The sequence below is a fragment of the Stenotrophomonas africana genome (assembly GCF_013004645.1).
Classification (GTDB): Bacteria; Pseudomonadota; Gammaproteobacteria; order Xanthomonadales; family Xanthomonadaceae; genus Stenotrophomonas; species Stenotrophomonas africana.
Window position 1 is genome coordinate 57672 of record NZ_JABEME010000009.1, and the last position, 55235, is coordinate 112906.

Annotated in this window: 55 protein-coding genes (2 of these 55 cut by a window edge); 35 read left to right on the plus strand and 20 right to left on the minus strand. The window is 66.6% G+C overall.

Annotated features, from left to right (window positions below; genetic code table 11):
• Nucleotides 1-2167, plus strand: partial view of a type 2 lanthipeptide synthetase LanM family protein gene (locus HLA98_RS15710; protein ID WP_057500714.1) — the 3' portion only. The gene continues 731 nt to the left of window position 1, outside the view; the window shows 2167 of its 2898 coding nt (coding positions 732-2898); its start codon lies beyond the left edge, outside the window; its stop codon occupies nt 2165-2167.
• 21 nt (nt 2168-2188) lie between these two features.
• On the opposite strand, the gene HLA98_RS15715 is transcribed toward HLA98_RS15710, so the two are convergent.
• A complete protein-coding gene (locus HLA98_RS15715; protein ID WP_054171466.1) occupies nt 2189-2752 on the minus strand; it encodes a response regulator transcription factor in 564 nt (187 codons plus the stop codon).
• Nucleotides 2749-3975 carry an ATP-binding protein gene (locus HLA98_RS15720; protein WP_049445282.1) on the minus strand — a complete coding sequence of 409 codons (1227 nt, stop codon included), beginning with the start codon at nt 3973-3975 and terminating at the stop codon, nt 2749-2751. Before HLA98_RS15720 ends, HLA98_RS15715 begins: the two co-directional genes overlap by 4 nt.
• A gap of 114 nt (nt 3976-4089) precedes the next feature.
• On the opposite strand from HLA98_RS15720, the gene ispG reads away from it, so the two are divergent.
• The 3 genes from ispG to HLA98_RS15735 all read left to right on the plus strand — a co-directional run bounded on the left by ispG (nt 4090) and on the right by HLA98_RS15735 (nt 6934).
• Nucleotides 4090-5355 (plus strand): flavodoxin-dependent (E)-4-hydroxy-3-methylbut-2-enyl-diphosphate synthase, encoded by a 1266-nt coding sequence (gene ispG / locus HLA98_RS15725; RefSeq protein WP_057500715.1) that lies wholly within the window; start codon nt 4090-4092, stop codon nt 5353-5355.
• On the plus strand, nt 5336-6085 hold the full coding sequence (locus HLA98_RS15730; RefSeq protein WP_057500716.1) for a phosphatase PAP2 family protein: 750 nt from the start codon (nt 5336-5338) through the stop codon (nt 6083-6085). Before ispG ends, HLA98_RS15730 begins: the two co-directional genes overlap by 20 nt.
• Nucleotides 6086-6286: 201 nt before the next feature.
• Nucleotides 6287-6934, plus strand: coding sequence for a response regulator (locus tag HLA98_RS15735; RefSeq protein ID WP_004153112.1), 648 nt, complete (start codon nt 6287-6289; stop codon nt 6932-6934).
• A gap of 413 nt (nt 6935-7347) precedes the next feature.
• On the opposite strand, the gene eda is transcribed toward HLA98_RS15735, so the two are convergent.
• The 5 genes from eda to zwf all read right to left on the minus strand — a co-directional run bounded on the left by eda (nt 7348) and on the right by zwf (nt 13336).
• Nucleotides 7348-8007 carry a bifunctional 4-hydroxy-2-oxoglutarate aldolase/2-dehydro-3-deoxy-phosphogluconate aldolase gene (gene eda, locus HLA98_RS15740; protein ID WP_049447612.1) on the minus strand — a complete coding sequence of 220 codons (660 nt, stop codon included), beginning with the start codon at nt 8005-8007 and terminating at the stop codon, nt 7348-7350.
• A gap of 194 nt (nt 8008-8201) precedes the next feature.
• Nucleotides 8202-10118, minus strand: coding sequence for a phosphogluconate dehydratase (edd, locus tag HLA98_RS15745; protein WP_049447611.1), 1917 nt, complete (start codon nt 10116-10118; stop codon nt 8202-8204).
• A gap of 58 nt (nt 10119-10176) precedes the next feature.
• Nucleotides 10177-10899 (minus strand): 6-phosphogluconolactonase, encoded by a 723-nt coding sequence (gene pgl / locus HLA98_RS15750; RefSeq protein WP_057500717.1) that lies wholly within the window; start codon nt 10897-10899, stop codon nt 10177-10179.
• A complete protein-coding gene (gene glk / locus HLA98_RS15755; RefSeq protein WP_049447609.1) occupies nt 10896-11903 on the minus strand; it encodes a glucokinase in 1008 nt (335 codons plus the stop codon). Before glk ends, pgl begins: the two co-directional genes overlap by 4 nt.
• Nucleotides 11900-13336 (minus strand): glucose-6-phosphate dehydrogenase, encoded by a 1437-nt coding sequence (gene zwf / locus HLA98_RS15760; protein ID WP_057500718.1) that lies wholly within the window; start codon nt 13334-13336, stop codon nt 11900-11902. The genes glk and zwf overlap by 4 nt, the downstream gene beginning before the upstream one ends.
• 352 nt (nt 13337-13688) lie before the next feature.
• Here zwf and HLA98_RS15765 point away from each other — a divergent pair, with 352 nt between their 5' ends.
• On the plus strand, nt 13689-14771 hold the full coding sequence (locus HLA98_RS15765; protein ID WP_057500719.1) for an ABC transporter ATP-binding protein: 1083 nt from the start codon (nt 13689-13691) through the stop codon (nt 14769-14771).
• A 135-nt stretch (nt 14772-14906) separates the two neighbouring features.
• Here HLA98_RS15765 and ygfZ read toward each other — a convergent pair whose 3' ends face one another.
• Entirely contained in the window at nt 14907-15782 is an 876-nt protein-coding gene (gene ygfZ / locus HLA98_RS15770; RefSeq protein WP_057500720.1) for a CAF17-like 4Fe-4S cluster assembly/insertion protein YgfZ, read from the minus strand.
• 39 nt (nt 15783-15821) lie between these two features.
• Between ygfZ and HLA98_RS15775 the strand changes: the two genes are divergently transcribed.
• From HLA98_RS15775 to HLA98_RS15820, 10 genes are all read left to right on the plus strand, one after another.
• On the plus strand, nt 15822-15992 hold the full coding sequence (locus HLA98_RS15775; RefSeq protein ID WP_005409075.1) for a DUF1674 domain-containing protein: 171 nt from the start codon (nt 15822-15824) through the stop codon (nt 15990-15992).
• Between the two features lie 56 nt (nt 15993-16048).
• Nucleotides 16049-16441: a succinate dehydrogenase, cytochrome b556 subunit gene (gene sdhC / locus HLA98_RS15780; RefSeq protein WP_024958620.1), complete on the plus strand. Its 393-nt coding sequence runs from the start codon at nt 16049-16051 to the stop codon at nt 16439-16441.
• Nucleotides 16438-16824, plus strand: a complete 387-nt coding sequence (gene sdhD / locus HLA98_RS15785; protein WP_024958619.1) for a succinate dehydrogenase, hydrophobic membrane anchor protein — start codon at nt 16438-16440, stop codon at nt 16822-16824. The genes sdhC and sdhD overlap by 4 nt, the downstream gene beginning before the upstream one ends.
• A gap of 31 nt (nt 16825-16855) precedes the next feature.
• A complete protein-coding gene (gene sdhA / locus HLA98_RS15790; RefSeq protein WP_057500721.1) occupies nt 16856-18646 on the plus strand; it encodes a succinate dehydrogenase flavoprotein subunit in 1791 nt (596 codons plus the stop codon).
• Between the two features lie 66 nt (nt 18647-18712).
• A complete protein-coding gene (locus tag HLA98_RS15795) occupies nt 18713-19498 on the plus strand; it encodes a succinate dehydrogenase iron-sulfur subunit (RefSeq protein WP_005409079.1) in 786 nt (261 codons plus the stop codon).
• 98 nt (nt 19499-19596) lie between these two features.
• A complete protein-coding gene (locus HLA98_RS15800; protein ID WP_004153155.1) occupies nt 19597-19845 on the plus strand; it encodes an FAD assembly factor SdhE in 249 nt (82 codons plus the stop codon).
• The gene (locus HLA98_RS15805) at nt 19796-20245 is read left to right on the plus strand and encodes a hypothetical protein (protein ID WP_057500722.1); all 450 of its coding nucleotides are present in this window, start codon (nt 19796-19798) and stop codon (nt 20243-20245) included. Before HLA98_RS15800 ends, HLA98_RS15805 begins: the two co-directional genes overlap by 50 nt.
• A 23-nt stretch (nt 20246-20268) precedes the next feature.
• Entirely contained in the window at nt 20269-21510 is a 1242-nt protein-coding gene (locus HLA98_RS15810) for a lipoprotein-releasing ABC transporter permease subunit (RefSeq protein WP_049447601.1), read from the plus strand.
• The gene (gene lolD, locus HLA98_RS15815; protein WP_005409083.1) at nt 21503-22216 is read left to right on the plus strand and encodes a lipoprotein-releasing ABC transporter ATP-binding protein LolD; all 714 of its coding nucleotides are present in this window, start codon (nt 21503-21505) and stop codon (nt 22214-22216) included. The genes HLA98_RS15810 and lolD overlap by 8 nt, the downstream gene beginning before the upstream one ends.
• 221 nt (nt 22217-22437) lie before the next feature.
• Nucleotides 22438-22896, plus strand: coding sequence for a DUF6491 family protein (locus tag HLA98_RS15820; RefSeq protein ID WP_057500723.1), 459 nt, complete (start codon nt 22438-22440; stop codon nt 22894-22896).
• A 95-nt stretch (nt 22897-22991) separates the two neighbouring features.
• Here HLA98_RS15820 and HLA98_RS15825 read toward each other — a convergent pair whose 3' ends face one another.
• From HLA98_RS15825 to ftsY, 3 genes are all read right to left on the minus strand, one after another.
• Nucleotides 22992-23261: an oxidative damage protection protein gene (locus tag HLA98_RS15825; protein WP_014036808.1), complete on the minus strand. Its 270-nt coding sequence runs from the start codon at nt 23259-23261 to the stop codon at nt 22992-22994.
• Between the two features lie 5 nt (nt 23262-23266).
• Complete coding sequence (mutY, locus tag HLA98_RS15830; RefSeq protein WP_057500724.1) at nt 23267-24391, minus strand: A/G-specific adenine glycosylase; 1125 nt, start codon at nt 24389-24391, stop codon at nt 23267-23269.
• 82 nt (nt 24392-24473) lie between these two features.
• On the minus strand, nt 24474-25790 hold the full coding sequence (gene ftsY / locus HLA98_RS15835) for a signal recognition particle-docking protein FtsY (RefSeq protein ID WP_057500725.1): 1317 nt from the start codon (nt 25788-25790) through the stop codon (nt 24474-24476).
• Between the two features lie 129 nt (nt 25791-25919).
• On the opposite strand from ftsY, the gene HLA98_RS15840 reads away from it, so the two are divergent.
• Nucleotides 25920-26219, plus strand: a complete 300-nt coding sequence (locus HLA98_RS15840) for a hypothetical protein (RefSeq protein WP_057500726.1) — start codon at nt 25920-25922, stop codon at nt 26217-26219.
• A 168-nt stretch (nt 26220-26387) separates the two neighbouring features.
• On the opposite strand, the gene htpG is transcribed toward HLA98_RS15840, so the two are convergent.
• Nucleotides 26388-28280, minus strand: a complete 1893-nt coding sequence (gene htpG, locus HLA98_RS15845) for a molecular chaperone HtpG (RefSeq protein WP_057500727.1) — start codon at nt 28278-28280, stop codon at nt 26388-26390.
• Nucleotides 28281-28932: 652 nt separating this feature from the next.
• Here htpG and rsmD point away from each other — a divergent pair.
• The 6 genes from rsmD (at nt 28933) to HLA98_RS15875 (ending at nt 33748) form a co-directional block, all read left to right on the plus strand.
• Nucleotides 28933-29511 (plus strand): 16S rRNA (guanine(966)-N(2))-methyltransferase RsmD, encoded by a 579-nt coding sequence (gene rsmD, locus HLA98_RS15850; RefSeq protein ID WP_057499345.1) that lies wholly within the window; start codon nt 28933-28935, stop codon nt 29509-29511.
• 26 nt (nt 29512-29537) lie between these two features.
• Nucleotides 29538-30047: a pantetheine-phosphate adenylyltransferase gene (gene coaD, locus HLA98_RS15855; RefSeq protein ID WP_005409091.1), complete on the plus strand. Its 510-nt coding sequence runs from the start codon at nt 29538-29540 to the stop codon at nt 30045-30047.
• Between the two features lie 60 nt (nt 30048-30107).
• Nucleotides 30108-30599, plus strand: a complete 492-nt coding sequence (locus HLA98_RS15860; protein ID WP_004153167.1) for a hypothetical protein — start codon at nt 30108-30110, stop codon at nt 30597-30599.
• A 132-nt stretch (nt 30600-30731) separates the two neighbouring features.
• Entirely contained in the window at nt 30732-31013 is a 282-nt protein-coding gene (locus tag HLA98_RS15865) for a YfhL family 4Fe-4S dicluster ferredoxin (protein WP_057499346.1), read from the plus strand.
• The gene (gene ggt / locus HLA98_RS15870) at nt 31010-32740 is read left to right on the plus strand and encodes a gamma-glutamyltransferase (protein ID WP_057499347.1); all 1731 of its coding nucleotides are present in this window, start codon (nt 31010-31012) and stop codon (nt 32738-32740) included. Before HLA98_RS15865 ends, ggt begins: the two co-directional genes overlap by 4 nt.
• A gap of 120 nt (nt 32741-32860) precedes the next feature.
• Entirely contained in the window at nt 32861-33748 is an 888-nt protein-coding gene (locus HLA98_RS15875) for an MBL fold metallo-hydrolase (protein ID WP_049446254.1), read from the plus strand.
• 120 nt (nt 33749-33868) lie between these two features.
• On the opposite strand, the gene HLA98_RS15880 is transcribed toward HLA98_RS15875, so the two are convergent.
• Together HLA98_RS15880 and upp are read right to left on the minus strand one after the other, a co-directional pair.
• A complete protein-coding gene (locus tag HLA98_RS15880; protein ID WP_012479780.1) occupies nt 33869-34162 on the minus strand; it encodes a PsiF family protein in 294 nt (97 codons plus the stop codon).
• A gap of 171 nt (nt 34163-34333) precedes the next feature.
• Entirely contained in the window at nt 34334-34966 is a 633-nt protein-coding gene (gene upp / locus HLA98_RS15885; protein ID WP_057499348.1) for a uracil phosphoribosyltransferase, read from the minus strand.
• Between the two features lie 216 nt (nt 34967-35182).
• Between upp and HLA98_RS15890 the strand changes: the two genes are divergently transcribed.
• From HLA98_RS15890 to HLA98_RS15905, 4 genes are read left to right on the plus strand one after another with little or no spacing between them, the layout of a single operon-like run.
• Nucleotides 35183-37696 (plus strand): TonB-dependent receptor, encoded by a 2514-nt coding sequence (locus HLA98_RS15890; protein ID WP_212757605.1) that lies wholly within the window; start codon nt 35183-35185, stop codon nt 37694-37696.
• Nucleotides 37696-38811, plus strand: coding sequence for an NHL repeat-containing protein (locus HLA98_RS15895; RefSeq protein ID WP_057499350.1), 1116 nt, complete (start codon nt 37696-37698; stop codon nt 38809-38811). The genes HLA98_RS15890 and HLA98_RS15895 overlap by 1 nt, the downstream gene beginning before the upstream one ends.
• Nucleotides 38812-38825: 14 nt before the next feature.
• Complete coding sequence (locus tag HLA98_RS15900) at nt 38826-40175, plus strand: purple acid phosphatase family protein (RefSeq protein WP_232015573.1); 1350 nt, start codon at nt 38826-38828, stop codon at nt 40173-40175.
• A gap of 10 nt (nt 40176-40185) precedes the next feature.
• A complete protein-coding gene (locus tag HLA98_RS15905; RefSeq protein WP_049446268.1) occupies nt 40186-40800 on the plus strand; it encodes an inorganic diphosphatase in 615 nt (204 codons plus the stop codon).
• Nucleotides 40801-40819: 19 nt separating this feature from the next.
• Here the strand turns inward: HLA98_RS15905 and HLA98_RS15910 are convergent, their stop codons facing one another.
• Nucleotides 40820-41404, minus strand: a complete 585-nt coding sequence (locus HLA98_RS15910; RefSeq protein ID WP_057499352.1) for a hypothetical protein — start codon at nt 41402-41404, stop codon at nt 40820-40822.
• A gap of 109 nt (nt 41405-41513) precedes the next feature.
• Between HLA98_RS15910 and HLA98_RS15915 the strand changes: the two genes are divergently transcribed.
• Together HLA98_RS15915 and HLA98_RS15920 are read left to right on the plus strand one after the other, a co-directional pair.
• Complete coding sequence (locus HLA98_RS15915; protein WP_057499364.1) at nt 41514-42929, plus strand: cryptochrome/photolyase family protein; 1416 nt, start codon at nt 41514-41516, stop codon at nt 42927-42929.
• 140 nt (nt 42930-43069) lie between these two features.
• Nucleotides 43070-43765 (plus strand): YiaD family glycine zipper/OmpA-like lipoprotein, encoded by a 696-nt coding sequence (locus tag HLA98_RS15920; protein ID WP_057499353.1) that lies wholly within the window; start codon nt 43070-43072, stop codon nt 43763-43765.
• 390 nt (nt 43766-44155) lie between these two features.
• On the opposite strand, the gene HLA98_RS15925 is transcribed toward HLA98_RS15920, so the two are convergent.
• Nucleotides 44156-45187 carry a LysR family transcriptional regulator gene (locus tag HLA98_RS15925; RefSeq protein ID WP_005409107.1) on the minus strand — a complete coding sequence of 344 codons (1032 nt, stop codon included), beginning with the start codon at nt 45185-45187 and terminating at the stop codon, nt 44156-44158.
• Between the two features lie 147 nt (nt 45188-45334).
• On the opposite strand from HLA98_RS15925, the gene HLA98_RS15930 reads away from it, so the two are divergent.
• From HLA98_RS15930 to HLA98_RS15960, 7 genes are all read left to right on the plus strand, one after another.
• Entirely contained in the window at nt 45335-45562 is a 228-nt protein-coding gene (locus tag HLA98_RS15930; protein WP_049414419.1) for a hypothetical protein, read from the plus strand.
• Entirely contained in the window at nt 45559-46329 is a 771-nt protein-coding gene (locus HLA98_RS15935) for an SDR family NAD(P)-dependent oxidoreductase (RefSeq protein WP_057499354.1), read from the plus strand. The genes HLA98_RS15930 and HLA98_RS15935 overlap by 4 nt, the downstream gene beginning before the upstream one ends.
• Nucleotides 46330-46420: 91 nt before the next feature.
• Nucleotides 46421-47647, plus strand: a complete 1227-nt coding sequence (locus HLA98_RS15940; RefSeq protein WP_057499355.1) for an efflux RND transporter periplasmic adaptor subunit — start codon at nt 46421-46423, stop codon at nt 47645-47647.
• A 127-nt stretch (nt 47648-47774) separates the two neighbouring features.
• Entirely contained in the window at nt 47775-50945 is a 3171-nt protein-coding gene (locus HLA98_RS15945) for an efflux RND transporter permease subunit (RefSeq protein WP_049446274.1), read from the plus strand.
• Nucleotides 50946-51009: 64 nt separating this feature from the next.
• Entirely contained in the window at nt 51010-51747 is a 738-nt protein-coding gene (locus HLA98_RS15950) for an SDR family oxidoreductase (RefSeq protein WP_049446276.1), read from the plus strand.
• Nucleotides 51741-53162: an efflux transporter outer membrane subunit gene (locus HLA98_RS15955; RefSeq protein WP_057499356.1), complete on the plus strand. Its 1422-nt coding sequence runs from the start codon at nt 51741-51743 to the stop codon at nt 53160-53162. Before HLA98_RS15950 ends, HLA98_RS15955 begins: the two co-directional genes overlap by 7 nt.
• A gap of 167 nt (nt 53163-53329) precedes the next feature.
• Nucleotides 53330-53593 (plus strand): hypothetical protein, encoded by a 264-nt coding sequence (locus HLA98_RS15960; RefSeq protein WP_049446280.1) that lies wholly within the window; start codon nt 53330-53332, stop codon nt 53591-53593.
• 16 nt (nt 53594-53609) lie between these two features.
• Here the strand turns inward: HLA98_RS15960 and HLA98_RS15965 are convergent, their stop codons facing one another.
• From HLA98_RS15965 to HLA98_RS15980, 4 genes are all read right to left on the minus strand, one after another.
• On the minus strand, nt 53610-54464 hold the full coding sequence (locus HLA98_RS15965; RefSeq protein WP_057499357.1) for an endonuclease/exonuclease/phosphatase family protein: 855 nt from the start codon (nt 54462-54464) through the stop codon (nt 53610-53612).
• A gap of 138 nt (nt 54465-54602) precedes the next feature.
• Complete coding sequence (locus tag HLA98_RS15970; protein WP_057499358.1) at nt 54603-54845, minus strand: hypothetical protein; 243 nt, start codon at nt 54843-54845, stop codon at nt 54603-54605.
• A 41-nt stretch (nt 54846-54886) separates the two neighbouring features.
• Nucleotides 54887-55123, minus strand: a complete 237-nt coding sequence (locus HLA98_RS15975) for a hypothetical protein (RefSeq protein ID WP_080392814.1) — start codon at nt 55121-55123, stop codon at nt 54887-54889.
• Nucleotides 55124-55210: 87 nt separating this feature from the next.
• Nucleotides 55211-55235: the end of a PA1136 family autoinducer-binding transcriptional regulator gene (locus HLA98_RS15980; protein ID WP_057499359.1), read on the minus strand. 680 nt of this gene lie beyond the right edge of the window; 25 of the gene's 705 nt are visible here — the last part of the coding sequence; the start codon falls outside the window, past its right edge; it ends in the stop codon at nt 55211-55213.

Genomic DNA, 55235 nt, shown 5'->3' on the forward strand with positions numbered 1-55235 from the left:
GATCCTGCGCCTGGTCGGTGGTACCGACATCCATCTGGAGAACCTCATCGCTGTCGGGCCGGTGCCGGTGGTGATCGATGCAGAAAGTGTGTTCTCGCAGGTGATCGACGTCGAGCCGTCGGGCCTGGGCGACGCCTACGATACGGCCATCAAACTGATGCGCAATTCCGTGCTGCGCACCGGCATCGTGCCGTTCCGCACCACCGGCCTCGGTATGGAGGGTGTGGACCTGTCGGCTGCCGGCGCATTGCCAGGCGAGCAGCCGCGGGTACAGGTGCCGGTGATTGTCGAGGATGGGACGGGGCCGGCCCGGCTTGGCATGGTCGAGGCCGAAGTCGCCATCGCACAGAACCACCCCAGTCCACAGCCGGATGTTTCGTTGTACTGGGACCACATCAGCGAAGGCTTCATCGACGCCAGCGGGCGCCTGCGCGCACTCGATGCCAAGGGCGAACTGATGCCACTCCTGGCGGCTTTCGAAGGCTGCCAGGTGCGGGATGTGCGGCGGCCGACAATGGCCTACGCCGAGCTCGGGCGGATGCTCTGGCATCCAGCCTCGCTGCACAAGGAAGCCCAGGCGGTTGAGCGCGCGATCGATCTGCTGGTGCGCAATGCAGCGGTGTCACCGGCTGCGCCATCGGATCTGGAAACCGTACGTGGAGAAGTGGACGACCTGCGCCACGGTGACATTCCGATCTTCACTTCGCGGCTGGACGCGACCCGCATCCGCTCCATCGCCGACAACTGGCGTGCGATGCGCATCGACCTGGAAGACGTGACCATCCGCAGCACGCTGGTGGCCACCGACCTGAACCAGCATGCGCTGGCCCGCGCCGAGGCTCGCTCCGGCTACAGCTATGCCGCGCAGCAGCCGCGCGCGGACGATCTGGACCTGCGCCGACGAACGCTTGCGGCACGCGCGGTGGAGAATCTTCTGCGTCTGGCCGTGCATGGTGAAGATGGTTCGATGACGTGGATCACGCCCGAGGTGACCCGCACAGGATGGACCGTCCAGCCGGTGCAGCCCGACCTGTATTTCGGGCTGGGGGGCATTGCGTTCGCACTGGCGGCCTACCGCCGGGAAGTGGAGCAGGGACGTGCCGACCCGGTGGCCGGGCTGGATCCGGCCATCGAAGGCGCCATTGCGGTGTTCCAGACCATGTGCGAGCGCCATCCCGCCGGGATCGATGGTGGATTCGTCGGCACAGGCTCGCAGATCTGGACCCTGCTGGCGTTGCACGATCTTCTGCAGCGCCCCGCACTGCTTGCGCTGGCCGAGCGCTGTGCGGAGGGCGTGGAACGTCGTGGCTTCCAGGGGCCGGTGAAATTTGAACTGATTGATGGCGTGTCCGGCATGATCCTGCCGTTGTTGGCGCTGGCCGAGGCCACCGGCAGAACGCGCTGGCTGGAGTTGGCGGCTGCGGCCGGGCGCCGCATGCAGGAAGCGGCGATCGTCGATGCCGACGGCGCACGCTGGCCGACGCCACAGTTCCGCGAGCCGATCGGTGGCTTTGGCCATGGCGCGATGGGCATGGGCTGGGCGCTGGCACGGCTGGCGCGGTCGGACGCCGGCAGCGTGCCTGAGCGCGCCGCCTGGCGGCAGTTGGCCGAAGGAGCGTTTGCGTTCCAGGCGGCGTTGTTCGAACCGCATACCGGGCACTGGCGCGACATCCACCTGCAGGATGGGCAGAAGAACTTCCCGACCTGGTGCCATGGCAGTGTTGGCATCGGTCTGGCGGCGGCGGATCTGTATGCCCGCACTGGCGATCCCACGCAGTTGCGTGACATGCGGCGGGCTGTGGCCGACGCGCGCGGCAAATGGGGGTTCAGCCACACCCTGTGCCATGGCGACCTGTCCACGCGGGAGCTGCTGGTGCTGGCGGCTGCGCTGGATCCGGAGGGATGCCCCTATCCGCAGGACGAGGCCGCCATCGAGATCGTTTCTTCGATCGAGGAGCACCAGGGCATGGTCGGCGGACTGACCCGCGCGGCCTTTACCCCGGGCTTGATGATCGGCCTGGCAGGTGCGATCTATGGCTTCCTGCGCATGCATCCGGCCTGCGTGCTGCCGTCGCCGCTGCTGCAGGAGACGGCAGCGGCGCGGGTCGATGCCCCGGCATCGCGTTCCAGTGCCGCGCAGGACCGAGCGGCGCTGGCCGAGGTCTGAGCCGGACCGGTCCGGTTGCGATCAGCGGCTGGGATCGCGTTCCGGGCTTGGCCGCTTGGCCAGCTTGCGCTGCAGCGAACGCCGGTGCATGCCGAGCAGGCGCGCGGCCGCGGACACGTTACCGCCGGTCTCGTGCATCGCCTGCTGGATGTGTTCCCACTGCAGGCGGCTGATCGGGGTCATCGCGTCGGGCACTTCCATTTCGCCATCGTCGGCCGGGCCGTCGTCTTCCTCACCGAGGGCGCGCAGGATCATCGGCACCGTGGCCGGCTTCGGCAGGTAGTCGTCGGCGCCGAGCTTGATCGCCTCCACCGCGGTGGCGATGCTGGCGTAGCCGGTCACCAGCAGGATGCGCATGTCCGCGCGCAACGCGCGCAGCGGCTGGATCAGGGCGAGGCCGGAATCGCTGCCCAGCTTCAGGTCGATCAGCGCGAACGCCGGCGGATGCTGGCGGGCCAGCGCCAGTGCACTGGCGGCATCCTGCGCGGTCTGCGTTTCAAGCCCCTTGCGGGCCAGGCTGCGCTGCAGGGTGCGCAGGTACAGTTCGTCGTCGTCGACCAGCAGGCCGAGGGTTGAGGTGCTCATGGGGTTTCCTCGCGTGGGGCCAGCGGCAGGCGGAAGCCGACGCGGCTGCCGGCGCCCTGGGCCGGGCGCATCCACATCTCGCCGTCGAGGCGTTCGATGGTGGCATGGGACAGGGCCAGGCCGACGCCCATGCCCTCGCTTTTGCTGCTGCCGAACAGCTTGCCCGGCAGCACGGCAGCACGGGCGTCGAAGCCATGGCCATAGTCGCGTACTTCGCCGATCAGGTCGTCGCCTTCAATGCGCAGGTCCAGGTCCACGCGTGGCCGTCCGGCCTTCTCGCCGGCGTCGGCGGCATTGTTGAGAAGGACCATCAGCAGATGGCCCACGCCCGGGTCGAGTGGCAGCCGCAGCGGCGCATCGTCGTTGCGGTGCAGGTCGATGGTCGGCCGCACCAGGCGCCACTGTTCCAGTACCTGCTGTGCACTGGAGTGGCTGCGCCCCGGTGCATCGGCCGAGGCCGGTGCGGCCAGCGCCAGCACGCGCTCACGGCACTGCACCAGCAGCTCGCGGAGGGTTTCCATGTCTTCGCGTACTTCGGGCTCTTCGCTGCGCTCGGCGACGTCATCGGCGAGCAGGGTCATGGTCGCCAGCGGCGTGTTCAGCTCATGCGCTACCGAGGCGGCATGGGTGGCCAGGGCGACGATGCCCTCGTTGCGGGCGAAGCGTTCGCGCAGGGCCGACAGTTCCAGCTCGCGCTGGCGCAGCGCCAGCGCCAGGCGGGTAGAGAACGTCAGCACGACCGCCGCGGAAATCAGGAAATTGGCGACCACGCCCCAGCGGTTGAGGTCCTGCGCGCGGAAATAGCCATCCGGCAGCGGCTGCCCGAAGATGCCGCTGGCGGCATAGCCGAGCAGGCAGGCCAGCGCGACCGCCAGCGCCCAGCGCAGGGGCAGGGCGAACGCGGCCAATGCGATCAGGATCAGGAACAGCGAACTGAACGGGTTGGCCATGCCACCGCTCCAGCCCACCATCCAGGTCAGGATGATCACGTCCACCAGGATATGGCCGAATGCGGTCAGCGGCGCGGTGTCGGCCGCCTCCGGGCGCAGCTGGGTGTAGATGTTGAACAGGGTCAGCACGGCTACGCCGGCCCACAGCGGCAGCTGCGGCAATGGCAGGCCCAGCACCCAGGTGGCTACCAGGATGGTGGCGGCCTGGCCACCTACGGCAAGCCAGCGCAGGCTGCACAGGGTACGGAGAAACGGGGCGTCGGGACCGGTCATTCATGCTCATCGTATGCGTTCACGCGTGACCGTGCCTGCGACAATCGGCCGCAGCCGTGCCTCCGGCTGAATGCGAGTCACCCCGAATGCGGGGGCGGGCGGTAGAATGCGCCCATGCACGACGCCGTCTCCCGCCCGACTCCCCCCTCCGATGCCACCTCCTGGCCCCGCCGCCAGACCCATGCCGTGCAGATCGGCGGGGTCACCGTAGGTGGAGGCAAGCCGGTCGTGGTGCAGTCGATGACCAACACGGACACGTCCGACGTCGCCTCCAGCGTGAAGCAGGTGGCCGAGCTCTGGCGTGCGGGTTCGGAAATGGTGCGTTTGACCGTCAACACCGTTGAAGCCGCTGCGGCGATCCCGCGCATCGTCGACAAGCTGGCGATGATGGGCATCGACGTGCCACTGATCGGTGACTTCCATTACAACGGCCACCAGCTGCTCACCGCCGAACCGGCGTGTGCCGAAGCGCTGGCCAAGTACCGCATCAACCCGGGCAACGTCGGCTTCGGCAAGAAGAAGGACCTGCAGTTCGCCCAGTTGATCGAGTTCGCGATCCGCTACAACAAGCCGGTGCGCATCGGCGCCAACTGGGGCTCGCTGGACCAGGCCCTGGCGGCGAAGCTGATGGACGAGAACAACCTGCGCGAGCAGCCCTGGGACGCCGGCCGCGTGCTGCGCGAGGCGCTGATCCGCTCGGCGCTGGACTCGGCCGAGCAGGCGGTGGAGCTCGGCCTGCCGCGCGATCGCATCGTGCTGTCGGCCAAGGTCAGTGGCGTGCAGGAGCTGATCGCGGTTTACCGCGACCTGGCCCAGCGCTCGGACTTCGCCCTGCACCTGGGCCTGACCGAAGCCGGTATCGGCAGCAAGGGCATCGTCGCCTCGTCCGCGGCGCTGAGCGTGCTGCTGCAGGAAGGCATCGGTGACACCATCCGGATCTCGCTGACCCCGGAACCGGGTCAGTCGCGTACGCAGGAAGTGATCGTTGCCCAGGAACTGCTGCAGACCACCGGGCAGCGTGCCTTCACGCCGCTGGTCACGGCCTGCCCGGGCTGCGGCCGCACCACCTCCGAGTTCTTCCAGGAGCTGGCCAAGGTGGTGCAGAACCACGTGCGCGAGAAGATGCCGCTGTGGAAGATCCATCACCCGGGTGCGGAGAACATGACCCTGGCGGTGATGGGCTGCATCGTCAACGGACCGGGTGAGTCGCGCCATGCCAACATCGGCATCTCGCTGCCGGGCACGGGTGAAACGCCTGCGGCACCGGTGTTCGTCGATGGAGAGAAGAAGGTGACCCTGCGTGGCGACAACATCGCCCAGGAGTTCGTCGCCCTGATCGACGACTACGTCGAACACAAATATGTCCGAAGCGCCGGATAAGCCCGCGATCCTCGCTGCACCGGAGTCCGCCTCCGGCTTCCGCCACTGGATGGCGCGCAATGCCTGGCGCCTGGTCCTGCTGTTCGGTGGCGTGCTGCTGCCGCTGGCCGGCTTCGTCGCCCTGGCCGATGAGGTGCACGAGTTTGAATCGTTCCATTTCGACGCGCCGCTGCTGTGGCAGATGCATGGCCTGCATTCGCCGCTGCTGGACCGCTTCTTCGTGCTCATTTCCAGGCTGGGCTACGAATGGTTCCTGATCCCGGCCGATGTGCTGATCATCGCAGTATTGCTGGGCTACCGGCGTTGGCGTGAAGCCACGTTCGTGGCGGTCAGCTTCGTCGGCTCGGCACTGCTGAACATGGGCAGCAAGCACTTCTTCCAGCGCCAGCGCCCCAGCCTGTGGGAATCGATCGCCCCGGAATCGACGTTCAGCTTCCCCAGTGGCCACGCGATGGGCTCGATGACCCTGGCGGTGACCCTGGTGCTGCTGGCCTGGAACACCCGCTGGCGCTGGCCGGTGCTGTTGCTGGCGCCGGCATTCAGCCTGCTGGTCAGCGTGTCCCGGGTCTATCTGGGGGTGCATTACCCCTCCGATATCCTGGCCGGATGGTGTGCCGCGCTGGTTTGGGTGGTAGGGTGCTATCTGGTCATGTTCAGTCGCCGGCACCCATGGCGACGTCATGGCTCGCCGCCAGCGAAGGCCAGCGAAGCATCATCACAGGGGGATTGACGTGGATGGCCTTTGAGGGACGTCTACGTGATAGATCAGTTGTTTCGTTGCAGCAGGTTCTGCAAGACAGGGGGCAAGCACAACGCGCGGTACTGTGATGCGCAAGGCAGATTGCCGGGGTCGCATTCCGAACGCGCTTGCAGGGGTATCGGCACCCCACCTAGCTTGACCTGCAATGGCCGCATTCGAAGAGGTACGTGGATGACGATTCGAGTCTACCTGGTGGATGACCACGCGCTGGTCCGCACCGGGATGAAGATGATTCTGTCGGGGGAAACCGACATCGAGGTGGTGGGCGAAGCCGAGACCGGCGAAGACGCGCTGCGTGAAGTCCGTCAGCTGCTGCCGGATGTGGTGCTGTGTGACCTGCACCTGCCGGGTGTGAGCGGCATGGAAGTGACCGAGCGTATCGTGCGCAGCCACCGTAATACCCGCGTGGTGATCGTGTCGGTGCTGGAAGATGGCCCGCTGCCGAAGCGGCTGCTTGAAGCCGGTGCTGCCGGCTACATCGGCAAGGGCTGCGATGCGCAGGAGCTGTTGCGCGCGGTGCGTGACGTGGCCGGTGGCCGTCGCTACCTGGGCACCAGCATCGCGCAGAACCTGGCGCTGTCGACGGTGGAAGGCAACGGTTCGCCGTTCGACAGCCTGTCGCCGCGCGAGCTGGAGGTGGCACTGCTGCTGACCCAGGGCCTGCGTCAGGAGGACATCGCGCGTCGTCTGAGCCTGAGTGCGAAGACGGTGAACACGCACAAGGCGCGGTTGTTCGAGAAGATGGGGATTCACGACAACATCGCGTTGGCGCGGATGGCCAGCCAGTACGGGCTGGTGGATCCGGCGCGGCCGCTGTGAGGTTTTCGGCCAACGGCTGAGCCCCTCGCGGTGGTAGTGCGGTTGGATTGTGGTGGTTGGCCGGGCGGATGGGCTGTGCAGGGGGCGCTGCAAGTACGTCCCTGTAAGCTCGGTCGCCGCTTGCTCGTGTGCGCTGTCCTGCGCACACGGCAAGGCCAGGGTTGGGCGTCCTACCCAACCCGCCCGAGGCGTGCCTCGGGCCCATGCGGCTCACGCCCCTGCACAACCCATCCGCCCGGCCACGGACAGGTTCCGTGCGCCGCCACCGCGGAATGAAGATTGAAAAGCAGGAGCGGGTCGCGCGCTTTGCACGCTCTGGATGCTGGTTCTGTAGAGCCGAGCCGATGCTCGGCTGCTTTCCGTTCCGCTGGCGCGGAGCCGAGCATGGGCTCGGCTCTACAGCTGCGTCGGGCTCAGTGGCCGCGCACGCGCTGGATGATCTTGGCGGCGTCGGCGGCGCTGGCGCGCACCTTGTCCCATTCACCGTTGGCGATCCAGTTGCCCGGCACCATCCACGAGCCGCCGATGCAGACCACGTTCTTCTGCTCGAGGTATTCGGCGGCGGTGTTTTCGGTGATGCCGCCGGTCGGACACAGCTTCAGGTCCGCCACCGGCCCCGCCAGTCCCTTGATCATTGCCAGGCCACCCACAGCCGTGGCCGGGAACAGCTTGCACACGCGGAAGCCGCGGGCGTAGAGCGACAGCAGCTCGGTCGGCGTTGCCGCACCCGGCACCACCGGCAGCGGCGCAGCGGCCAGTGCATCGGCCAGCGCCGGCGGCGTACCCGGGGTCACCAGGAAGTCCGCGCCCGCGTCGATCGACTGCTGCATCTGCTCCACGGTCAGCACCGTGCCGGCACCCACCACCACGTCCGGCAGCTCACGCTTGAGCATCGCCAGCGCTTCCATCGCCACCGGCGTGCGCAGCGTCAGCTCGATCGCCGGCAAGCCACCTTCCAGCAGCGCCGCACTGACCGCACGCGCCTGGTCCAGCGTATGAATCGTCACCACCGGCAGGATGCCCGCCGCATGCAACAGCTCCGCCGCCTTCACCTGATGTTGTTCGATACCCATAGCTCTGCTTCTGCCTTTGCTTCTGCTTTTGAATTTGATTTTCAGTGATCACTTCGCGGCGTCGATGCGCCGTAGAGTGTCAGGAGGGCGCGGGTAGCCCCAGCCGCGACCGAGCCCCCATGGAAGGGTTTACGGCGTGTCCCGGCCAGGGCGCTCTACTGCCCAGGTCGGGAAGCCTGCCGCGGCTTTTCGCTTCAGGCGTCTTTTGCCTCATGCGGCGCCGCCGCTGCCGCCGCATCGTGCCCCAGCTCGTATTCCGCGTCGTACTCCCACGGCCCGCCATCGGCCGCCGCCGGCCCGCACGAAATCGAAATCGCCCCCTGGTCGGCCGGACCCACCACGCGGCGGTTGATCGCGAACAGATTGCGGCCCAGGTCATGCGCGGCAGGCGCAGTGTTCGGCGCCAGCGGGCGTGCCGCCCATTCGGCCGCGTCCACCAGCACTTCCAGCGTGCCGGCCTCGCCATCCAGGCGGATCATGTCGCCCTCGCGCACCTTGGCCAGCGGGCCGCCGCGGGCAGCCTCCGGCGTCACGTGGATCGCTGCCGGGATCTTGCCCGAAGCGCCGGAGAGGCGGCCGTCTGTGACCAGCGCCACGCGCCGGCCCTGGTTCTGCAGCAGGCCCAGCAGGGGCGCCAGCGAATGCAGTTCCGGCATGCCGTTGGCACGCGGGCCCTGGTAACGCACCACCGCCACGAAATGCTCGGGCAGCAGGCCACCGGCATGCAGCTTGTTCAACACCTGCGGTGCATCGACCACCACCGCCGGTGCTTCGATCGTGCGGTACTGCGGCTTCACCGCCGACAGCTTGATCAGCGACTTGCCCAGGTTGCCGCGCAGCAGCCGCAGTCCGCCCTGGTGCTCGAACGGATTGTCGACGCCACGCACCACTTCGTCATCGGCGCTGCGTTCCAGGCCCGGCAGATAGACGAGCTGGCCATCGCGCAGCTGCGGTTCGCGTGCGTAGTCGGCCATGCCGCCACGCGCGACGCTGACCAGGTCGCCATGCATCAGGCCCGCCTTGATCAGCTCGCCGAACACGAAGGCCGGGCCGCCTGCGGCCGCAAAACGGTTCACGTCGGCGTCGCCGTTCGGATAGACGCGGGCCAGCAGCGGGATCAGCTGCGACAGTTCGTCGAAGTCGTCCCAGGTCAGCACGATGCCGGCAGCACGCGCCACCGCGATCCAGTGGATGGTGTGGTTGGTCGACCCGCCGGTGGCCATCAGCGCGATGACGGCGTTGATGATCGCGCGCTCGTCGATGATCCGGCCCAGCGGGCGGAAGTCATCGCCCAATGCGGTGATGTCCAGCGCACGTTCGGTCGCTTCGCGGGTCAGTGCATCGCGCAGCGGCGTGCCCGGATTGACGAACGACGCGCCCGGCAGCTGCACGCCCATCGCTTCCAGCAGCACCTGGTTGGAGTTGGCCGTGCCGTAGAAGGTGCAGGTGCCGGCGCCATGGTAGGAGGCGGACTCGGCTTCCAGCAGTTCTTCGCGGGTGGCTTCACCGGCGGCATAGCGCTCGCGCACTTCGGCCTTCTGCTTGTTCGGGATGCCCGGTGTCATCGGGCCGGCCGGCACGAACACCGCCGGCAGATGGCCGAAGGCCAGCGCACCGATCAGCAGGCCCGGTACGATCTTGTCGCAGACACCGAGGTAGACGGTGGTGTCGAACATGTCGTGGCTGAGGCCGATCGCCGTGGCCTGGGCAATGACATCGCGCGAGAACAGGGACAGTTCCATGCCGCCGCGGCCCTGGGTGACGCCGTCGCACATCGCCGGCACGCCGCCGGCCACCTGTGCGGTGGCGCCAAGCTCGCGCGCGATCTCGCGGATCTGTTCCGGATAGGTCTCGAACGGCTGGTGCGCCGACAGCATGTCGTTGTAGGCGGTGATGATGCCGAGGTTTGGCGTCACCCCGCCACGCAGGCGGCTCTTGTCGGTGCCGCCGCAGGCGGCGAACCCGTGGGCGAGGTTGCCGCAGCTCAGGCGGCTGCGGAACGGGCCCTCACGCAGGGAGGCGTCGATCGCGGCCAGATAGGCGGCACGCGAGGCGGCGCTGCGGCGGATGACACGCTCAGTGATGGCTTGCAGTTGCGGATGGAGGCTCATTGGCTACCGGCGTTCGTGGTGGCGAGAGGCAAGCGGCGGCGCGGCGCCGCCGCCGACATCAATCAGCCCAGTGGACGCGCAGGCGCGCGCCTTCCAGGTTGATCGCGTTGAGGATCGGATACTGCTGGGCATCGTTGCTGTCCAGCGCTTGGCGCAGCACCTGCAGCTTCTGCTTGCCACGCAGCAGCAGCAGGCGCTGGCGGCACTGGCGCAGGCCGTGCGGGGTCAGCGTGATGCGCAGCGGCCACTGGTTCGCGCCCGGGCAGCCGGTGGCATCCAGTGCCGCGTAGGGCAGGGTGCTTTCCAGTGCGCGGGCCAGGTCCTTCGAGCCCGGGAACAGCGAGGCGGTGTGGCCGTCGTTGCCCATGCCCAGTGCCACCAGGCTCGGCGGCTGGCTGTGCTGGGCCTGCAGGTTGGCGGTGTAGACGCATTCCGGCAGCGGCTTGCCGATGCGCACCAGCGGGTCGAAATGCGCACCTTCGGCGCGCTTGAGCAGGTTTTCGCGCACCAGCCAGGCATTGCTGTCGCGATCCTGCGGCGACAGCCAGCGCTCGTCGGCCAGGCTCACTTCCACCCGGTCCCAGTGCACGTCCAACTCGGCCAGTGCCTGGTAGACCGGCGCCGGCGTGGTGCCGCCGGACAACAGGATGCGGGCGCGGCCCACTTCGTTGATGTCGTGGTTGAGGGTCTGCGCCATCTCGGCGGCCACTGCCTCGATCCAGCCATCGGCATCGCCGTGGTTGATGAACTCGATGCGGTCGTCGTGGAAGGTGGGGCTCATGCGGCAACTCCAGGTGCGTCACGTTCGGCGTCGGCGGCATAGGCGGCGGCGCCCAGCAGTCCGGCGTGGGGATGCATCACGGCCAAGGAGGGCACGCGCGCCATGATCGAAGAGAACCGCCCCTTGTGTTCGAAGCGCTGGCGGAAACCGGAGTGCTGCAGTGAATCGAGCATCTTCGGGGTCAGGCCGCCGGTCAGGAATACGCCGTCCCAGGCGCCCTGGGTCAGCACCAGGTCACCGGCAATGGCGCCGAACACCGCGCAGAACACGTCCACGGTGCGCATTGCCTGCGGATCACCGTGCAGGGCGCGGGCGGTCACGTCCACCGGCTGCAGCTGGCCCGGGTCGATACCGGCCATCTCACACACCGCGCGATGGATGTTGACCAGGCCAGGGCCGCAGATCAGCCGCTCGTTGGAGACGCGACCGAACTGTTCGGACAGGATTTCCAGGATGCGGATCTCCTCCGGGGTTCCCGGCGGGAAGCTGACATGGCCGCCTTCGGTTTCCAGCGGGTAGCAGCGCCCGTGGCGCAGGATCAGGCCGCCGACACCCAGGCCGGTACCCGGGCCGATCACCGCGTAGTTGCGCGGCTGGCCGGGCTTGCCGGGGACCCAGGCGGCACCGCCGACCTGGACCACGTCATCGGGCTGCAGCAGTGAAATCGCCATCGCCTGTGCGGCGAAGTCGTTGATCAGGTGCAGTTCGTCGAAACCGAGCATGGCGGCGGTGCGGCTGCGCGAGATCACCCACGGATGGTTGGTGATGCGCGCTTCGTCTCCATCGACCCGACCGGCAACCGCGAACACGCCGCGGCTTGCAGTGGCGCCGATCTGTTCCAGATGGTGGCGCGCGGCATCACCCAGCGACGGGAACTCCGCCACCGCGTACTCGCGGATGCTGTCTTTCTGCAGCGGTGCGTCCAGCGAGGTGTCGGCCAGGGCGAAGCGGGCGTTGGTGCCACCGATGTCGGCGACCAGCACCGGCTGCGAACTGGCACTCATGCCGAGGCTCCAGTGTCCGGTGCGTCCACATCCTGCGGAAGGAACTCGCCCGCATTGCTCGGGCCCCATTGGCCGGCCGGGTAGGGTTCCAGCGGCAGCTTGGCGTCCTTCCAGGCATCGGCGACGCTGTCGATCCAGGCCCAGGCGGCGCGCACTTCGTCATCGCGCACGAACAGCGTGTGGTTGCCGTTGAACGCGTCCAGGAACAGGCGTTCGTACGCGATGCGGCGGTGCAGGCCGGTCGGCACCGACAGTTCCAGTTCCAGCGGATGCAGTTCCAGCGCGCCCCATTCCGGGCCGGCCAGGCTGCTCATCAGGCCCAGTTCGATGTTTTCCTGCGGCTGCAGCTGGAACACCAGGCGGTTCGGCGCGGCCTGCGCGCGCTGCGGGCGCTCGAACAGCCAGTGGGTGACCGGCTTCAGCGTGACCACCACCCGGGTAGTGCGCTCGGGCAGGCGCTTGCCGGTGACGAGGTGGAACGGCACACCGCTCCAGCGCCAGTTGTCGATATGCGCGGTGACACCGGCGAAGGTTTCCACGTCGCTGCCTTCCGGCGGCTGGTAGGCCTGGGCCGGTTGCCCGTTGATGGTGCCGGCGGTGTAGCGGCCACGGATGCTGTCACGCGCAGCGTGCTTGGCATCGAGCGGGCGCAGGGCGCGCAGCACCTTGACCTTCTCGTCGCGGATGCGGTCGGCTTCCAGCGAGGCCGGCGGTTCCATCGCCACCATGCACAGCAGCTGCAGGATGTGGCTCTGCACCATGTCGCGCAGCGCGCCGGAGCGTGCGTAGTAGGCGTCGCGGCCGTCCACGCCTTCGCTCTCGGCCACCAGGATGTGCACCGATTCGATGTAGTTGCGGTTCCACACCGCTTCCAGCAGCGTGTTGCCGAAGCGCAGCGCGATCAGGTTCTGCACCGCTGCCTTGCCCAGGTAGTGGTCGAGGCGGAACACGCGGTCTTCGTCGATCCACTGGCCGATGGTGCTGATGATTTCCTCGGCGCTCTCGCTGTCGCTGCCGATCGGCTTCTCCAGCATCAGCCGTGCCGGTGCGGCAAGTGCACCGCCCTTGGCCAGGCCTTCGCAGGTGGAGATGTACAGGCCCGGCGGGATGGCCAGGTAGCTGACGCACTTGCGGTCCACCAGGTCGGAGACCGCGGCGGCAACCGAGTCGACATCGCGCAGGTCCACCGAACGGTAGTCGATGCGGCGCAGCAGGGCGCCGATGTCATCCTGCGTGGCCATCGGCATGGCCTGCTGCAGGCGCGGCCGCAGGATGTCATGGAAGGCTTCGGTGTCATGCCCGGACAGGGCCAGCGCACGGATGCGGAAGTCCTCCGGCAGCAGGCCGTCGCCAAGCAGGCGAAGCAGCGAAGGGAACAGGTAGCGCTGGGCCAGATCACCTGTGGCACCGAACAGGAAGAGGGTGTCGTGCATCGCTCGAGTTTCAGATCCGGGTGACATCGTTGTCAATCGCTTCATGGCTGGGTTCGGGGGACATCCGCGCAACTGCCTGTCCGAGGTTCGTCGGGGGCGTTCTCCGGGATACCGGAAGACCGTTCCATTCGAAACCACTACCTCGGCGGAACCTTCGTTCAACCGCCGACGCAGATCGGTGCGCACCGATCATCGGATAGTGCCACGTGAAAACGTTTACATGGCAGAATGGGCAACTGTATTCGATTGCAGTGCTCGCCGTCATGCGGCAAGCGCGCAATCATCACTGCCATCGGGAGGGCCGAGGCAGTCCCAAAAGACAGCCCGGCTTCGGGCGGACCGGATAGGTGATATGGCAAAAGTGCAGTTGCAGGGTGTGCGCAAGGTCTATGACAACGGCCAGGTCGCGGTGAAGGACGCCAGCTTCGAGGTCGCCGATGGCGAGCTGATGGTGCTGGTCGGTCCGTCCGGCTGTGGCAAGTCGACCCTGCTGCGGATGGTGGCTGGCCTGGAGGAGATCAGCGGCGGCACGCTGACCATCGGTGATCGCGTGGTCAACGACGTGGCGCCGAAGGATCGCGACATCGCCATGGTGTTCCAGAGCTACGCGCTGTACCCGCACATGACCGTGGCCGAGAACCTGGCCTTCGGCCTGAAGCTGCGCGGGCATGACAAGGCGACCATCGACAAGCGCATCGCCGAGGCCGCGCAGACGCTGGGCCTGACCGAGATGATGGACAAGCTGCCCAAGGCGATGTCCGGCGGCCAGCGCCAGCGTGTTGCGCTGGGCCGGGCGCTGGTGCGCGAGCCGGCGGTGTTCCTGCTCGACGAACCGCTGTCCAATCTGGATGCCAAGCTGCGCCACAGCGTGCGCACCGAGATCGCGCAGCTGCACCGCAAGCTGGGCACCACCATGATCTACGTGACGCACGACCAGGTCGAAGCGATGACCCTGGGCCAGCGCATCGTGGTGCTGAAGGACGGCATCATCCAGCAGATCGATACGCCGATGGCCCTGTACGACCGCCCGGCCAACCTGTTCGTGGCGGGTTTCCTCGGCAGTCCGGCGATGAACGTGCTGCGTGGCACGCTGCAGGGCGATGCCGGTGGCGTGACCGTGGTCGACGGCGAGTGGCGTGCACCGCTGGGCCAGGCCACGATCGATCCGGCATGGCTGCAGAAGCCGATCGCGGTGGGCGTGCGTCCGGAGCACCTGCAGCCGGCGGCTGCCGACGATGCGCATGCATTCACCGCGCGCATCGAGGGCATCGAGCCGGTCGGCAACGAGATATTCGTCAATCTGAGCAGTGGCCAGCACGCGCTGACCATGCGCGTGGCGCCGCAGGCGCTGCCGGCGGTGGGTGAGCAGATACGCGTGGCGATCCACCCGCAGGGCCTGCATTTCTTCAGCCCGGAAACCGGCGAGCGCCTGTAGCGGGTAGTGCCGGCCGCTGGCCGGCAACCTCAACTGTGCGTGGTTGCCGGCCAGCGGCCGGTACTACCATTCCTCCGCCGAAGGCGTGCGGACCAACGGTCCGCACCCACCAGTGCAGATCCCCACCAACCTGCTTCAGCGTGCCAGACCATCCAGCAACGGCACGCGCTGCGCAATGGCATCACCCACCTGCAGGTCAGCATCACCGGCCTCCAGCGGCAGCACCGCCAGTGCCAGGTCGCCGGCCACGCTGGCAATCGTGCCCAGCGCCGCGCCATCCTGCTGCACGCCATCGCCGGCCTGCGCCGGTGCCGCGGTATGCAGCAGCTGCACCGCGCGCTTGGCTTTGCCGAGGAAGTGGGTGCGGGCGACGATTTCCTGGCCCGGGTAGCAGCCCTTCTTCACGCTGTAGCCATTCAGACGGTCCAGGCCCAGCTGCTGCGGAGTCCACACTTCGCGCTGGCTTTCTTCCAGGCGCGGCAGGCCGTAGCGCAGGTCGGCCTGGCGCCAGGCCAGAGCGAAAGCGGCTTCATCGGCCTCACTGCCGGCAGCGAAGGCATCGGCACTGGCAATACGCAAGGTGCGCGGCAGGGCATCACTGCCCACGTCCAGCTCCCAGCCATCACCTGCAGTGTGCGCAATCGCGGCGGCGCTGGCGGCCTCGGGCGCAGTGAAGGCGCCGGCCACCGCCAGATCGCTGCGCAGCAGCACTTTGACCTTGCGGCGGAACACGAAGCGCTGCAGTTGCGACGCAATCGCATCGGCATCACCGTCGGCCAGCACCAGCATCACATGGTCCTCGGCCAGCCGAAGCAGCTGGAACACCGCCAGGGTGCGGCCCTTGGCGCTCAACCAGGCGCTCCACTGCCAGTGCTGCAGGGGCAGGGCAGTGACGTCGCTGCTGAACTGGGCGTGGGCGAAAACGGCCGCATCCACGCCCTGCAGGCTCAGCAACTGGTGGCCGGGCAGGCGCGGATATCCGACGAAAGCAGGGGGCAGGTTGTCAGGCACGTGAACGAGGTCTAAAATTTGTGCGTTGCGAGACCGAACATGATAGGCCAAACAACCCCCACTCCCGACGACGAATCTGAAGCCCCGCTGGTCCCCGCGGCACCCGTGCCCGTGGAACAGGAAAAAGCAGAGGAATTCGGCGGCCGCGGCGGACTTGATCCGGTGCGGTATGGCGATTGGGAGAAAAACGGACGCTGCATCGATTTCTGATCAGCATTGAGCCAACGCGGCCGCGTGCCGCCCAGCCGAGACAACGAGCCCAGCGAATGGCGACCAGACAACGCCCACTTTCCCCGCACCTTCAGGTGTATCGCTGGCAGATTCAGATGGCCACCTCGATCCTGCATCGAGCCACTGGCGTCTTTCTGTCTGTTGGTGCCCTCATCATCGCCGCCGGGCTGCTGGCCCTGATGATGGGGCCCGAGTCCTGGAACTGCTTCACCGGCCATGCCGGGGCCTGGTATGGCCGCGTGTTCCTGTTCGCGTGGACATGGTCGTTCGCCTATCACCTGTGCAATGGCATCCGCCATGTGGTGCAGGACTTCGCCATCGGCTTCAGCATCCCCGCCTTCATCCGCAGCAGCTGGCTGTCGGTCATCGGCAGCCTGGTGATCACCCTGCTGGTGTGGGCCTATGTGATGTTCGGAGGTGCCGCGTGAGCAAGTTCCGTACCCCGTTGAAGAGCGTGCGCGGCCTGGGCTCGGCCAAGACCGGCACCGAGCACTTCGTGCACCAGCGCCTGACTGCCGCCGCCCTGGTGGCGCTGGGCATCTGGTTCCTGGTCTTCGTGCTGAGCCTGCTGGGCTCGGACTACGCGACCGCCGCCGCCGCCGTGGCCAAGCCGTGGAACGCAGTGCCGCTGATCGGCCTGCTGATCGCCATGTTCTGGCACGCGCAGCTCGGCATGCAGGTCGTGCTGGAAGACTACATCCACGAATCGCTGCTGGCCCTGGTGCTGCAGACCGCGGTGAAGTTCGTCGCCGTGCTCGGCATGATCGTCAGTGTGTTTGCGGTGGGCCGCATCGCCCTCGGCGTTGCCTGAGCCCAGGCACCAACACAGGAATCCAGATTAGATGTCCGCTTACAAGATCACCGAACACAAGTACGACATGGTCGTGGTCGGCGCCGGCGGCGCCGGCCTGCGCGCCACGTTCGGCCTGGCCGCCAAGGGCCTGCAGACCGTGTGCCTGACCAAGGTCTTCCCGACCCGTTCGCACACCGTTGCCGCCCAGGGCGGTATTTCCGCCGCGCTCGGCAACATGGGCGAGGACGACTGGCGCTACCACTTCTTCGACACCATCAAGGGGTCGGACTGGCTGGGCGACCAGGATGCCATCGAATACATGTGCCGTGAGGCCATCCCGGCCATCATCGAGCTCGAACACTACGGCGTGCCGTTCTCGCGCACCGCCGAAGGCAAGATCTACCAGCGTCCGTTCGGTGGCATGACCACCAAGTACGGCGAAGGCCCGGCGGCGCAGCGTACCTGCGCGGCGGCCGACCGTACCGGCCACGCGATGCTGCACACCCTGTACCAGCAGTCGCTGAAGCACGATGCGCGCTTCATGATCGAGTACTTCGCACTCGACCTGATCTTCGACGACGAAGGCGCCTGCCGCGGTGTGCTGGCCCTGGACATGTCCGACGGCACCCTGCACCTGTTCCGCGCCCAGGGCGTGGTGCTGGCCACCGGTGGCTACGGCCGCGCCTACTTCAGCGCCACCTCGGCGCACACCTGCACCGGCGACGGTGGCGGCCTGGCCATGCGAGCCGGCATCGCCATGCAGGACATGGAGTTCGTGCAGTTCCACCCGACCGGCATCTACGGCGCCGGCTGCCTGATCACCGAGGGTGTCCGCGGTGAAGGTGGCATCCTGCGCAACAGCAGCGGTGAGCGCTTCATGGAGCGCTACGCGCCGCACTACAAGGACCTGGCCTCGCGCGACGTGGTCAGCCGTTCGATGACCATCGAGATCCGCGAAGGCCGCGGCGTCGGCGAGCACAAGGACCACATCCTGCTCGACCTGACCCACCTCGGCCCGGGCGTGATCGACGACAAGTTGCCGGGCATTGCCGAGAGCGCCCGCATCTTCGCCGGCGTCGACGTGCACAAGCAGCCGATCCCGGTCATCCCGACCGTGCACTACAACATGGGCGGCATCCCGACCAACTACCACGGCGAAGTCGTCCGCAAGGACGGCGACAACCCCGACGCGGTGATCCCCGGCCTGTACGCGATCGGCGAAGCCGCCTGCGTGTCGGTGCACGGTGCCAACCGCCTGGGTTCGAACTCGCTGCTGGATCTGGTGGTGTTCGGTCGTGCGGTGGCCAACCGCTGCGCCGAGACCATCAAGCCGGGCGCATCGCACAAGCCGCTGGCGTCTGATGCCTGCGACAAGGCACTGGGCCTGCTGGACAAGCTGCGCCACGCCAACGGCGATACCCCGACCTCGGTCATCCGCGATCGCATGCAGCGCACCATGCAGGCCGACGCGGCAGTCTTCCGCACCAGCCAGACGCTGAAGGAAGGCTGCGAGAAGATGGACAAGATCTTCGACTCGTTCCAGGACGTGAAGGTCTCCGACCGTTCGCTGGTGTGGAACTCGGACCTGATCGAGACCTACGAGCTGAACAACCTGCTGCTCAACGCGGTGGCGACGATCAACTCGGCCGAACAGCGCAAGGAAAGCCGCGGCGCGCATGCGCACGAGGACTTCCCGGACCGCGACGACGTCAACTGGCAGAAGCACACCCTGGTCAGCGTCGACGAGAAGGGCAAGTGCAGCTTCGACTACCGTCCGGTGCACATGTACACGTTGACCGACGACGTGTCCGTAGTGCCGCCGAAGCCGCGCGTGTACTGATCCGACCCCGCCTACCATGCAATCCGCGCCCAAGGGCGCGGGCCGCCTGAGCCAACGAGAGCAGCCATGGCCGAGTTTTCACTCCCCAAGAATTCCAAGATCACGAAGGGCAAGCACTTCCCCGTCAAGAACGGCGGCAAGAACGTGCGCACCTTCAAGATCTACCGCTGGAGTCCGGACGACGACAGCAACCCGCGCACCGACACCTATGAAGTTGATCTGGACGCCTGTGGCCCGATGGTCCTGGACGCCCTGATCAAGATCAAGAACGAGATCGACCCGACCCTGACCTTCCGCCGCTCCTGCCGCGAAGGTATCTGTGGTTCGTGCGCGATGAACATCGACGGCACCAACACCCTGGCCTGCACCCGAGCCATCTCGGACTGCGGCAAGAAGGAAGTGCCGATCTATCCGCTGCCGCACATGAACGTCGTCAAGGATCTGGTTCCGGACCTGACCCACTTCTACGCGCAGTACGCGTCGATCAAGCCGTGGATCCGCACTCAGACCCCGGCACCGCCGGACCGTGAGCGCCTGCAGTCGCCGGAAGACCGCAAGAAGCTGGACGGCCTGTACGAGTGCATCCTGTGCGCGTGCTGCTCGACCAGCTGCCCGAGCTACTGGTGGAACGGCGAGCGTTACCTGGGCCCGGCGATTCTGCTGCAGGCCTACCGCTGGATCATCGACTCGCGTGATGAGGACACCGGTGCGCGCCTGGACGATCTGGAAGATCCGTTCAAGCTGTACCGCTGCCACACCATCATGAACTGCGCCCGGACCTGCCCGAAGGGCCTGAACCCGGCGCTGGCGATCGCCGAGATCAAGAAGCTGATGATGGAACGCCGCGCCTGATCGGCTCTGGCTGTACCCGGTAGAGCCGCGCCATCCGTGGCTGTGCCACCCCAGTAGAGCCACGCCATGCGTGGCTTTGCTGTATCTGGAGAAACACGATGGAAGAAGATGTTCTGCTGAAGAAGCTGCGCTGGCGCTGCCGCCGCGGCATGCGCGAGCTGGACCAGCTGTTCGGCCGTTACCTGGACCGTGAATGGAGCACTGCGCCGACCGAAGAGCGCGAAGTTTTCCTGTTCCTGCTCGATTGCGAGGACGATAAGTTGTGGCGCTGGTTCATGGGCTATGAGGCCTGCCCGCATGCGCACGCGATCCCCCTCATGCAGAAGATCCTCGCCCTCAAGCCTTGAGTGGCGCCCCTCGCGGCTGCAGGCCGCCGCCCAGCTGGCGGTACTGCTGGCCGCACCCTGGCTGCTGCGCGCATCGGATCTGCCGCCACGGCTGCTGATGCCCGCCGTGTTGCTGGCCTGGGGCGTCGGGTTGGCAGAACTGGCCTGGCGCCAGCGCAGGCCGCGCGTGCAGGTGCTTCTGCCGGTACCGCCCGAGCCGCTGCAGGTGGCCGCAGAGGACGTCGATGCACCACAACTGGTCGTGCGTGGCCCATGGTTGTTGCTGCTCTGGCGTGAGGATCGGCGCCGCCGGCGCCTGCTGTTCTGGCCGGATGTGCTCGATTCCGGGCAGCGACGTGAACTGCGACTGGCCGTGGCCGCACGCAGCGTTTCCCGTCGGCCCCGGTCAATGGCACCATAAGCTGAATTGACTGGCGTGCCTGCATGTTCAAACCCATTCCCGTGGCGATCGGCCTGCGCTACCTGCGCGCCAAGCGCCGCAACGGCTTCATCTCCTTCATCTCGATGGCATCGATTCTGGGCATCGCGCTCGGCGTTACGGTGCTGATCACCACCCTGGCGGTGATGAGCGGTTTCCAGAAGGAAATCCGCAGCCGCCTGCTGCAGATGACCGCGCACACCACCATCAGCCGCGACGGCGAGCCGATGCCGGACTGGATGCGCGTGGTGGACGTCGCCCGCAAGGACCCGCGCGTGGCCGGTGCCGCACCCTACATCGAGATCCAGTCGATGATCAGCGGCCCGCGCGTGCAGGGGGCGATCATCCAGGGCATCGATCCGGCGCTGGAGCCGAAAGTCTCGGTGATCGACAAGAAGGTCACCAAGGGCAGCTATGACAGCCTCAAGCCGGGCAGCTTCAACCTGCTGCTGGGCAAGGAACTGGCGATCTGGCTGGGTGTTGACGTCGGCGACCAGGTACTGGTGACGTTTGCCGAAGTGCAAGGTACGCCCGCCGGCGCGGTGCCACGGATGAAACGCTTCACCGTCAGCGGCATCTTCGAGGCCGGCTACAACGAGGTCGATCGTGGCGTCGGCTTTGCCAACATGCAGGACCTGGAGCGCGTGCTGCGCAGCGATGGTGCCACCGGCGTGCGGCTGAAACTGCACGACATGGACCGCTCGCTGGAAGTGGGCGTGGACCTGGCGCAGAGCCTCGGCGGTGCTTACCGCGTGAGTGACTGGACCCAGCAGAACGCCAACCTCTACCACTCGCTGCGCATGGAGAAGGTGGTGATGGGCATCCTGCTGTCGCTGATCATCGCCATGGGTGCCTTCAACCTGGTGTCCTCGCAGGTGATGCTGGTGACCGACAAGCAGGCCGACATCGCTATCCTGCGCACCCTTGGCCTGACTCCTGGCGGGGTGATGCAGGTGTTCATGGTGCAGGGTTCGCTGATCGGTATCTTCGGCACGCTGGCCGGCCTGATCGGCGGCATCACCCTGACCCTCAACCTGGAGCGCATCCTCGGCGCCATCGAGAGCGTGTTCAACGTCAAGCTGCTGCCGGAGGATGTGTACTACATCACCGGCCTGCCGACCGACATGCAGACCGGCGACGTGGTGGCGATCACCGTGGTCGCGCTGCTGATGAGCTTCCTGGCCACCCTGTATCCCGCCTGGCGGGCAGCACGCACCCAGCCGGCGGAGGCCCTGCGTTATGAATAAGGTCTTCAACCGCGGCGATGAAGTGATCCGCGCCGAAGCACTGGGCAAGACCTACGCCGAAGGGCGCATGCAGACCCCGGTGTTCGATGGCCTGGACCTGACCGTCACCGCCGGCGAGACGGTGGCGATCATCGGTGCCTCCGGCGCCGGCAAGAGCACGCTGCTGCACCTGCTGGGTGGCCTGGACATTCCCACCGCCGGCGAGGTCTATGTGACCGGCCAGCGCATGTCGGCGCTGTCGGACACCGCGCGCGGCCTGCTGCGCAACCAGGCGCTGGGCTTCGTCTACCAGTTCCATCACCTGCTGCCGGAGTTCACCGCGCTGGAAAACGTGATGATGCCGGTACTGCTGGCTGGCACTGCGGTCGCAGAAGCGAGCAGCCGGGCCACCACGCTGCTGGAAGCGGTCGGCCTCGGCCATCGCCTGGACCACAAGCCGGGCGAGCTGTCCGGTGGTGAGCGCCAGCGTGCTGCGGTGGCGCGGGCACTGGTCAATCACCCGGCCTGCGTGCTGGGTGACGAGCCGACCGGCAACCTGGATGACCGCACGGCTGCAACGGTGTTCGAGTTGATGCTGGAACTGAATCGTGCGCGTCACACCAGTCTGGTGCTGGTCACCCACGACCGCAGCCTGGCGCGGCGCCTGGACCGGGTGCTGGAGCTGCGCGAAGGGCGCCTGCACGCGCTGGCGCACGCCGACGTCTGAGGCGCAGGGCCCGCTTTGGAAGAGGCCGGCCCTGGTCGGCTGCTCCTGCAGGGCAAGCGCCAACCGAGGTTGGCGACTACCGGAATCCGGGGCCTTGGGTCTGCTTTGGTAGAGGTCGACCTGGGTCGACCGCCGACCGGCGCCTGAATGGGGCTGCCGGTCGTCGCGCCGGCGTTGCCAGCCCAGGCGCATGATGGCGATAGTTCCCCGAGGAGATCGCCATGAAGACCCCGATCCTGATGGCCGGACTCTGCCTGGCCCTGGCCGCCTGCGCCACCACTGGCCGGCTCAGCAGCGCCGAGAAGCTCGACCTGTACCGCGCCCACGCCGGTGCGCCGCAGAACGACATGCAGTTCTTCGGCACCCTCAACGGCTGGACCGAGCTGGGCGACAGCGCGCTGGCGGTGTGGACGCGCCCGAGCGAGGCCTACCTGCTGGAGCTTAGAGGCCCCTGCCAGGACCTGCCGTATGCCACCGCCATCGGCCTGACCAGCCAGATGAACCGTGTTTCGGCGCGCTTCGACAAAGTGCTGGTGCGCGGCCCTACCGGCGGCCCGCGCATGCCGTGCTTCATCAACAGCATTCGCAAGCTGGACGTGAAGGCGCTGCGTGCCTCCGAACAGGAACTGCGCCAGGCGCAGGTGCAGGAGCGCGAGGAAAACACCGCGCCGGCGAAATGATCAAAAAAGGGGACGGAGGGGATTAAGTCGTTTGTGCCACAAACGACTTAATCCCCTCCGTCCCCTTTTTGTTGGCGGCCGGCACTACCTGTGTGTCAGGCTTCCGGGGTGAAGCCTGCCGGCTTTTCCGCGTCCTTCTCGAACAGGAACTTGACCAGTTCGCCTTCAAGGAACGCGCGATGTTCCGGCGTACGCGGCGACAGGCGGTTCTCGTTGATCAACATGGTCTGGTGCGCCAGCCACGCAGCCCAGGCCTGCTTGCCGATGTTGTTGAAGATGCGCTGGCCCAGCTCGCCGGGGTAGGGCACGAAGTCCAGGCCCTCGGCATCGCGTTGTTCGTACTGGCAGAAGACGGTTCGGGGCATGGCGCTCACTCGTGGTTGCGGGGTTTCTTGGAAGTTCGTTTTGGCGTCTTGATCGTCGCGCCGTCGAGCAGTTTGCGGATCGGCGCGGGCAGGCCCAGCGCGGGCAATTCAGCGTAGGCGACCCAGCGCAACGTGGGTTCTTCCACGCGCAGGCCGTTCACCTGGCGCGCCAGTACCTGCAGGTGCAGCCTGTAGTGGCTGAAGGTGTGCTGCAGTACTGGCAGCTCCTCGGCATCTTCCAGCGAGCCATCGACATGGGCATCGAACCAGTCCTGCAGCACGCTGCCGGCGTCGGCCTGCGGCAGTGTCCACAGCTGCGCCCAGATGCCGGTGTCCGGCCGCTTCTGCAGCAGCACGCGCTGCTGGGCGTCGCGCAGCAGCAGGGCCACTGCTTCGCGCTCGGGCAGGGTCCTGCTGGGCTTGGGCGTGGGTAGTTCAGCGGTGCGGCCTTCGCGGCGCGCCACGCACGCGTCCTGCAGCGGGCAGATCACGCAGGCGGGTCTGGCGCGGCTGCACACGGTCGCGCCCAGGTCCATCTGTGCCTGGGTGTAATCGGCCATGCGCCCGGCCGGCACCTGCGCCACGTGCGCCTCGGCGATCGCCCACAACTGCTTCTCGATGGCCGGCAGGCCCGGGAAGCCCTCGATGCCGTGGTAGCGGCTGAGCACGCGCTTGACGTTGCCGTCGAGGATCGCGAACGGGTCGTTCCAGGCTTGGCTGAGGATCGCGCCAGCGGTGCTGCGGCCGATGCCGGGCAGGGCATGCAATGCATCGAAATCGCGCGGCAGGTCGCCGTCGTGCAGTTCCACGCAGCGCTTTGCAGCGGCATGCAGATTGCGTGCACGGGCGTAGTAGCCGAGCCCGGCCCACTGCGCCATCACCGCGTCGTTGCTGGCGGCGGCGAGGTCGGGCAGGGTCGGGAAGTGCTGCAGGAACCGCTGGAAGTACGGGATGACCGTGGCCACCTGGGTCTGCTGCAGCATGATTTCCGACAACCAGACCCGATAGGGGCTGCGCGGATGCTGCCAGGGCAGGTCGTGGCGACCGTGGGCGTCGAACCAGTGCAGCAGGCGGGCGACGAAGTCGTCTTGCTGGGCAGTGCTGGCGCTGGCGTGCGGCTGGCGGGGCATCGGTGTTCCAGAGAGGCAGCCACCCGTAGTGTGGCTCTACCGGATCGCAGTAGAGCCACGCCTTGCGTGGCTGCGCGGTGTATCAGCCGCCCAGCGCTTCGGGCAGCAGGGCGTCGACGAAGGCTTCCGGGTCGAACACGCGCAGGTCTTCCGGGCGCTCGCCGATGCCGGCGAAACGGATCGGAATGCCGAACTCGCGGGCCAGTGCGAACACCACGCCACCCTTGGCGGTGCCGTCCAGCTTGGTCACCACCAAACCGGTCACGTTCACCGCGGCATTGAACTGGCGCAACTGCGACAGCGCGTTCTGGCCGGTGGTGCCGTCGATCACCATCAACACCTCGTGCGGTGCAGTAGCGTCGATCTTGCCGAGCACGCGGCGGATCTTGCCCAGCTCGTTCATCAGACCGGACTGGGTGTGCAGGCGGCCGGCGGTATCGGCGATCAGCACCGAGGTGCCACGGGCCTTGCCGGCCTGCAGCGCATCGAATGCCACCGAAGCGGCATCCGCGTTCTGCCCCTGCGCGACCACGGCCACGCCGTTGCGCTCGCCCCAGGCCTGCAACTGGGCCACGGCGGCGGCACGGAAGGTGTCACCGGCGGCCAGCATCAGGCTGTGGCCATCGTCCTTGAAGCGCTTGGCCAGCTTGCCGATGGTGGTGGTCTTGCCGACGCCGTTGACGCCGACGGTCAGCACCACGAAGGGCTTGGCGTTGCGGTCGATCACCAGCGGCTTGGCCACCGGCTGCAGGATTGCGATCAGCTCGGCGCGCAGCGCGGCCAGCAGTGCATTGGCGTCGGCGAACTCGCGCGACTTCATGCGCTTGCGCAGGCCCTCGACCAGGTCGGTGGTGGCACCTACGCCGACATCGGCGGTGATCAGTGCGGTTTCCAGCTCGTCCAGCAGGTCGTCGTCGAGCTTGGGGTTGCGCGAGAACAGGCCACCGAAGCTGCGCGCGATGACGCTGTTGCGCAGGCGCTCGCGCCAGCCGGGCTTGCCGGCAGGCGCCGGAACGGCGTCGACCGAGGCGGCGGCAGGCAGATCGTCGGTGACAGGTGTGGGGGTGGGCTCAGGCAGCGGTGCGGGTGCCGGTTCGATGGCCGGGGCCGCGACGGGGGCGACGTCGATCTGCGCCGTGGGTGCAGGAGCTGCCGGAACCGGTGCGACTGGAGCCGGAACCACCGGGGTCGGCTCGACAGCGTTCGGAACGATGGCTGCGGGGGGCGGCTCGACCGGTGCGGGCTCGGCCGGTACGGCTACCGGTGCCGGCTCCTTGTCCTCGACCGGCGCGGCCGACGGGAACGCCGCCGCCAGCTCTTCAGCCGAGTAGTGCTGGGTCTTGGGTGCCTCCGTTGCGGGGGCATCCTGGGGCTTCTTGCGGCGGAAAAAACTGAGCATTGGCAAAAGGCGCTGAAATCAGAGGGATATGCTACCACTCGGGCCTGTCGGGCCGATGTGGACTCAAGGTCGCGGCCCGCCGGCCGTTAACCGGTCCGGAGGGCTGCGCAGGGCGGCCCGGAGACCGCCATGAACAACGTGATGGGAATCGCCCTCAGCGGGATGCGTGTGGCCCAGCAGGGCGTGCAGGTGGCCGCGCACAACGTGGCCAACCTGGCGACTCCCGATGCCCAACGCCTGCAGCTGCAGCGTAGTGCGGTGGAGCAGGGCGGGGTGCAGGCTTCGGTGACGTCCATTGGCGCCGATACCCGCGCACCGCTGGGTGATCTGCTGGCGGCGAAAGCCGAGGTGGTGGCCTTCGCCGCCAATGCCACGGTGATCCGCCGCCAGGACCAGATGCTGGGCTCGCTGCTGGATCGCGAGGTCTGAGCAGCCCACTTCGGTAGGTGCCAACCGCCGCCCCAGGTGGGGGCCAACCTTGGTTGGCATGCTCGACCCGCCCTGGTAGGTGCCAACCTTGGTTGGCACTCATGGAGCAGTCGAGCATGGCTCGACTCTACAAAAGCGCGTCACCAAGGTTGGCCTCCATCCTGTCAATCAGGCCGACAGCTCCAGCAGCAGCTTGTTCAGGCGCGCCACATAGGCGCCCGGGTCCTTCAGGCTGTCACCGGCGGCCAGTGCGGCCTGGTCGAACAGCACCCGGCCCAGATCATCGAAACGCGCGCCATCGGCTTCGGCATCGAGCTTGGCGATCAGCGGGTGGCCCGGATTGATTTCCAGCACCGGCTTGCTGTCCGGCACCTTCTGCCCGCTGGCTTCCAGGATCTGGCGCATCTGCAGGCCCAGGTCCTGTTCGCCGATGGCCAGCACCGCCGGAGAATCGGTCAGGCGGTGCGACACGCGCACTTCGGCCACGTCATCGCCCAGCACCGTCTTCAGGCGCTCGACCAGGCCCTGCTTGTCCTTGGCGGCTGCTTCCTGTTCCTGCTTGTCGGCCTCGCTTTCCAGCGCGCCCAGGTCGAGGTCGCCACGAGCGATGTCGACGAAGCCCTTGCCGTCGAAATCGGTCAGGTAGCCCATGAGCCACTCGTCGATGCGGTCGGTCAGCAGCAGCACTTCCACGCCCTTCTTGCGGAACACTTCCAGGTGCGGGCTGTTGCGCACCTGGCTGTAGCTCTCGCCGGTCAGGTAGTAGATCTTGTCCTGGCCTTCGGCCATGCGGCCGAGGTAATCGGCCAGCGACACGGTCTGTGCATCGCCGTCGCCACGGGTGGAGGCGAAGCGCAGCAGGCCGGCCACCTTCTCGCGGTTGTTGTAGTCCTCGGCCGGACCTTCCTTCAGCACCTGGCCGAATTCCTTCCAGAACGTGGCGTACTGCTCCGGCTTGTCGGTGGCCAGCTTTTCCAGCATGTCCAGCGAGCGCTTGGTCAGCGCCGCCTTCATCGAATCGATGACCGGGCCGGACTGCAGGATCTCGCGCGAGACATTCAGCGACAGGTCGTTGGAATCGACCACGCCCTTGATGAAGCGCAGGTACAGCGGCAGGAACTGCTCGGCCTGGTCCATCACGAACACGCGCTGCACGTACAGTTTCAGGCCCTTGGGCGCGTCGCGGTGGTACAGGTCGAACGGCGCGCGGCCGGGCACGTAAAGCAGCGAGGTGTACTCCAGCTTGCCTTCGACCTTGTTGTGGCTCCACGCCAGCGGATCGCTGTGGTCGTGCGCCACGTGCTTGTAGAACTCGGTGTACTCGGCGTCGCTGATCTCGGTGCGCGGACGGGTCCACAGCGCGCTGGCGCGATTGACGGTTTCCCATTCGACCGCGGCGCCTTCTTCGCCACCTTCCTTCGGCATCTGGATCGGAAGGCCGATATGGTCCGAATACTTCTTGAGGATGCTGCGCAGGCGCCAGCCGTCGGCGAAATCATGCTCGCCGTCCTTCAGGTGCAGCACGATGCGGGTGCCGCGCTCGGCCTTGTCGACAGTGGCCACGTCGAAATCGCCTTCGCCGCGCGAGGTCCAGCGCACGCCTTCGCCTGCAGCCAGGCCGGCGCGGCGCGAGGTCACTTCCACTTCGTCGGCAACGATGAAGGCGCTGTAGAAGCCGACGCCGAACTGGCCGATCAGCTGCGAATCCTTCTTCTGGTCGCCGGACAGCTGGCGCAGGAAATCGCCGGTGCCGGACTTGGCGATCGTGCCGAGATGGGCAATGGCCTCGGCGCGGCTCATGCCGATGCCGTTGTCTTCGATGGTGATGGTGTGCGCGGCGGGGTCGAAGCTGACGCGCACGCGCAGCTCGCTGTCGCCTTCCAGCAGGGCCGGCTGGGTCAGGGCCTCGAAGCGCAGCTTGTCGGCGGCGTCGGCGGCATTGGAGACCAGCTCGCGCAGGAAGATTTCCTTGTTGGAGTACAGCGAGTGGATCATCAGCTGCAGCAGCTGCTTGACTTCGGTCTGGAAGCCAAGGGTTTCGGTCTGGATGGTGTCGGTCATCGATAGGGCTCCATGTGCAATGCCGCGCCAGCGCGTGCGGCCTCGCCAAGGGGTATGGCTGATTGTCCCGAAATCAAGGGGTTGTTCGGCAGGGCTTGCAGCCCTGCACCTGCAGAGGCCGAAGCAACAGCAACAGCAACAGCAACAGCGGGCGTTCCGTGGGATGGCGGGTCGGTGTGGGTTGGCAGGACACGCCGTGAACCCGTCCCTGGGGGCTCGATGGCGCCATCCATGGCGCCAACGGTCCTGCCAACCCACACCGCCCCGCCTCTGACAGGTTCACGCGGCTGTTGGTAGGTGTCGACCTTGGTCGACACCTCTGTCAGATATCGAAATAAAACTGGGGTCAGATCCGTTTTCCGCAGGAAAACGGATCTGACCCCAAGAGCCGTTCCGACAGATCGCAGGAAACTGTCGAAGGCGGGGTGGGTCCGGTTGAGGGGGCGTGAGCCGCATGGATGCGGCGACCGAGCTTACATGGACGTACTTGCAGCGTCCCCCTCGACCGGACCCACCCCGCCAACCCACGGATAGCCGGCTTTTGCCGTTGCTTCGGCCGTTGCCATGGCTTCGACGGGTGCCGGGCGCCGCCCGGCCGAACTACAATCCTGCTCATGCTGAATTTCTCGAATACCCCCCGCCGGGGGCGCCAATGAGCGGCCGTGGGGGCAATGACGGCCAGGTCCGCATCATCGGCGGTCGCTGGCGCAATACCCGTCTGCCGGTGCCGACCCTGCCGGGGCTGCGGCCCAGCAGCGATCGCGTGCGCGAGACCCTTTTCAACTGGTTGATGCCCAGGCTGGGCGGCGCGCGGGTGCTGGACCTGTTCGCCGGCAGCGGCGCGCTGGGCCTGGAAGCCGTCTCGCGCGGTGCCGCCCACGCCACCCTGGTCGAGCGCGATGCGCAGCTCGGGCGCAACCTGACCGCCGCCGTCGCCAAGCTGCAGGCCTCCGAGCAGGTCACCGTCGTGCAGGCCGATGCCCTGCGCTGGCTGCAAGGGGCGCAGGCGCAGCAGGTCGACCTGGTCTTCATCGACCCGCCGTTCGCCGATGGCCTGTGGCAGGACGTGCTGGCCCAGCTGCCGCGGCACCTGGCTGCCGATGCCTGGCTGTACCTGGAATCGCCGGCCGGCCACGTGCCGATGCTGCCGCCGGACTGGCTGCTGCACCGCGAGGGCGGCACCCGTGAGGTGCGCTTTGCCCTGTACCGCCGCGCCACTGCTACACTTTGACCTCATCTGAACATCTGCATCCGCCCATGACCGTGGCCAACCGCCGCATTGCCGTCTACCCCGGCACGTTCGACCCCATCACCAACGGTCATATCGACCTGGTAAGCCGGGCCGCACCACTGTTCGAAAAGGTCGTGGTCGGCGTGGCACAGAGCCCGTCGAAGGGACCGGCACTGCCGCTGGAGCAGCGCGTGCAGCTGGCACGTGGCGCACTGGGCCACCACGGCAACGTCGAAGTCATCGGCTTCGACACCCTGCTGGCCCATTTCGTACGTTCGGTCCAGGGCGGGGTGCTGCTGCGCGGCCTGCGCGCGGTGTCCGATTTCGAGTACGAGTTCCAGATGGCCAGCATGAACCGCCATCTGATTCCGGAGGTCGAGACCCTGTTCCTGACTCCGGCCGAGCAGCACAGCTTCATTTCGTCCTCGCTGGTCCGCGAGATCGCGCGCCTGGGCGGCGACGTGTCCGGTTTCGTGCCGGCCGCGGTGCTCGAAGCCCTGCGCAAGGTCCGCGAAGCGAAGGCTGCACAGTCGTAAGCCCTGCTGTACCCGCACCCCATTACGTACAACACCACGCACCATTCCGGGAGGAAACCCATGAACACCACCATGCGCGCGATGCTGATCGCTTCGTTGGCCCTGGCCTTCACCGCCTGCAAGAAGGAAGAGGCCGCTCCGGTCGACGAGGCCAAGCAGGCCCTGGTCGCTCCGTCCAAGGACGACGATGCAGGCTGGAAGAAGTACCTGCAGGAAGTGGCGATCCAGAACATGGGCAACATCACCAACAGTCCGTTCCTGTACTACCTCTCGCCGGAATCGGACCCGGACTTCCAGGCCAAGTACGAGCGCCAGACCGAGAGCGCGACCCAGGCCGTGGCCCGTGGCGTGCAGCCGGGCAACATGCTGGCCTTCGGTTCGTCGGCCTCGGGCAAGATGGCTGACATGATCCAGGCCGTCTTCAAGGACGTGTCGCCGGATTCGATGAAGGGCGTGCGCGTCGTCTTCATCGGCCAGTCGGCCGACAACGCCCGCGTACAGGCTGCGATCCAGCCGACCGGTGCCGAGTACATTTTCGTCGAAGCCAAGTAATACCGAGCCATGGCGGCCATGCTCCGGCATGGCCCGGGCGGCGTCCTGCAAGGGCGCCGCTGATGACCTGACCGGCCCGCGCGCCCGCGCTGGCCGGTCCTTTGTCCCAGGGCGCGGGCGAGGAGTATCGCCGTGTCGCTGAAAATCAACGAGCTCTGCGTCAACTGCGACGTATGCGAGCCGGCCTGCCCGAACCAGGCCATTGCGATGGGTGAAACCATCTACGTGATCGACCCTGCGCGCTGCACCGAATGCGTGGGTCATTTCGACGAGCCACAGTGCGTGGTCGTCTGCCCGGTCGAGTGCATCGACCCGGATCCGGAGATCGTGGAAACGGAAGACCAGCTGCTGGCCAAGCTGCGCAAGTTGCAGCACGATCACCCCGAACTCTACGCGGAGCCCCCATCCGAATGAAGACGCTGATCGTCCGCCCCCTGTTGCTGCTCGGCCTGCTGCTGAGCCCGATGGCCTGGGCAGACAGCCCGGCCCGTGCCGAGCGCCCCGACGGCGCAGCCATTGCCAGCGGCCACGCGCTGGCCACCCAGGCCGGCATCGACATCCTGGCGCAGGGCGGCAACGCCTTCGACGCCGCGGTGGCGGTGTCGTCCACGCTGGCGGTGGTCGAGCCGATCAGTTCCGGACTGGGCGGCGGCGGCTTCTTCCTGCTGCACGACGCGGCCACCGGCAAGGACGTGATGCTGGATGCTCGCGAGACCGCACCGGCCGCGGCAACTCCGCAGGCCTTCCTCGACAAGCAGGGCAACCTGGACCGTGATCGTTCGGTCAACGGCGCCTGGTCGGCCGGTATTCCCGGCTTGCCTGCAGCGCTGGTCGAGCTGTCGGCCAAGCACGGCAAGCTGCCGTTGTCGGCCTCGCTGCAGCCGGCGATCCGCATCGCGCGCGAAGGCTTCCCGGTGTACGACCGCATGGCCAAGGGCTATGCCTCGCGTCGCGAAGTGATGGAACGCTACCCCGGCACCCGTGAGGTCTACCTGCGCAACGGCAAGCCGATCGCCAGCGGCGACCTGTTCAAGCAGCCGGAACTGGCACAGACGCTGGAGCGACTGGCTGCGGGGGGCTTCGATGGTTTCTACAAGGGCCAGACCGGCAAGCTGCTGCTGGCCGGCGTGAAGCAGGCCGGCGGCCAGTGGACCGCTGAAGAGCTGGCCGGCTACCGCGTGAAGCAGCGCGAGCCGATCGTGTTCAACTACAACGGGTGGAAGATCACCACCGCGCCGCCGCCGTCGTCCGGCGGCATCGCGCTGGCCAGCATGCTGCAGATCCTGGAAGGCTGGGACATCAGGAAGATGGACCCGGCACATCGCACCCATCTGGTGGTGGAGTCGATGCGTCGCGCCTACCGCGACCGCACCTTCTTCCTCGGCGATCCGGACTTCGTGCAGATTCCGCAGAAGGTGCTGACCAGCAAGGATTACGCACAGGGCCTGCGCGCGACCATCCATCCGGAAAAGGCCACGCCCAGCGACCTGCTGTCGGGCAACCCGACGCCGCTGGAAGACGACGAGACCACGCACTTCTCGATCATCGACCGTGACGGCAACCGTGTCGGCGCCACCCAGACCGTCAATCTGCTTTACGGCTCGGGGCTGATTCCCAAGGGCACCGGCGTGCTGCTGAACAACGAGATGGACGACTTCGCACTGAAGCCGGGCACGCCCAATGCGTTCGGCGTGATGGGCTATGAAGCCAATGCGCCGAGGGCGGGCAAGCGCATGCTCAGCTCGATGACGCCGACCTTCATGGAGAACGCCGACAAGGTGGTGGTGCTGGGCACCCCCGGTGGCAGTCGCATCATCACCATGGTGCTGCTGGGCATCCTGGGCTACGACGACGGCCTGGACGCGCAGCAGGTTGCCGCGCTGCCGCGCTACCACCACCAGTGGCTGCCGGACCTGATCGAAGCCGAGGACGATGCGTTCGACGCGGCGACGGTGAAGCAGCTGCAGGCCATGGGTCACAAGATCGACCTGCCGGGCGACGTTGCCGCCGGTGGCCGCGGTTCCAGCCACGTGTGGGGCAACCTGCAGACCGTGGAATGGGACCGCAAGGCGAACAAGCTGTTCGGCGGCAGCGACCCGCGCAATCCGGTGGGCAGTGCCCAGGTCGTACCGGTACGCTGATCCGGTCGTGCCGGCCGTTGGCCGGCAATCTGGCCGATTACCGAAACCCCGCCTTTGCCGGCGGGGTTTTCTGTTTTCCTCCTAGCGATTATTTAACGAGCCGGCGCCGATAATCGACGCATGAAACTCTGGTCTATTCGTGGAAACTCGCAGCGCCTCGACGGCGGCGCGATGTTCGGCAACGCGCCGCGTGCGTTGTGGGAAAAATGGGCGGCACCGGACGAGCTCAATCGCATCGAGCTGGCCTGCCGTGCACTGCTTGCCAGCCCGCTGGAAGGCAAGACCGTGCTGTTTGAAACCGGTATCGGCGCGTTCTTCGATCCGCGCATGCGCGAGCGCTATGGCGTGCAGGAAAGCCAGCACGTGCTGATCGATTCGCTGCGCGAAGCCGGCTTCGAGCACGAGGATATCGACGTAGTGGTGCTCAGCCACCTGCACTTCGATCATGCCGGTGGCCTGCTGGCGGCGTGGAGCGAGGGTCGCGAGCCGGAACTGCTGTTCCCCAACGCAACCTACGTGGTCGGCGCGCAGCATTGGCAGCGCGCCGTGCAGCCACACCCGCGCGACCGCGCCAGCTTCATTCCGGAACTGCCCGGCCTGCTGCAGGCCAGTGGCCGTCTGGAAGTGGTGGACGGTGAATACTCCAAGGCGTTGGGGCGCAGCGTACGCTTCAGCTACAGCGACGGGCACACACCGGGGCTGATGCTGGCCGAGATCGTCGGCCATGCGCAGGCCGGCGAGGGGCCGCATGGCGGCGTGGTGTTCTGCGCCGACCTGATTCCCGGCCGTTCATGGGTGCACGTGCCGATCACCATGGGCTATGACCGCAACGCCGAGCTGCTGATCGACGAGAAGCGGCAGTTCCTCGAAGACAAGCTGGCGCGCAACGTGCGTCTGTTCTTCACCCACGACCCGCAGGTGGCACTGGCGCAGCTGGGCCGCGATGACAAGGGTCGTTTCGTGACCCTGCACGAGCAGGGCGAACTGAAGGCGCGCGCGCTGGGGTGAGGGGTGTTGTCGGCAGGGCTTGCAGCCCCGCCTCTGACGGTTGGCTGCGATCTGTCGGGGTCGGATCCCGTTGCTGCGCAACGGGCTCTGACCCCATTTGATTGATCTGGACGAGCGATGCTACGAGGCCTTCAGGCAGCTGCTCATGAAGGTTTTGCGCGCATCACCGGCCAGCTTCTTGGCACCCGCGTCAGCGTTGCACTTGCGCATGCGTTCCTGCTGCGCATTGGCCGGCTTGGCTTCGGCGGCGTGGCCACTGAGGCAGGAACTCTGCGCGGTCTTGTAGGCGTCACCCTTCAGGCCCTTGTTCTTTGCCGAGCAGTCGGCCATGCGCTGCTGCTGCGGCGTGGTGGCATTGGCGGCCAAGGGCAGGCTGACCAGCAGGACAGCGGCCAGCAGGAATGAAGCTTTCATCGGGGACACTCCAAGCGGTGGCGGGTGCGCGGAGCATTGGCCTGCTGGCAGGAAGGCCACGTGAAGAATGGTGCCCCGGCCGCCGCAGCCGGCCTGTAGTACAGCGCTTGGGGTAGCGCCTGGGGTCAGATCCCTTTCGGCACGAAAGGGCTCTGACCCCGGTCCGCCGGATCAGCCGACGCGGGTACCGAAGATGCGGTCGCCGGCATCGCCCAGGCCCGGCAGGATGTAGCCTTTGTCGTTGAGCTGGGCATCGACGGCCGCGGTGTAGATCTCCACGTCCGGGTGCACGGCCTTGACCGCTTCGATGCCTTCCGGCGCGGCCACCAGGAAGATGCCCTTGATGCGGCGGGCGCCGGCACGCTTGAGCATGTCGATGGTGGCGATCAGCGTGCCGCCGGTGGCCAGCATCGGGTCCAGGATCAGCGCGTCGCGCTCTTCCAGGCGGCCGGTCAGGCGCTCGAAGTAGGGCACCGGCTGCAGGGTTTCCTCATCGCGCTGCAGGCCGACCACGCTGACGCGGGCGGCCGGGATCAGCGACAGCACGCCGCTGAGCATGCCCAGGCCAGCGCGCAGGATCGGCACCACGGTGATCTTGGCGCCCGCAATGCGCTGCACGGTGACCGGGCCGGCCCAGCCGGGCAGGGTGTGCGGCTCGGTATCCAGGTCGGCGGTGGCCTCATAGGCCAGCAGCGTGCCGAGCTCGTTGGCCAGCTCGCGGAAGTCCTTGGTGCTGAGCGCAGCGTTGCGCATCAGGCCGATCTTGTGCTGCACCAGCGGGTGGCGCACTTCGACGATCTTCATGGTCGGAAGGGGGGAGAAGGAGAGAGGGCGCCATTTTGCCGGATTGGCGGGCCGAACCCAAACCTGGCCCGGAGCGGTGTTACTCGAAATGTGCAGACGCATGTCACGGCCATGCAACCTTGCGGACATACCGTGCAGACCCATTCTTAACAGGAATGGGGATTCCCAGTGCATATCAAGACTCCGTTGGCCGTTGCCATCACCCTGACCCTGGCAATGGGGGCCGCAGCACCGCTGCAGGCCGCCGGGCAGCAGGCGGTAGCCGCCACCGGCGCCGTGGCGTCGGATGCAGTCGACCTGGACCGCATCGAGGTGCGTGCCCAGCTCGAATCGCAGATCCGCGCAGTCGACCTCAAGCGCAGCAGCGACGCCATCGAGGACGCAGTCTCCTCCGATGCTCTGGGCCAGTATCCGGACAAGAACGTGGCCGAGTCGCTGCAGCGCCTGCCGGGCATCAGCGTGACCCGCGACCAGGGCGAAGGCCGCTTCGTGGTCATCCGCGGCCTGGACGCCAACCTCAACAGCGTCAGCGTGGATGGCATCGCGGTCGGCACGCCGGAGGATTCCAGCCGTGCCGCGCCGCTGGACGTGATCCCGTCCGACTCCACCGAGCGCCTGCGCGTGGTCAAGTCGCCGACCCCGGACATGCCCGGTGATGCCATCGGCGGCGCGGTGCTGGTGGAATCGGCCTCGGCCTTCGACCGCGACGGTCGCAGCCTGCGCGGCAAGATCGAGGGCAGCCACCAGCAGCTGTCCGGCGAGACAAGCCCCAAGGCCGCCTTCAACTACAGCGAAGTGTTCAACGACACGTTCGGCGTGGCGTTGGGCGTGAACTACCAGAAGCGCCGGTTCGAGTCGGACAACACCGAAGTGGAGTACGACGGCGAGGACGATGCCGCCCCCGGTGACGTGACCGCGATCAACCTGCAGCACCGCAAGTACGAGATCGAGCGCAAGCGCATCGGTGCCAACCTCAACCTCGACTGGCGGCCGAACGACGACAGCAAGTACTACCTGCGCACGCTCTACAGCCAGTTCGACGATGCGGAGACCCGCCAACGCGTGATTTTCAACTTCGACGACGCGAAGATGGTAAAGACCGGCACCGACCAGTACCGCCTGGATGGCATGCCGAAGGATTCGATCGACAAGCGCATGCGCTACCGCACCAAGAAGGAGAACACCTTCGCGGCCAGTCTCGGTGGCGAGAACAAGCTGACCAACGCCGTGGTCGATTACCGGATCGGCTACACCCGCACCGAGGAGCGGGTGAACGACGAGATGGAGGCGCGCTTCAAGCTCAACGGCAAGGCCTTCAACGGCACGCTTGACCAGCGCAGCCGCCTGCCCAGCTACAGCTTCGACAACCCGCAGTGGCTGGACAACAGCAACTATGCGTTCGACCGCTTCGTGCTCTCGCCCAAGCAGGTGAACGACAAGGAGCACAGCGCGCAGGTCAACGTACGCTTCGACGGCGACAGCAGCAGCATCAAGTTCGGCCTGCTGGGACGCTGGCGCGACCGCGACGTGAATGTGGACGAGCGCGAACTGCGCGTCGGCCCGAAGGTAGCGCTGTCGAGCTGGAGCACCTCCTCGCCCGAACACCGCCACGGCAACCTGGGTGACGGCATGGATTCGGCCGCGATGCGCGCCTTCTGGGCCGCCAACGGTGGCCAGTACAGCGCCCGCCCGCAGGATGCCGGTGGCAACGCGATGACATCGCTGGAAGAGGACTATGTTGCCAGCGAAGACATCTTCGCCAGCTATGCGATGGGTACCTGGGACGTGGGCGCGCTGCGTATCATTGGCGGCGTGCGCGTGGAAAACACCCAGTTCAAGGCGGTTGGCAACCAGGTGGACGTGGCCGCCAACGGCCGCAGCTTCACCGTCACCCCGCGCGTGGCCAACAGCAGCTATACCAACGTGCTGCCGGGCCTGCACCTGCGCTATGACGCTGCAGACGACTGGGTGCTGCGTGCCTCGGCCAACAAGACCGTATCGCGCCCCTCGTTCGGTGACATTTCACCGCGCGTGGGCTACAGCCGCGGTGACGAGGAAGTGCGCCTGGGCAATCCGGAACTGGACCCGTACGAGTCGAAGAACATCGACCTGTCGGTGGAGAAGTACATCGGAAGCACCGGCATCGTCTCGCTGGGCCTGTTCCACAAGTCCATCGACGGCTACATCGTGGAGACCGTGCGCACCAACGACCCGGCTTACGGCGGCTTCGACGTGACCCAGCCGATCAACGGCCGCAAGGCCACCGTGCGTGGTGCCGAGTTCAACTGGCAGCAGCAGCTGGCCTTCCTGCCTTCCGGGCTGGATGGACTGCTGGTCGGTGCCAGTGGCACCTGGCTGGATACCAAATTCGATGCCGGCATCAAGGACCGTGCGGGGGAGGATTTCACGCTGCCGCGCGCCTCCAAGCATGTCTACAGCGCACACATCGGCTATGAAAAGTACGGTGTGAGCACGCGCCTGGCGGCCGTATACCGCAGCGAGTACCTGGACAGCATCGGCAAGGGCCGCGCGTTCGACATCTATGTTGCACCCAACACCCAGCTCGATTTCTCGCTGGATTACAAGTTCACCCCGCGGGTGAGCATGTACTTCGAGGCGCAGAACCTGCTGGACAAGCCGCTGGAGCTGTACCAGGGCACGCGTTCGCGCACCCTGCAGATGGAAGAATATGGCCGCACCTATGCGCTGGGCCTGAAGGTGGCACTGTGATGGCGCGTGGCATCACTGCCCTGGCCGCCGCGCTGGCCGTTGCACTGGCCGCCGGCTGCACACCGTCCGCCGGCAACGATCCTGCCATGGCCGCGACGCCAGCGAAGGCCAGCGGCGAGCGCACGGTGACCACCATCGCCGAGGCGTTCCTTTCGCCGATGACCCCGGCTGACAACATCGATTCGCCGGCGGCCTGGCGCGCTCCGAATGGCATGCTGTGGTTGATCGCCACGGCCAAGGCGACCGACAAGCTGGTGGTCTACGACGGCAGCACCGGCCAGCACCTGCGTGACGTGGGCAGCAGCGGCACCGCACCGGGGCAGTTCGACCGCCCAAACGGCATCGCGGTGACCGACGACCTGCTGTGGATCGTGGAGCGCGACAATCACCGCGTGCAGGTGCTGAGCCTGCCGGACTTCGCGCCACTGGCGACCTTCGCTGCGGACGACCTGCGCAAGCCGTACGGGCTGTGGGTCGACCGCCGTGCCGATGGCTACAGCGTCTACGTCACCGACTCCTGGGACAACGGCGAGGATGCGCAGGGGCGTGACATCCTGCCGCCGCTGGCCGAGCTGGACAAACGCGTGCGCCAGTACCACGTGACCCGCGACGGTGCGAAGGTCGAGGCGAAGCTGGTGGCCAGCATCGGTGACACCACCGCGGCCGGTGCGCTGCGCGTGGTCGAGTCGATCTGGGGCGATCCGGACAACGACCGCCTGCTGATTGCGGAAGAGGACGAGAGCTACGCCAGCGAGTTCAAGGTCTATACCCTGGCGGGCCGCTTCACCGGCACCACGTTCGGCCGCGATGTGTTCAAGGCGCAGGCCGAAGGCGTGACCCTGCGCACCTGTGGCAAGGACGGATGGTGGATCACCACCGAACAGGGCAAGCAGCGCAGCGTGTTCCACCTGTTCGACCGCCACACGCTGAAGCCGGTCGGCGCGTTCCAGGGCAATACCGTGGCCAACACCGACGGCATCTGGATGATGCAGCAACCCAGCGCACGCTTTCCCCACGGTGCGCTGTATGCCGTGCATGACGACCAGGGTGTGGTGGCCTTCGACTGGGAGAGCATCGCCAAGCAGCTGGCGTTGCCACTGGAGTGTGGCGCATGAGCGGTCGTTGCCTGATGCGTACGCTGGCGCTGGGCCTGCTGCTGGCGTTGCCGTCGCTGTCGTTCGCGGCGGCCGAACCGAATACCCAGGTGCCGGCGGGCAGCCGGCACTATGCAGCGACGACGGTACCGGACCGCATCGTCGCCTCGCCGGCGGTCGACCCCAGCCATGGGTTCGCCGTGGCCTGGCGTACCGACGGCAGCGTGCAGGCACCGCTGCTGGAGATTGCCCTCGCCGGTGATTCGCCGGCCATCGAGGGCATCCGCCAGGTGCGCGCAACGACCCGTGCGCTGCAGACCGAGAACGGTCTGTCGCATCATCATCGCGCCGACATCAGCGGCCTGCAGCCGGATACCCAGTACGTCTACCGCGTGCAAGGCAATGGCAGCTGGAGCGCCTGGAACCAGTTGCGTACGCTGGCCGCCGCCGACCAGCCGCTGACCCTGCTGTACTTCGGTGATACCCAGAACAAGAACGTCAGCCACGTCAGCCGGGTGGTGCGTGCCGCGCAGAAGGCTGCACCGCAGGCGCGCATGAGCCTGTTTGCCGGCGACCTGGTCAGCGGTGGCGACAACATGGATGACAGCGAGTGGGGCGAGTGGTTTGCCGCTACCAGCTGGCTGGCGCAGGAAACCCTGGTGGCCCCGGCCATCGGCAACCACGAGTACTTCGAGGAATTCGAGGACACCCCGCAGGAACGCCGCGTGCTGGGCAAGCATTGGCCGGTCACGTTCGCGCTGCCGGGCAATGGCGCCAGCGCCGCACAGCAGACAAGCTACTGGTTCGATGCGCAGGGCGTGCGCGTGGCCGTGGTCGATGGCACGTCGGCCCTCGACCTGGGCACCGCCAAGGCACAGGCACAGTGGCTGGACAAGGTACTGAGCGGCAATCCGCAGCCGTGGACCATCGTGCTGCTGCACCAGCCGTTCTATTCGCCGCGCGAAGGGCGTGAGAACGCCGCGCTGCGTGACGTGCTGCTGCCGGTGGTACGCCGCCACAACGTCGATCTGGTGCTGCAGGGCCACGATCACACCTATGGCCGTCGTGGCGAAGGGCAGGCGGCGACGCCACAGTATGTGGTGACCGTGGCCGGACCGAAGCAGTACCGCCTTTCCGACGAAGCACGCAGGACGATGCATCCGGTGGCCGAGGACACCCAGCTGTTCCAGGTGCTGAATATCGACCCACAGCACCTGCGCTATGAAGCCCGCACCGTGACCGGTCGTCTCTACGACGCCTTCGAACTGCGCCGCGATGCCAACGGTAGCAAGCTGCGCACGGAGCTGGCCGAAGGCCGCATCACGCCACGCGACTGCCCGCGCGCGCAGACCGCCAAGGGGCGTGCCGACCGCTGCTGGGAATGAGGAGACGCATATGAACGCGCCCCGTCGCATCGTTCCTCTCGCTGCCATCGGTGCCGCCCTGTTGTTGCTGGCCAGTGCGGTGACCGCTGCCGATACCGTGTTGCATCCGTTCCTGGTGGCGCAGCCGAAGCAGGCCCCGCAGGAGGTGAATCTGGCGGTGGAGATTCCGGCCGGCAGCTTCACCAAGTACGAGATCAAGGAAGACGGTCTGGTGCATGTGGACCGCTTCCAGTCGATGCCGGTGGCCTATCCGGCCAACTACGGCTCGATGCCGCGCACCCTGGCCGGTGACAATGATCCGCTGGATGCGCTGGTGCTGACCCGCGAACCGCTGCATCCGGGCGTGATCGTGCGTTTCCGGCCGATCGGCTACCTGAAGATGATCGACGGCGGTGAGCACGACGAGAAGATCATCGGCGTGCCGACCGACAAGGTCGACCCGACCTACGCCACTATCCGCGATCTGCAGGATTTACCGGAGATCGAGCGCCAGCGCATCGAGGCGTTCTTCCGGGTCTACAAGGACCTGCCGACGGGGCGCAACCCGGTGCAACTCAACGGCTGGGGCAACGCCGCCGAAGCGCGTGCGCTGATCAGCAAGGCGATGGAGCGCTTCGAAAAGTAGATCCACGCCATGCGTGGATTCATCCCAGCAACGTCTCGATGAAGGCCTCGGCCTGCAGGCGGTCGCCCAGCACCCGGGCCACTGCCTGCACGGCCGCTTCCTGGTATGCGGCGCGGATGCCGCCGTCGTCGTCATCGTTGTAGAGATCATCTCCGGCTTCCAGATACACAGTGCCGGCCGCGGCCAGAATGGCCATCAGGGTCGGCAGGTCGTCGACGAGTGTGTCCTGCTCCCATCGTCCACAGCCATGTCGTGCGAACAGCACGCGGCCATCGTCCAGGTCGAGGATGAAAGGATCGGCGCCGAGATCGGCCACGACCAGCCAGCTGGCGGGCCAGTCTTCGATCGCCTCGCCGCTGATGCCGTTCCAGCGGTAACCGGCCTGATGGCGCCACAGCCGTTGCAGCGGTGGCACCCACACCTCGAGCCCGGGGATGGTGATGCCGGCATGGCCAACCCTGGCGTTGATCTCGCGCCCCAGTGGCCCGACCTGCGCGTAGAAGCGCGCCAGCACCGATGGCAGCGGAAAGGGTCCGTCCCAGTCACGTTCATCCTGGGCCTGCAGCAGGCCGAAGCGAGCGAAGGGAGCGTGCAGCTCATCCATGGCGCAGGTGTTCCAGTAGCGGGCCCGGCAGCCTAGCAGACCCCGCCGCGCGCAACGCCTTCACCGCCGCTGGCTATCATGTGCGGCATCCAGAACGAAGGCGATGCACGTGTCGGTAGCGTTGGTGTGGTTTCGCCGTGATCTACGGCTGCAGGACAATCCGGCCCTGCAGGCCGCGCTCGATGCCGGCCATGAAGTGGTACCGGTCTACATCCATGCGCCACAGGAGGAGGGTGAGTGGTTGCCGGGCGCAGCATCGGACGCGTGGCGCCATCGCTCACTGGCCGCGCTCGACGCCGACCTGCGCGCGCGCGGTTCGGCCCTGGTACTGCGCAGCGGCGAGAGCCTGGCTACGCTGCAGGCGCTGATCGAGCAGACCGGCGCCGAGGCGGTGTACTGGAACCGCAAGTACGAACCGGCCACACAGCCGCGTGACGCCACCATCAAGCGCGCGCTGCGCGAGCAGGGCATCGACGCGCAGAGCTGCAATGGCAGCCTGCTGTTCGAGCCCTGGGACATCGCGACCCAGCAGGGCCAGCCTTACAAGGTGTTCACTCCCTACTGGCGCAACGTGCTCAGTCATTGGCGCCTGCCCGCATTGCAGGCCGCACCGAAGGCGCTGGCGGCGCACGCGGTCGACAGCCTCGCACTGGATGATCTCCAACTGGCACCGACGCTGGACTGGGATGCCGGCTTCTGGGAGCACTGGCAACCGGGCGAGGCTGGCGCGCTGGAGGCGTTGTCCGTGTTCGAGGACGGTGCGTTGCGCGGTTACCGCGAGCAGCGCGACCTGCCGGATCGCGTGGGCACCTCGCGGCTTTCGCCGCACCTGCATTTCGGCGAAATCGCACCGTGGCGCATTGCCCATGCGCTGGAAGGCCTGCGCAGTGCGGGCACCGACGCGGACATCGACGGCTACCTGCGCCAGCTCGGCTGGCGTGATTTCGCCTACCACCTGCTGCATCACTTCCCGAAGACGCCCACCGACAACCTCAACCCGCGCTTTGACCGTTTCCCTTGGGCCACGCCCACTGCAGCGCAACTGCACGACTGGCAGCGCGGCAATACCGGCGTGCCTATCGTCGATGCCGGCCTGCGCGAGCTGTGGCACACCGGCTACATGCATAACCGGGTGCGGATGATTGTGGCCAGCTACCTGTGCAAGCACCTGCGTGCGCACTGGCTGCAGGGCGCACGCTGGTTCTGGGACACTCTGGTCGATGCCGACCTGGCCAATAACACGATGGGCTGGCAATGGGTGGCCGGAACCGGTGCCGATGCCGCGCCGTACTTCCGCGTGTTCAACCCGGTCACCCAGGCCGAGAAGTTCGACCCACAGGCCCGCTACATCAGCCGCTGGGTGCCCGAGCTGGCGGCACTGCCGGTGAAGGCGCGCTTCGCGCCGTGGCAGCATCCGCTACTGCTGGCGGCGCATGCCCCGGGCTATCCGCGTACCCCGCTGGTGGATCTGGCGGTTGGCCGCGACGCAGCGTTGGCGGCTTACCGCCAGTCGGGAGAAGGGTAAAGTGGCGGCTGAGTGATCCAGTCAGTTAGCTGAACGCGGCCCTGTCGCCACGCCGCATCATCATTCCGGCATCGCATCGGGCTGTTTATTCTCTCTGCGCCCGCAAGCCGCCGGCCCGACCGGAAACCAAGGAGAACCCCATGATCCGCAACACTACCCGCAACGTCGCACTGGCTCTGATGAGTGCGGCCGTCCTGTCGGCCTGCGCCACTGGCGGCTCCTATGTGCAGAGTGACCAGTACGGCAACCCGACCGAGCAGCAGAACCGCACCGGCCGCAATGCGCTGATCGGCACCGCGATTGGTGTGGCCGCTGGCCTGCTGACCGGCGACAGCGCCACCGAGCGTCGTCAGCACGCACTGATCGGTGCCGGTATCGGTGCGCTCAGCGGCGCCGCCGTCGGCCAGTACCAGGATCGCCAGGAACGCGCGCTGCGCGAGCGCACCGCCAACACCGGCATCGATGTGCAGCGCCAGGGCGACAACATCATGCTGAACCTGCCGGACGGCATCACCTTCGATTTCGGCAAGTCGACCCTGAAGCCGCAGTTCTACAGTTCGCTCAACGGCGTGGCAGGCACCCTGCGCGACTACAACCAGACCATGATCGAAGTGGTCGGCCACACCGACAGCATCGGCAGCGACGCGGTGAACAACCGCCTGTCGAAGGAACGTGCCGACTCGGTCGCGCAGTACCTGATCGGCCAGGGCGTGCAGAGCGTACGTATCGAAACGCTGGGCGCCGGCAAGTCGTACCCGATTGCCGACAACAGCACCGATGCCGGCCGTGCAAAGAACCGCCGCGTCGAGATCCGTGTGATTCCGCTCAAGCAGTAACGCGTAGCGTTACTGCTTGAGCCGGTCCGGCCATCGGCCGGAACGAAAATGCCGCCCTTGCAGGCGGCATTTTTGTGGGTGTCGAGCTTGCTCGGCACGCCGATAGCGCTTCCGGTTGCGGCTTCTCCGAACGGCGCCGACCAAGGTCGGCATCTACCGAAAGCCACGCAGCCGGAACGAAAATGCCGCCCTTGCAGGCGGCATTTTCTGTAGGTGCCGAGCTTGCTCGGCACGCCGATAGCGCATGTAGAGTCGAGCCGTGCTCGACTCCTCTTCTGGTAGATGCCGACCTTGGTCGGCGCGGTCCCAACAGCAGTCGAGCATGGCTCGACTCTACAGAACGCCGCGCCGCGCGCTGGCCAGATCCATGCCGTGCGTGGATGCGTCCGGTTACGCCGCCGAAGCGGCCACCTTCTCCAGGATCCGCTTGCCGCTGCTTTCCAGCGCGGCGTCTTCCTTTTCCTTCTGCTGCTGCGCCAGCTTCGCGCCCGGGCATTGCGCCAGCATGTAGTTGGCATCGAAGTTGAGCTTCTCCACCAGGAAGTCGACGAACGCACGTACCTTCGGCGAAACCAGGCGGCCGCCAGCGAACACAGCGTTGAAGTCCACTTCCGGGCCGGTCCAGCCGGCCAGCACGCGGCGCACCATGCCCGATTCAACAAACGGCTTGGCCATCACATCGCCGGTCAGCAGCAGGCCTTCGCCACACACCAGCGCACCGTTCAACGCAGACATGTCGTTGGCGGTCATCAGCGGGGTGACCGGGAAGTCGCGCAACTCGCCGCCGTTCTCGCCCAGCTGCCAGGTGAAGCGCGGCGAGTTGCCGGTGTGGTACGGCTTGCGCATCGCCAGGATGCGATGGAACTGCAGTTCTTCCGGATGCAGCGGTTCGCCATAGCGCTCGATGTAGGCCGGGCTGGCGAACACCTGCGTACGCAGGCTGCCCAGCTTGCGCGCCACCAGGTTGGAATCGGGCAGGGCACCGACACGCAGCGCAAGATCCGCTTCACCTGCAATCAGGTCCAGCTTCTCGTTGCCCATATGCATGTCCAGGCGGATCTCTGGATACTGCGCATGGAACTGGCCCAGCAGCGGGGCGATCCAGGTGATGCCGATTGAATAGGGCACGGTGAAACGCAGCCAGCCACGCGGGCCGGACTGCAGCTGGCTCACTGCGCTCTCGGCTTCTTCCAGCTCGCGCGCAATGCGCTGGCAATGTTCGTGGTAGATCGAACCGGCTTCGGTCAGGCCGAGGCGGCGCGTGGTCCGGTGCAGCAGGCGCGCACCCAGGCGCGTTTCCAGTTCCTGCACTTTGCGGCTGACCGTGGTCTTGGGCAGGCCGAGCGATTTGGCAGCGGCAATGAAGCTGCCTTGCTCGACCACTTTGACGAAGATCAGCGTCTCGTTGAGATCGTGGGACATGGTCGGGGATCCTGGACGTCGGGGATGGGACAATCGTGACAGAACGATTGGACCGGGAGCGGGATGATTATTCCCCTTAATCAGGACTAATCAAGTAAAGGTTTGAGGTCTATCGTGGCGCCATTCGTTAATTGGAGCCCGTCCGCCATGAGCCTGCGCAACATTCTTGCCCGACTCCGGAACGCCGGCCAGAACACCCTGGACCTGGCGATGACCGTCGAAGCCCGTCCGAGTTCCTTGGTACACAAGGACTTTCGTGAGTTTACCGCGCCCATGCGTCAGCAGCGTGGCGGTGCCATCCGCCTGGTCCCGCACAAGGGTGATCGGCTGCGTCGAATCGGGACTATCCCGGATTTGGGAGGAAATGTCCCGTGAATGGGATACTGACGCCCGAAGTCCTGGTCCTCGGCGGCACCGGTGCCGTCGGCCAGGGCGTGGTGGGTGCATTGCTGGAAGCCGGAAGCCCGGTGCTGGTGGTCGGTCGTGATCCAGGCCGGCTGGCGGCGCTGCATGAGCAGTTCGCTGACGAGCCGGGCCTGGAGACGCTGCTGGGTTCGCTCAGCGATGACGGCTCGGCCCGTGCGTTGGCCGAACGCATTGCGCATCGCCCGCGCCCGCTGGCAGCGGTGATCGCCGCAATGGGCGGCCCTTACCGCCGCGGCCGGGTGACCGACCGCAACGGCGATGAACTGCTGGGCGCGATGCAGGCCGATCTGATGCCGCACGTGCACGCAGTGCGTCATCTGCTGCCGCTGCTGCAGGACAACGTGCATGCGCGCCGCTACGTGATGATCGGCAGCCCGGCCAACGCCAAGCCATGGGCAGGCTACGGCGAGACCTCGATCACTACCGCCGCGCTGCGCATGTACGCGCAGGTGGTGCACCAGGAAGCGCAGGCGTTGGGCGTGCGTGCGCAGATGCTGGAAGTCTGCAGCCCCGTCTGTACCCCGGCCAACGCGGCCAATGCCTGCATCGAGTGGCCCAGCTCGCTGCTGGTCGGTCGTCGCGTGGTCTCGCTGCTGGATGGTTGCCGCGACAACCGCGCCATCGTCCGCTGTGACAGCAGCGATGCCGAACTGCCGCGCGGCCTGTTGCACCTTGAAGTTCCCCCATTGTGGCGCGATACCGCAGGCGTCGCTTGACCTCGACCATGGTTGAGGTCGCAGGATACGCCGCCGATTTCTGCAACACGTTCTCATCTAGCTGTACCACCCCTCCGTACGGATGCATGCCATGACTTCCCCCAATTCCACCCCACATCGTTTCGGTCATCGCATTGCGATGGCCGGCGTGTCGATCCTTGCCGCGGCCGTGCTTGCGGCCTGCAGCGGCGGCCACGCCGAAGAAGCCGGTGCACCGCCGCCGCCGCAGGTCAGCGCTGCACCGGTGCTGGTCAAGCAGGTCAGCCAGTGGGACGAGTTCAGCGGCCGCGTCGAAGCGGTACAGAGCGTTGAACTGCGTCCGCGCGTGTCCGGCTACATCGACAAGGTCAACTACGTCGAAGGCCAGGAAGTGAAGAAGGGCGAAGTGCTCTTCACCATCGACGCGCGCAGCTACCAGGCCGAGTATGATCGCGCTGCCGCCGAACTCGCCCGTGCCCGCACCCAGGCCACGCTGGCCCGTAGCGAATCCGAGCGTGCCAAGCGTCTGTCTGAGCAGCAGGCCATTTCCACCGAGACGGCCGAGCAGCGTCGCGCCGCCGCCGATCAGTCCGGCGCCGCCGTGCAGGCCGCGCAGGCGGCCCTGGATGCGGCCCGCCTCAACCTGGAGTTCACCAAGGTGCGTGCACCGATCGATGGCCGTGCCGGCCGCGCGATGGTCACCGCCGGCAACCTGGTCACCGCCGGCGACAGCGCCAGCGTACTGACCACGCTGGTTTCGCTGGATACCGTGTTCGTCTACTTCGATGCCGACGAAAGCACCTTCCTGCGCTACGCACAGATGGCACGCAAGGGCGAGCGCCCCAGCGAGCGTGACAGCGAGCTGCCGGTGAAGGTCGGTCTGTCCGGTGAGGAGGGTTACCCGCACGCCGGCAAGGTCGACTTCCTCGACAACCAGGTCGCCCGCAGCACCGGCACCATCCGTGTCCGCGCACTGCTGGACAACGCCGACCGCCAGTTCACCCCGGGTCTGTTCGCCCGCGTGCAGCTGCTCGGCAGCGGCCAGTTCCAGGCCCTGCTGATCGACGACAAGGCCGTGCTGACCGACCAGGACCGCAAGTACGTGTACGTGGTCGACAAGGATGGCAAGGCCCAGCGCCGTGACATCCAGCTCGGCCGCACCGCCGACGGCCTGCGCATTGTCGAGCACGGCCTGGCCGCCGGCGACAAGGTGATCATCGACGGCGTGCAGAAGGTCTTCATGCCGGGCATGCCGGTGCAGGCAAAGGCCGTGGCGATGCAGCCACAGGCCGCGAAGCCCGCACCGGGCCGCGATGCCACCGCTGCGCTGAACCACTGATCCGCCGGCTCCTGATCCGCGTCCCCGCTTAGCTGCCGGCGCCAGCGGCAGCCGTTCCTGCCTTCGTCAACGTGACGAGGGGCAGGGCGGCTGTTGCCCGCCGAACGCCTTTCCCAGGAATTCCTCCATGGACTTTTCCCGTTTCTTCATCGACAGGCCGATCTTCGCGGCGGTGCTGTCGATCGTGATCTTCGCCGCAGGCCTGATCACGATTCCAATTCTGCCGATCAGCGAGTACCCGGAAGTGGTGCCGCCGTCGGTGGTCGTACGCACGGTGTATCCGGGCGCCAACCCCAAGGTCATTGCCGAGACCGTCGCCACGCCGCTTGAAGAGGCGATCAATGGCGTCGAAGGCATGATGTACCTGAAGTCGGTGGCCGGCTCGGACGGCGTGCTGCAGATGACCGTCACCTTCCGCCCGGGCACCGACCCGGACGCGGCGGCGGTGAAGGTGCAGAACCGCGTGGCGCAGGCGCAGGCGCGCCTGCCCGAGGACGTGCGCCGGCAGGGCGTGACCACGCAGAAGCAGTCACCGACCTTCCTGATGGTGGTGCACCTGACCTCGCCGCAAGGCAAGTACGACACCCTGTACCTGCGCAACTACGCCCGCCTGCACGTCAAGGATGCGTTGGCGCGCATTCCGGGCGTGGGTGACGCGCAGATCTTCGGTGGTGGCGACTACGCCATGCGCGCCTGGCTGGACCCGGACAAGGTGGCGTCGCGCGGCCTGACCGCCAGCGACGTGGTCCGTGCCATGCGCGAGCAGAACGTGCAGGTCTCGGCCGGCCAGCTCGGTGCGGAACCGCTGCCGAACAGCCAGTTCCTGACCCTGATCAACGCCCAGGGCCGGCTGAAGACCGAAAAGGAATTCGGCGACATCGTGCTCAAGAGCGGTGTGGACGGCGAGATCGTGCGTCTGGCCGATGTGGCCCGCCTGGAACTGGGCGCCGGTGACTACACCCTGCGCTCGCAGCTGGACGGCAAGAACGCGGTCGGTATCGGTATCTTCCAGTCGCCCGGCGCCAACGCGCTGGAGATCCGCGACCAGGTCATCTCGACGATGGACGAGATGCAGAAGACCATGCCGGCCGACGTGAAGTACGAAGCCGTGTATGACACCACCATCTTCGTGCGTGACTCGATCAAGGCCGTGGTCTCCACGCTGCTGGAAGCGATCGCCCTGGTGGTGCTGGTGGTGATCCTGTTCCTGCAGACCTGGCGTGCCTCGATCATTCCGTTGATCGCGGTGCCGGTGTCGGTGGTCGGTACCTTTGCCGCGCTGTACCTGCTGGGCTTCTCGATCAACACGCTGAGCCTGTTCGGCCTGGTGCTGGCGATCGGCATCGTGGTCGACGACGCGATCGTGGTGGTGGAGAACGTCGAACGCAACATCGAGGAGGGGTTGTCGCCCACCGCAGCGGCCCACCAGGCCATGCGCGAGGTCTCCGGCCCGATCGTGGCGATCGCGCTGGTGCTGTGCGCCGTGTTCGTGCCGATGGCGTTCCTGTCGGGTGTCACCGGCCAGTTCTACAAGCAGTTCGCGGTCACCATCGCCATCTCCACGGTGATCTCGGCGATCAACTCGCTGACTCTGTCGCCGGCCCTCGCCGCGCGCCTGCTGAAGGCCCACGGCGCACCGAAGGACGGCCCGAGCCGCCTGATCGACCGCCTGTTCGGCTGGGTGTTCCGTCCGTTCAACCGCTTCTTCAAGTCCAGCTCGGAGAAGTACGAACGTGGCGTTGCCCGCATCCTCGGCCGTCGTGGTGCGGTGTTCGTGGTCTACGCGATCCTGCTGGTCGGTACCGGCGTGATCTTCAAGCTGGTGCCGCCGGGCTTCATACCGACCCAGGACAAGCTGTACCTGATCGCCGGCGTGAAGCTGCCGGAAGGTTCGTCGATCGCGCGTACCGATGAAATGCTGCGCAAGGTTGCCAAGATCGCCCAGGAAACCGATGGCGTGGCCCACACCATCTCGTTCCCGGGTCTGAACGCGCTGCAGTTCACCAACACGCCGAATACCGGTGTGGCGTTCATTCCGCTCAAGCCGTTCGCCGAGCGTCATGGCCGTACCGCCGCGCAGATCAATGCCGAGATCAACCAGAAGATCGCCGGGCTGCAGGAAGGCTTCGCCTTCGCGATGATGCCGCCGCCGATCCTCGGCCTGGGTAACGGCAACGGCTACCAGATGTTCATCGAGGACCGCGGCAACCTGGGCTACGGCGCACTGCAGAATGCCGTGCAGGCCATGCAGGGTACCGTGGCGCAGACGCCGGGCATGGCCTTCCCTATTTCCAGCTACCAGGCCAACGTGCCGCAGCTGGATGCCGAGGTGGACCGCGTCAAGGCCAAGGCACAGGGCGTGCAGCTCACCGAACTGTTCGACACGCTGCAGACCTACCTGGGTTCGGCCTACGTCAACGACTTCAACCAGTTCGGCCGTACCTGGCAGGTGATCGCCCAGGCAGACGGTCCGTACCGCGAGACGGTCGAGGACATCGGCAAGCTGCGTACCCGCAACGACCGTGGCGAGATGGTGCCGATCGGTTCGATGGTCACCATCAAGCAGACCTTCGGCCCGGACCCGGTGCTGCGTTTCAATGGCTATCCGGCAGCAGACCTGGCCGGCGAAGCCGACCCGCGCCTGCTGTCCTCGGCCGAGGCGATGAACAAGCTGACCGAGATCGCCGGCAAGGTGTTGCCGGTAGGCATGACCACCGAATGGACCGACCTGAGCTACCAGCAGGCGACCCAGGGCAAGGCGGCCTTCATCGTGTTCCCGGTGGCGATCATGCTGGCCTTCCTGGTGCTGGCTGCGCTGTACGAGAGCTGGTCGCTGCCGCTGGCGGTGATCCTGATCGTGCCGATGACCCTGCTGTCCGCGTTGTTCGGCGTGTGGTTGACCGGTGGTGACAACAACGTGTTCGTGCAGGTCGGCCTGGTGGTGCTGATGGGCCTGGCGTGCAAGAACGCGATCCTGATCGTCGAATTCGCCAGAGAGCTGGAGATGGGCGGCAAGGGAATCGTTGAGGCCGCGCTGGAAGCCTGCCGCCTGCGTCTGCGCCCGATCGTGATGACCTCCATCGCGTTCATCGCCGGCACCGTACCGCTGGTGCTGTCGCACGGTGCGGGTGCCGAGGTGCGCTCGGTGACCGGTATCACTGTGTTCGCCGGCATGCTGGGCGTGACCCTGTTCGGCCTGTTCCTCACCCCGGTGTTCTACGTGGCCCTGCGCAAGTTCGTCACCCGCAATGGTGGTGGCCAGCTGGTGCAGCACGGCGAGCCGACCATCCACCACTGACATGGAACCCCGTCGCCGCCGGTCAATGGCCGGCGGCGGCTTCCCCCTCACAAGGCATGCATCCATGAATACCCATCAGAACAAGATCGCGCTGGTCACCGGCGCCACCCGCGGCATCGGCGCCGAGACCGTGCGCCAGCTGGCCCAGGCCGGCGTGCACACGCTGCTGGCCGGCCGCAAACGCGAGACCGCCGTCGAGCAGGCGCTGAAGCTGCAGGCCGAGGGCCTGCCGGTGGAAGCCATCCAGCTGGACGTGACCGACGCGGCCAGCATCGCCGAAGCGGTCGAGCAGGTACGCCAGCGTCACGGCCGCCTCGACATCCTGGTCAACAACGCCGGCATCATGATCGAGAACCCGGCGCAGGCGCCGTCGGAACAGTCGCTGGATACCTGGAAGCGCACCTTCGACACCAACGTGTACGCGCTGGTGGCGGTCACCCAGGCTTTCCTGCCGCTGGTCAAGCAGGCCAAGTCCGGCCGCATCGTCAATGTGTCCAGCATGCTCGGCTCACAGACCCTGCACGCGGATCCCGCATCGGGCATCTACGACTTCAAGATTCCGGCGTACAACGCCTCCAAGGCCGCGGTGAACAGCTGGACCCTGAGCCTGGCCTACGAGCTGCGCAACACCCCGATCAAGGTCAATACCGTGCATCCGGGTTACGTGAAGACCGACATGAACGGCGGCAACGGCGAAATCGAAATCGCCGAAGGCGCGCGCTCCAGCGTGCAGATGGCGCTGATCGGCGAATCCGGTGCCAGCGGCAGCTTCACCTACCTGGGCGAGGTGCTGCCATGGTGATCCGCACGTTGGCGATGGCCGTCTCCAGCCTGGTGCTGGCGGGCTGTGTCAGCGTCGGCCCGAACTACAAGGCCCCGGTGCAGGAACCGGTGGTCCTCCAGAGCGCGCAGCAGCCGGTCTTCAGCACTACTTCGCCGGTGGCCAGCTGGTGGGCGCAGTTCGATGATCCGGTGCTGGAAGAACTGGTTCACGGCGCACTGTCGGACAATCTGGACCTGCGCGTGGCCGTGGCCCGCGTCAGCCAGGCCCGCGCGGTGTTCGTCGAAAGCCGCTTCGACCAGGCGCCGCACATCACCGCAGGCGGCAGCTACGACCGCCGCAAGCAACCCGATCCGCAGCTGGGTGGGCAGCGGGTGTTCAGTGAAAGCTACCAGCTCGGCTTCGATGCCGGCTGGGAGCTGGATCTGTTCGGCCGCAAGCGCCGTGCTGCAGAAGCCGCGCGCGCCGACCTCGACGCCGAGCAGGCCAACCTGGCCGACGCGCAGGTACTGATCGCTGCCGAAGTGGCGCGCAACTACTTCGAGCTGCGCGGCACGCAGAAGCGCATCGCCGTGGCCCAGCACACCCTCGTCAATCTGCGCGAGACGCAGAAGCTGACCGAGGCGCGCTGGGAGCTGGGCGCCGGCAGTGAGCTGGACGTGCAGAGCAGTCGTGCGCGGCTGAAGGCGATCGAGGCCGATATCCCGCTGCTGGAAGTGGCCGAAACGCAGTCGCGCAATCGTCTGGCGGTTCTGCTGGGCCAGCGGCCGGAGACGCTGACCGCCATGCTTGCGCCGCACGAAGTGCCGGCATTCGCCAAGGCACTGCCGCTGGGCGATACCCGCGAGCTGCTGCGCCAACGCGCCGACGTGCGCGTGGCGGAGCGTCGCCTGGCGGCCGCGACCGCCCGCGTCGGCGTGGCTACGGCGGATCTGTTCCCGCGGTTGTCGCTGTCCGGCTTCGTCGGCTTCCTCGGCGGCGATGCCAGTGGCCTGGTCAATGGCAACAACAAGGCCTGGTCGCTGACCCCGTCGCTGAGCTGGGCGGCATTTGACTTCGGTACCGTGCGTGCACGCCTGCGCGCCAGCAAGGCGGAAGCCGAAGGCGTGGCAGCACAGTATGAGCAGGCCGTGCTGCTGGCCCTGGAAGATACCGAGAACGCGCTGACCCGCTATTCCAAGCAGCAGGCGCGATTGGCGATCGTGGTCGAGCAGGCGCAGGCGGCACGTCGTGCCGAATCGCTGGCACAGATCCGCTACCGCGAGGGCTCGGAAGATTTCCTCACGCTGCTGGATGCACAGCGCACGCAACTGGCTGCGGATGACGCGTTGGCCGCAGCCGAATCCGAAGTCAACGTCAGCGTGGTCGGTGTGTACAAGGCGCTGGGCGGCTGGGGACAGTCGCCTCAGCCACCGAGCGTGGCGCAGGTGCAGTAACCCGAAGGGGACGGAAGCGATGGCTTCCGTCCCTTTCTTCTTTCATGGCCAAAGATGGGCGGGTGCGGCACGAGCCGTGCACGTGGTCACAGTCATGACGTTTCTGACTCTGCCGGAAGCCGTATCCGCCGTGTAACTAGTGGGGCAGGCTATTGGGAGGACAGACGATGACCGATGACAAACGGGATACCCAGCGCATGTTGTTCGGTGATCCGGGGCCACCCGATGCCGGGCTGTCGGTGGCCGTTGTGGTGCTGCTGGTACTGGCGACGATGGCTGCGGCGATCGGCTTCGTGCGCCTGCCGGATCCGTTGCTGGGGCTGGGCCTGATCGGCATCGCCGTGTTCCTTGCCGTAGGTGCCCGCATCTGCCAGGCACGCAATCAGCACCAGGCACTGTACCGGTTGTTGTCACGGCAGCCGCCACCGTAGCGGCTGCCGCGCAGGATCACGGCGTGGGCCAGTCGAGCTCGACCACCAGCGGGAAATGATCCGACGGCAGCACACCGTCGATGCGGCGGTCATCGGTGACGAAGCTGCGGGCATGGAAGCCGCGCACCAGCACCCAGTCCAGCTGCACGGTGGCCTTGCCGGTGAAGTCATGGAAGGTGAGGCGCGGGCCCTGTGGCGCCTTTACCTGGGTGCGCGTGTCCTGCAGCACGCGGGTGAACGCCTTGTAGGTGTCTCCTCCGGGTTCGCTGTTGAAGTCGCCGGTCAACACCACCGGCAGGTCAGCCGGCAGCGTCGCCAGTCGCTTTCCGATCAGTCCGGCACCCTTCACCCGACGCGGCTCGTCCTCGTCACGGTAGGGCAGGTGGGTATTCATGAAGTAGAAGCGGCGGCCGTCGTCCAGGCGCCGGAACAGGGCCCAGGTGACCATGCGTGGGTACAGGTTGCCCCAGGTGATGCTGCCGGGCACGTCCGGCGTATCCGAAAGCCAGAAGTTGCCGGATTCCTCGATGGCCAGCACCTTGCTGTCGTAGAACACGCCCATGTGCTCATCGCCGCTGCCACCGCGGCGGCCCTCGCCGAACCAGCGGTAGCCGGGCAAGTGTCCGGACAGGTAGTCAGCCTGTTCATTCACCAGTTCCTGCGTGCCGATCACCGCCGGGTGCGCATCGAGGATGACCTTGACCATCGCGTCGCGACGATCGGGCCAGCGCTTGCCCGGTTCGGTATCAGCCGGGGTGCGGACGTTGAACGACATTACTTTCAGTGGCGCCGGTGTAGCCGCCCAGGCGACGGCAGGCAGGGCAAGCGCCAACAGCGCACACAGCGCAGGGCGACGGAAACGCGACAACATCGTGGAATCCCTCCATTCCATGAAAACGGTTTCACGAAGCATGCCATGGAAGGCGAGGACAGGGGTATGCCGGGATGGGCGGCTGGGAGATGCCGGACGGGCGGTGAAGGCGCCGCCCGGCGGATCGCGCGGGCGCGATCAGGGGTCGTACATCATCCCGTTCTCGTCGCGGTTGTAGTGGTCGCTGGCCACGCGGGTGCCGTCGTCATAGAGCACGTACAGCGTGCAGCGCTGATGGATGCCAAAGCCGGCACGGAAGGGCACGCACTCTTCCTGCAGGCCGACCTCTTCGGCGGCATTTGCCGGTGCTGAAGGCAGCAGCGCGGCAAGTGTCACCGCTGCAGCGAAGGAAAAAGCGGTGATTCGATTGTGCAGCGTCATTGATCACACTCCTTGTAGTCGTAGTCGGTGTCCAATGCAGATCAGTCTGCCGGGAGGTACCACTGACCGTTCTCGTCTATCCAGTACACCGACGTGAAAACGGTGCCATCTGCCAGAGTACGGGTTACGGTGCAGCGCTGATGCACGAGGTTGGGCCCAAGTCTTACGGGCACGCAATCGGTCGTCGATCCGGGGGATCCGGCCGCGTGGCTGGTTGCCGGTACCACGCTACCCAATGCAAACATCAATGCAGCCATCGAGGCCAGTTGCAGTTTCATCAGCATCATCCTTGCTTTCTGCAATCGCGCACATGCGCATGGCGTGTGTAACACGCGACCCAGACCACCGGAAGTGCCTCGCCGTGATCAGTCTTCGATCTCGCCGCGACGG

Excerpts from the sequence above, each read along its gene's own strand:
- HLA98_RS15715 (WP_054171466.1), bottom strand. The coding sequence starts at position 2,752 with ATGAGCACCTCAACCCTCGGCCTGCTGGTCGACGACGACGAACTGTAC.
- HLA98_RS15720 (WP_049445282.1), bottom strand. The coding sequence starts at position 3,975 with ATGACCGGTCCCGACGCCCCGTTTCTCCGTACCCTGTGCAGCCTGCGC.
- ispG (WP_057500715.1), top strand. The coding sequence starts at position 4,090 with ATGCACGACGCCGTCTCCCGCCCGACTCCCCCCTCCGATGCCACCTCC.
- HLA98_RS15730 (WP_057500716.1), top strand. The coding sequence starts at position 5,336 with ATGTCCGAAGCGCCGGATAAGCCCGCGATCCTCGCTGCACCGGAGTCC.
- HLA98_RS15735 (WP_004153112.1), top strand. The coding sequence starts at position 6,287 with ATGACGATTCGAGTCTACCTGGTGGATGACCACGCGCTGGTCCGCACC.
- eda (WP_049447612.1), bottom strand. The coding sequence starts at position 8,007 with ATGGGTATCGAACAACATCAGGTGAAGGCGGCGGAGCTGTTGCATGCG.
- edd (WP_049447611.1), bottom strand. The coding sequence starts at position 10,118 with ATGAGCCTCCATCCGCAACTGCAAGCCATCACTGAGCGTGTCATCCGC.
- pgl (WP_057500717.1), bottom strand. The coding sequence starts at position 10,899 with ATGAGCCCCACCTTCCACGACGACCGCATCGAGTTCATCAACCACGGC.
- glk (WP_049447609.1), bottom strand. The coding sequence starts at position 11,903 with ATGAGTGCCAGTTCGCAGCCGGTGCTGGTCGCCGACATCGGTGGCACC.
- zwf (WP_057500718.1), bottom strand. The coding sequence starts at position 13,336 with ATGCACGACACCCTCTTCCTGTTCGGTGCCACAGGTGATCTGGCCCAG.
- HLA98_RS15765 (WP_057500719.1), top strand. The coding sequence starts at position 13,689 with ATGGCAAAAGTGCAGTTGCAGGGTGTGCGCAAGGTCTATGACAACGGC.
- HLA98_RS15775 (WP_005409075.1), top strand. The coding sequence starts at position 15,822 with ATGATAGGCCAAACAACCCCCACTCCCGACGACGAATCTGAAGCCCCG.
- sdhC (WP_024958620.1), top strand. The coding sequence starts at position 16,049 with ATGGCGACCAGACAACGCCCACTTTCCCCGCACCTTCAGGTGTATCGC.
- sdhA (WP_057500721.1), top strand. The coding sequence starts at position 16,856 with ATGTCCGCTTACAAGATCACCGAACACAAGTACGACATGGTCGTGGTC.
- HLA98_RS15795 (WP_005409079.1), top strand. The coding sequence starts at position 18,713 with ATGGCCGAGTTTTCACTCCCCAAGAATTCCAAGATCACGAAGGGCAAG.
- HLA98_RS15800 (WP_004153155.1), top strand. The coding sequence starts at position 19,597 with ATGGAAGAAGATGTTCTGCTGAAGAAGCTGCGCTGGCGCTGCCGCCGC.
- HLA98_RS15805 (WP_057500722.1), top strand. The coding sequence starts at position 19,796 with ATGCGCACGCGATCCCCCTCATGCAGAAGATCCTCGCCCTCAAGCCTT.
- HLA98_RS15810 (WP_049447601.1), top strand. The coding sequence starts at position 20,269 with ATGTTCAAACCCATTCCCGTGGCGATCGGCCTGCGCTACCTGCGCGCC.
- lolD (WP_005409083.1), top strand. The coding sequence starts at position 21,503 with ATGAATAAGGTCTTCAACCGCGGCGATGAAGTGATCCGCGCCGAAGCA.
- HLA98_RS15820 (WP_057500723.1), top strand. The coding sequence starts at position 22,438 with ATGAAGACCCCGATCCTGATGGCCGGACTCTGCCTGGCCCTGGCCGCC.
- HLA98_RS15825 (WP_014036808.1), bottom strand. The coding sequence starts at position 23,261 with ATGCCCCGAACCGTCTTCTGCCAGTACGAACAACGCGATGCCGAGGGC.
- mutY (WP_057500724.1), bottom strand. The coding sequence starts at position 24,391 with ATGCCCCGCCAGCCGCACGCCAGCGCCAGCACTGCCCAGCAAGACGAC.
- ftsY (WP_057500725.1), bottom strand. The coding sequence starts at position 25,790 with ATGCTCAGTTTTTTCCGCCGCAAGAAGCCCCAGGATGCCCCCGCAACG.
- HLA98_RS15840 (WP_057500726.1), top strand. The coding sequence starts at position 25,920 with ATGAACAACGTGATGGGAATCGCCCTCAGCGGGATGCGTGTGGCCCAG.
- htpG (WP_057500727.1), bottom strand. The coding sequence starts at position 28,280 with ATGACCGACACCATCCAGACCGAAACCCTTGGCTTCCAGACCGAAGTC.
- rsmD (WP_057499345.1), top strand. The coding sequence starts at position 28,933 with ATGAGCGGCCGTGGGGGCAATGACGGCCAGGTCCGCATCATCGGCGGT.
- coaD (WP_005409091.1), top strand. The coding sequence starts at position 29,538 with ATGACCGTGGCCAACCGCCGCATTGCCGTCTACCCCGGCACGTTCGAC.
- HLA98_RS15860 (WP_004153167.1), top strand. The coding sequence starts at position 30,108 with ATGAACACCACCATGCGCGCGATGCTGATCGCTTCGTTGGCCCTGGCC.
- ggt (WP_057499347.1), top strand. The coding sequence starts at position 31,010 with ATGAAGACGCTGATCGTCCGCCCCCTGTTGCTGCTCGGCCTGCTGCTG.
- HLA98_RS15875 (WP_049446254.1), top strand. The coding sequence starts at position 32,861 with ATGAAACTCTGGTCTATTCGTGGAAACTCGCAGCGCCTCGACGGCGGC.
- HLA98_RS15880 (WP_012479780.1), bottom strand. The coding sequence starts at position 34,162 with ATGAAAGCTTCATTCCTGCTGGCCGCTGTCCTGCTGGTCAGCCTGCCC.
- upp (WP_057499348.1), bottom strand. The coding sequence starts at position 34,966 with ATGAAGATCGTCGAAGTGCGCCACCCGCTGGTGCAGCACAAGATCGGC.
- HLA98_RS15890 (WP_212757605.1), top strand. The coding sequence starts at position 35,183 with ATGGGGGCCGCAGCACCGCTGCAGGCCGCCGGGCAGCAGGCGGTAGCC.
- HLA98_RS15895 (WP_057499350.1), top strand. The coding sequence starts at position 37,696 with ATGGCGCGTGGCATCACTGCCCTGGCCGCCGCGCTGGCCGTTGCACTG.
- HLA98_RS15900 (WP_232015573.1), top strand. The coding sequence starts at position 38,826 with ATGCGTACGCTGGCGCTGGGCCTGCTGCTGGCGTTGCCGTCGCTGTCG.
- HLA98_RS15905 (WP_049446268.1), top strand. The coding sequence starts at position 40,186 with ATGAACGCGCCCCGTCGCATCGTTCCTCTCGCTGCCATCGGTGCCGCC.
- HLA98_RS15910 (WP_057499352.1), bottom strand. The coding sequence starts at position 41,404 with ATGGATGAGCTGCACGCTCCCTTCGCTCGCTTCGGCCTGCTGCAGGCC.
- HLA98_RS15920 (WP_057499353.1), top strand. The coding sequence starts at position 43,070 with ATGATCCGCAACACTACCCGCAACGTCGCACTGGCTCTGATGAGTGCG.
- HLA98_RS15925 (WP_005409107.1), bottom strand. The coding sequence starts at position 45,187 with ATGTCCCACGATCTCAACGAGACGCTGATCTTCGTCAAAGTGGTCGAG.
- HLA98_RS15930 (WP_049414419.1), top strand. The coding sequence starts at position 45,335 with ATGAGCCTGCGCAACATTCTTGCCCGACTCCGGAACGCCGGCCAGAAC.
- HLA98_RS15940 (WP_057499355.1), top strand. The coding sequence starts at position 46,421 with ATGACTTCCCCCAATTCCACCCCACATCGTTTCGGTCATCGCATTGCG.
- HLA98_RS15945 (WP_049446274.1), top strand. The coding sequence starts at position 47,775 with ATGGACTTTTCCCGTTTCTTCATCGACAGGCCGATCTTCGCGGCGGTG.
- HLA98_RS15950 (WP_049446276.1), top strand. The coding sequence starts at position 51,010 with ATGAATACCCATCAGAACAAGATCGCGCTGGTCACCGGCGCCACCCGC.
- HLA98_RS15955 (WP_057499356.1), top strand. The coding sequence starts at position 51,741 with ATGGTGATCCGCACGTTGGCGATGGCCGTCTCCAGCCTGGTGCTGGCG.
- HLA98_RS15960 (WP_049446280.1), top strand. The coding sequence starts at position 53,330 with ATGACCGATGACAAACGGGATACCCAGCGCATGTTGTTCGGTGATCCG.
- HLA98_RS15965 (WP_057499357.1), bottom strand. The coding sequence starts at position 54,464 with ATGTTGTCGCGTTTCCGTCGCCCTGCGCTGTGTGCGCTGTTGGCGCTT.
- HLA98_RS15970 (WP_057499358.1), bottom strand. The coding sequence starts at position 54,845 with ATGACGCTGCACAATCGAATCACCGCTTTTTCCTTCGCTGCAGCGGTG.
- HLA98_RS15975 (WP_080392814.1), bottom strand. The coding sequence starts at position 55,123 with ATGAAACTGCAACTGGCCTCGATGGCTGCATTGATGTTTGCATTGGGT.